58 protein-coding genes, 2 other RNA genes and 3 pseudogenes (1 of these 63 running past the window's edge) are annotated in these 54,911 nt (G+C 65.7%); 29 read left to right on the top strand and 34 right to left on the bottom strand.

Annotated features, from left to right (window positions below; all coding sequences use genetic code 11):
• Window positions 1-650 carry the 3' portion of a DUF2189 domain-containing protein gene (locus VIR62_RS14005; RefSeq protein ID WP_431872234.1) on the top strand. Its footprint begins 166 nt before the window's first position, so 650 of the gene's 816 nt are visible here — the last part of the coding sequence; its start codon lies off the left edge, out of view; its stop codon occupies window positions 648-650.
• On the opposite strand, the gene VIR62_RS14000 is transcribed toward VIR62_RS14005, so the two are convergent.
• From VIR62_RS14000 to trmD, 3 genes are all read right to left on the bottom strand, one after another.
• Window positions 647-2,842, bottom strand: coding sequence for a S9 family peptidase (locus VIR62_RS14000; protein ID WP_431872232.1), 2,196 nt, complete (start codon window positions 2,840-2,842; stop codon window positions 647-649). The genes VIR62_RS14005 and VIR62_RS14000 overlap by 4 nt on opposite strands.
• 91 nt (window positions 2,843-2,933) lie before the next feature.
• Window positions 2,934-3,350 (bottom strand): 50S ribosomal protein L19, encoded by a 417-nt coding sequence (gene rplS / locus VIR62_RS13995; RefSeq protein WP_431872254.1) that lies wholly within the window; start codon window positions 3,348-3,350, stop codon window positions 2,934-2,936.
• A 1-nt stretch (window position 3,351) separates the two neighbouring features.
• Complete coding sequence (gene trmD, locus VIR62_RS13990) at window positions 3,352-4,092, bottom strand: tRNA (guanosine(37)-N1)-methyltransferase TrmD (protein WP_431872231.1); 741 nt, start codon at window positions 4,090-4,092, stop codon at window positions 3,352-3,354.
• Between the two features lie 60 nt (window positions 4,093-4,152).
• Here trmD and VIR62_RS13985 point away from each other — a divergent pair, with 60 nt between their 5' ends.
• Window positions 4,153-5,115, top strand: coding sequence for an NAD(P)/FAD-dependent oxidoreductase (locus VIR62_RS13985; protein ID WP_431872229.1), 963 nt, complete (start codon window positions 4,153-4,155; stop codon window positions 5,113-5,115).
• Here VIR62_RS13985 and VIR62_RS13980 read toward each other — a convergent pair.
• The 4 genes and pseudogenes from VIR62_RS13980 to ffh all read right to left on the bottom strand — a co-directional run bounded on the left by VIR62_RS13980 (window position 5,094) and on the right by ffh (window position 9,377).
• Window positions 5,094-6,608, bottom strand: a complete 1,515-nt coding sequence (locus tag VIR62_RS13980) for a serine hydrolase domain-containing protein (RefSeq protein ID WP_431872227.1) — start codon at window positions 6,606-6,608, stop codon at window positions 5,094-5,096. The genes VIR62_RS13985 and VIR62_RS13980 overlap by 22 nt on opposite strands.
• A 110-nt stretch (window positions 6,609-6,718) precedes the next feature.
• Entirely contained in the window at window positions 6,719-7,204 is a 486-nt protein-coding gene (rimM, locus tag VIR62_RS13975) for a ribosome maturation factor RimM (protein WP_431872226.1), read from the bottom strand.
• A gap of 207 nt (window positions 7,205-7,411) precedes the next feature.
• Window positions 7,412-7,873: pseudogene (gene rpsP, locus VIR62_RS13970) on the bottom strand (30S ribosomal protein S16); the annotation flags it as partial.
• A gap of 25 nt (window positions 7,874-7,898) precedes the next feature.
• Entirely contained in the window at window positions 7,899-9,377 is a 1,479-nt protein-coding gene (ffh, locus tag VIR62_RS13965) for a signal recognition particle protein (RefSeq protein ID WP_431872224.1), read from the bottom strand.
• A 228-nt stretch (window positions 9,378-9,605) separates the two neighbouring features.
• Between ffh and VIR62_RS13960 the strand changes: the two genes are divergently transcribed.
• From VIR62_RS13960 to VIR62_RS13930, 7 genes are read left to right on the top strand one after another with little or no spacing between them, the layout of a single operon-like run.
• Window positions 9,606-11,240, top strand: coding sequence for a putative bifunctional diguanylate cyclase/phosphodiesterase (locus VIR62_RS13960; RefSeq protein ID WP_431872223.1), 1,635 nt, complete (start codon window positions 9,606-9,608; stop codon window positions 11,238-11,240).
• A gap of 48 nt (window positions 11,241-11,288) precedes the next feature.
• Window positions 11,289-12,092 (top strand): diaminopimelate epimerase, encoded by an 804-nt coding sequence (gene dapF / locus VIR62_RS13955; protein ID WP_431872221.1) that lies wholly within the window; start codon window positions 11,289-11,291, stop codon window positions 12,090-12,092.
• The gene (gene mtaB, locus VIR62_RS13950; RefSeq protein WP_431872219.1) at window positions 12,089-13,324 is read left to right on the top strand and encodes a tRNA (N(6)-L-threonylcarbamoyladenosine(37)-C(2))-methylthiotransferase MtaB; all 1,236 of its coding nucleotides are present in this window, start codon (window positions 12,089-12,091) and stop codon (window positions 13,322-13,324) included. Before dapF ends, mtaB begins: the two co-directional genes overlap by 4 nt.
• On the top strand, window positions 13,321-14,259 hold the full coding sequence (gene ftsY / locus VIR62_RS13945) for a signal recognition particle-docking protein FtsY (RefSeq protein ID WP_431872218.1): 939 nt from the start codon (window positions 13,321-13,323) through the stop codon (window positions 14,257-14,259). The genes mtaB and ftsY overlap by 4 nt, the downstream gene beginning before the upstream one ends.
• A complete protein-coding gene (gene ispZ / locus VIR62_RS13940; protein ID WP_431872216.1) occupies window positions 14,256-14,861 on the top strand; it encodes a septation protein IspZ in 606 nt (201 codons plus the stop codon). Before ftsY ends, ispZ begins: the two co-directional genes overlap by 4 nt.
• Window positions 14,862-14,890: 29 nt before the next feature.
• Entirely contained in the window at window positions 14,891-15,826 is a 936-nt protein-coding gene (locus VIR62_RS13935) for an ABC transporter ATP-binding protein (protein ID WP_431872214.1), read from the top strand.
• Complete coding sequence (locus tag VIR62_RS13930) at window positions 15,823-16,599, top strand: ABC transporter permease (RefSeq protein WP_431872212.1); 777 nt, start codon at window positions 15,823-15,825, stop codon at window positions 16,597-16,599. The genes VIR62_RS13935 and VIR62_RS13930 overlap by 4 nt, the downstream gene beginning before the upstream one ends.
• A 33-nt stretch (window positions 16,600-16,632) precedes the next feature.
• Here VIR62_RS13930 and VIR62_RS13925 read toward each other — a convergent pair whose 3' ends face one another.
• From VIR62_RS13925 to pspF, 3 genes are all read right to left on the bottom strand, one after another.
• Entirely contained in the window at window positions 16,633-17,256 is a 624-nt protein-coding gene (locus tag VIR62_RS13925) for a superoxide dismutase (protein ID WP_431872211.1), read from the bottom strand.
• Window positions 17,257-17,448: 192 nt separating this feature from the next.
• Complete coding sequence (locus tag VIR62_RS13920) at window positions 17,449-17,997, bottom strand: tetratricopeptide repeat protein (RefSeq protein ID WP_431872209.1); 549 nt, start codon at window positions 17,995-17,997, stop codon at window positions 17,449-17,451.
• 131 nt (window positions 17,998-18,128) lie between these two features.
• Window positions 18,129-19,190: a phage shock protein operon transcriptional activator gene (gene pspF / locus VIR62_RS13915; RefSeq protein WP_431872253.1), complete on the bottom strand. Its 1,062-nt coding sequence runs from the start codon at window positions 19,188-19,190 to the stop codon at window positions 18,129-18,131.
• Window positions 19,191-19,356: 166 nt separating this feature from the next.
• On the opposite strand from pspF, the gene VIR62_RS13910 reads away from it, so the two are divergent.
• The 10 genes from VIR62_RS13910 to VIR62_RS13865 are packed head-to-tail and all read left to right on the top strand — an operon-like array spanning window position 19,357 to window position 23,029.
• A complete protein-coding gene (locus tag VIR62_RS13910) occupies window positions 19,357-19,515 on the top strand; it encodes a hypothetical protein (protein ID WP_431872208.1) in 159 nt (52 codons plus the stop codon).
• 54 nt (window positions 19,516-19,569) lie between these two features.
• The gene (gene pspA, locus VIR62_RS13905) at window positions 19,570-20,250 is read left to right on the top strand and encodes a phage shock protein PspA (RefSeq protein WP_431872207.1); all 681 of its coding nucleotides are present in this window, start codon (window positions 19,570-19,572) and stop codon (window positions 20,248-20,250) included.
• Between the two features lie 5 nt (window positions 20,251-20,255).
• Window positions 20,256-20,546, top strand: a complete 291-nt coding sequence (gene pspB / locus VIR62_RS13900; protein WP_431872205.1) for an envelope stress response membrane protein PspB — start codon at window positions 20,256-20,258, stop codon at window positions 20,544-20,546.
• Window positions 20,543-20,929 (top strand): envelope stress response membrane protein PspC, encoded by a 387-nt coding sequence (gene pspC, locus VIR62_RS13895; RefSeq protein ID WP_431872203.1) that lies wholly within the window; start codon window positions 20,543-20,545, stop codon window positions 20,927-20,929. The genes pspB and pspC overlap by 4 nt, the downstream gene beginning before the upstream one ends.
• 22 nt (window positions 20,930-20,951) lie before the next feature.
• Window positions 20,952-21,245, top strand: coding sequence for a hypothetical protein (locus tag VIR62_RS13890; RefSeq protein WP_431872202.1), 294 nt, complete (start codon window positions 20,952-20,954; stop codon window positions 21,243-21,245).
• Between the two features lie 23 nt (window positions 21,246-21,268).
• Window positions 21,269-21,538 carry a hypothetical protein gene (locus tag VIR62_RS13885; RefSeq protein WP_431872200.1) on the top strand — a complete coding sequence of 90 codons (270 nt, stop codon included), beginning with the start codon at window positions 21,269-21,271 and terminating at the stop codon, window positions 21,536-21,538.
• 14 nt (window positions 21,539-21,552) lie between these two features.
• Window positions 21,553-21,864, top strand: coding sequence for a hypothetical protein (locus VIR62_RS13880; protein ID WP_431872199.1), 312 nt, complete (start codon window positions 21,553-21,555; stop codon window positions 21,862-21,864).
• A 26-nt stretch (window positions 21,865-21,890) separates the two neighbouring features.
• Window positions 21,891-22,124 (top strand): hypothetical protein, encoded by a 234-nt coding sequence (locus VIR62_RS13875; protein WP_431872251.1) that lies wholly within the window; start codon window positions 21,891-21,893, stop codon window positions 22,122-22,124.
• 57 nt (window positions 22,125-22,181) lie between these two features.
• A complete protein-coding gene (locus VIR62_RS13870; protein WP_431872197.1) occupies window positions 22,182-22,589 on the top strand; it encodes a SufE family protein in 408 nt (135 codons plus the stop codon).
• A complete protein-coding gene (locus tag VIR62_RS13865; RefSeq protein WP_431872196.1) occupies window positions 22,586-23,029 on the top strand; it encodes a PaaI family thioesterase in 444 nt (147 codons plus the stop codon). The genes VIR62_RS13870 and VIR62_RS13865 overlap by 4 nt, the downstream gene beginning before the upstream one ends.
• Here the strand turns inward: VIR62_RS13865 and VIR62_RS13860 are convergent, their stop codons facing one another.
• The 9 genes from VIR62_RS13860 to VIR62_RS13820 all read right to left on the bottom strand — a co-directional run bounded on the left by VIR62_RS13860 (window position 23,030) and on the right by VIR62_RS13820 (window position 30,672).
• Window positions 23,030-23,563 (bottom strand): DnaJ domain-containing protein, encoded by a 534-nt coding sequence (locus VIR62_RS13860; protein WP_431872194.1) that lies wholly within the window; start codon window positions 23,561-23,563, stop codon window positions 23,030-23,032.
• A 56-nt stretch (window positions 23,564-23,619) separates the two neighbouring features.
• Window positions 23,620-23,997: RNase P RNA component class A (gene rnpB, locus VIR62_RS13855), an RNA gene on the bottom strand.
• Between the two features lie 46 nt (window positions 23,998-24,043).
• Window positions 24,044-24,724, bottom strand: a complete 681-nt coding sequence (locus VIR62_RS13850; protein WP_431872192.1) for an N-acetylmuramoyl-L-alanine amidase — start codon at window positions 24,722-24,724, stop codon at window positions 24,044-24,046.
• A gap of 49 nt (window positions 24,725-24,773) precedes the next feature.
• A complete protein-coding gene (locus tag VIR62_RS13845) occupies window positions 24,774-25,634 on the bottom strand; it encodes a CheR family methyltransferase (RefSeq protein WP_431872190.1) in 861 nt (286 codons plus the stop codon).
• Window positions 25,625-26,746, bottom strand: a complete 1,122-nt coding sequence (gene cheB, locus VIR62_RS13840) for a chemotaxis-specific protein-glutamate methyltransferase CheB (protein ID WP_431872188.1) — start codon at window positions 26,744-26,746, stop codon at window positions 25,625-25,627. The genes VIR62_RS13845 and cheB overlap by 10 nt, the downstream gene beginning before the upstream one ends.
• Complete coding sequence (locus VIR62_RS13835; RefSeq protein ID WP_431872186.1) at window positions 26,743-27,108, bottom strand: response regulator; 366 nt, start codon at window positions 27,106-27,108, stop codon at window positions 26,743-26,745. Before VIR62_RS13835 ends, cheB begins: the two co-directional genes overlap by 4 nt.
• 67 nt (window positions 27,109-27,175) lie before the next feature.
• Window positions 27,176-27,610: a chemotaxis protein CheW gene (locus VIR62_RS13830; RefSeq protein ID WP_431872184.1), complete on the bottom strand. Its 435-nt coding sequence runs from the start codon at window positions 27,608-27,610 to the stop codon at window positions 27,176-27,178.
• Complete coding sequence (locus VIR62_RS13825) at window positions 27,607-29,961, bottom strand: chemotaxis protein CheA (RefSeq protein ID WP_431872182.1); 2,355 nt, start codon at window positions 29,959-29,961, stop codon at window positions 27,607-27,609. The genes VIR62_RS13830 and VIR62_RS13825 overlap by 4 nt, the downstream gene beginning before the upstream one ends.
• A 75-nt stretch (window positions 29,962-30,036) precedes the next feature.
• Window positions 30,037-30,672, bottom strand: a complete 636-nt coding sequence (locus VIR62_RS13820; protein ID WP_431872181.1) for a histidine phosphotransferase family protein — start codon at window positions 30,670-30,672, stop codon at window positions 30,037-30,039.
• A gap of 130 nt (window positions 30,673-30,802) precedes the next feature.
• Between VIR62_RS13820 and VIR62_RS13815 the strand changes: the two genes are divergently transcribed.
• The 3 genes and pseudogenes from VIR62_RS13815 to mtgA all read left to right on the top strand — a co-directional run.
• The gene (locus VIR62_RS13815) at window positions 30,803-31,759 is read left to right on the top strand and encodes an RluA family pseudouridine synthase (RefSeq protein ID WP_431872179.1); all 957 of its coding nucleotides are present in this window, start codon (window positions 30,803-30,805) and stop codon (window positions 31,757-31,759) included.
• Window positions 31,760-31,813: 54 nt separating this feature from the next.
• Window positions 31,814-32,719, top strand: a complete 906-nt coding sequence (gene rpoH / locus VIR62_RS13810) for an RNA polymerase sigma factor RpoH (protein ID WP_431872178.1) — start codon at window positions 31,814-31,816, stop codon at window positions 32,717-32,719.
• A gap of 140 nt (window positions 32,720-32,859) precedes the next feature.
• A pseudogene (gene mtgA / locus VIR62_RS13805) lies at window positions 32,860-33,579 on the top strand (monofunctional biosynthetic peptidoglycan transglycosylase); the annotation flags it as partial.
• Between the two features lie 272 nt (window positions 33,580-33,851).
• Here mtgA and VIR62_RS13800 read toward each other — a convergent pair.
• The 6 genes from VIR62_RS13800 to VIR62_RS13775 form a co-directional block, all read right to left on the bottom strand.
• Window positions 33,852-34,175 (bottom strand): YbaB/EbfC family nucleoid-associated protein, encoded by a 324-nt coding sequence (locus tag VIR62_RS13800; protein WP_431872176.1) that lies wholly within the window; start codon window positions 34,173-34,175, stop codon window positions 33,852-33,854.
• The gene (locus VIR62_RS13795; RefSeq protein ID WP_431872175.1) at window positions 34,176-35,819 is read right to left on the bottom strand and encodes a DNA polymerase III subunit gamma/tau; all 1,644 of its coding nucleotides are present in this window, start codon (window positions 35,817-35,819) and stop codon (window positions 34,176-34,178) included.
• Between the two features lie 358 nt (window positions 35,820-36,177).
• Window positions 36,178-36,275: signal recognition particle sRNA small type (gene ffs / locus VIR62_RS13790), an RNA gene on the bottom strand.
• Window positions 36,276-36,303: 28 nt separating this feature from the next.
• The gene (locus VIR62_RS13785; RefSeq protein WP_431872173.1) at window positions 36,304-36,639 is read right to left on the bottom strand and encodes a 2Fe-2S iron-sulfur cluster-binding protein; all 336 of its coding nucleotides are present in this window, start codon (window positions 36,637-36,639) and stop codon (window positions 36,304-36,306) included.
• The gene (locus VIR62_RS13780) at window positions 36,636-37,757 is read right to left on the bottom strand and encodes a cysteine desulfurase family protein (protein ID WP_431872171.1); all 1,122 of its coding nucleotides are present in this window, start codon (window positions 37,755-37,757) and stop codon (window positions 36,636-36,638) included. The genes VIR62_RS13785 and VIR62_RS13780 overlap by 4 nt, the downstream gene beginning before the upstream one ends.
• The gene (locus VIR62_RS13775; RefSeq protein ID WP_431872169.1) at window positions 37,754-38,806 is read right to left on the bottom strand and encodes a cysteine desulfurase family protein; all 1,053 of its coding nucleotides are present in this window, start codon (window positions 38,804-38,806) and stop codon (window positions 37,754-37,756) included. The genes VIR62_RS13780 and VIR62_RS13775 overlap by 4 nt, the downstream gene beginning before the upstream one ends.
• A 108-nt stretch (window positions 38,807-38,914) precedes the next feature.
• Between VIR62_RS13775 and VIR62_RS13770 the strand changes: the two genes are divergently transcribed.
• Window positions 38,915-39,571, top strand: coding sequence for an alpha/beta hydrolase (locus tag VIR62_RS13770; RefSeq protein ID WP_431872167.1), 657 nt, complete (start codon window positions 38,915-38,917; stop codon window positions 39,569-39,571).
• Between the two features lie 89 nt (window positions 39,572-39,660).
• Here the strand turns inward: VIR62_RS13770 and VIR62_RS13765 are convergent, their stop codons facing one another.
• On the bottom strand, window positions 39,661-39,831 hold the full coding sequence (locus VIR62_RS13765; RefSeq protein WP_431872165.1) for a hypothetical protein: 171 nt from the start codon (window positions 39,829-39,831) through the stop codon (window positions 39,661-39,663).
• A gap of 11 nt (window positions 39,832-39,842) precedes the next feature.
• Here VIR62_RS13765 and VIR62_RS13760 point away from each other — a divergent pair, with 11 nt between their 5' ends.
• Complete coding sequence (locus VIR62_RS13760) at window positions 39,843-40,166, top strand: hypothetical protein (protein WP_431872163.1); 324 nt, start codon at window positions 39,843-39,845, stop codon at window positions 40,164-40,166.
• Here the strand turns inward: VIR62_RS13760 and VIR62_RS13755 are convergent.
• Complete coding sequence (locus tag VIR62_RS13755) at window positions 40,163-41,134, bottom strand: threonine ammonia-lyase (RefSeq protein ID WP_431872161.1); 972 nt, start codon at window positions 41,132-41,134, stop codon at window positions 40,163-40,165. The genes VIR62_RS13760 and VIR62_RS13755 overlap by 4 nt on opposite strands.
• Window positions 41,135-41,344: 210 nt before the next feature.
• Between VIR62_RS13755 and VIR62_RS13750 the strand changes: the two genes are divergently transcribed.
• The 3 genes from VIR62_RS13750 to VIR62_RS13740 all read left to right on the top strand — a co-directional run bounded on the left by VIR62_RS13750 (window position 41,345) and on the right by VIR62_RS13740 (window position 45,157).
• Window positions 41,345-42,568, top strand: a complete 1,224-nt coding sequence (locus VIR62_RS13750) for a type III PLP-dependent enzyme (protein WP_431872159.1) — start codon at window positions 41,345-41,347, stop codon at window positions 42,566-42,568.
• Window positions 42,569-42,677: 109 nt separating this feature from the next.
• Window positions 42,678-43,733: a 1,9-bis(guanidino)-5-aza-nonane synthase gene (locus tag VIR62_RS13745; RefSeq protein ID WP_431872158.1), complete on the top strand. Its 1,056-nt coding sequence runs from the start codon at window positions 42,678-42,680 to the stop codon at window positions 43,731-43,733.
• Complete coding sequence (locus VIR62_RS13740) at window positions 43,733-45,157, top strand: amidohydrolase family protein (protein ID WP_431872155.1); 1,425 nt, start codon at window positions 43,733-43,735, stop codon at window positions 45,155-45,157. Before VIR62_RS13745 ends, VIR62_RS13740 begins: the two co-directional genes overlap by 1 nt.
• A 1-nt stretch (window position 45,158) precedes the next feature.
• Here the strand turns inward: VIR62_RS13740 and VIR62_RS13735 are convergent, their stop codons facing one another.
• The 7 genes from VIR62_RS13735 to VIR62_RS13705 all read right to left on the bottom strand — a co-directional run bounded on the left by VIR62_RS13735 (window position 45,159) and on the right by VIR62_RS13705 (window position 53,266).
• The gene (locus tag VIR62_RS13735) at window positions 45,159-46,355 is read right to left on the bottom strand and encodes a class I SAM-dependent RNA methyltransferase (protein ID WP_431872153.1); all 1,197 of its coding nucleotides are present in this window, start codon (window positions 46,353-46,355) and stop codon (window positions 45,159-45,161) included.
• Complete coding sequence (locus VIR62_RS13730; protein ID WP_431872152.1) at window positions 46,352-47,722, bottom strand: NAD(P)H-hydrate dehydratase; 1,371 nt, start codon at window positions 47,720-47,722, stop codon at window positions 46,352-46,354. The genes VIR62_RS13735 and VIR62_RS13730 overlap by 4 nt, the downstream gene beginning before the upstream one ends.
• Window positions 47,719-48,099: a hypothetical protein gene (locus tag VIR62_RS13725; protein ID WP_431872150.1), complete on the bottom strand. Its 381-nt coding sequence runs from the start codon at window positions 48,097-48,099 to the stop codon at window positions 47,719-47,721. Before VIR62_RS13725 ends, VIR62_RS13730 begins: the two co-directional genes overlap by 4 nt.
• 49 nt (window positions 48,100-48,148) lie before the next feature.
• The gene (locus VIR62_RS13720; protein WP_431872148.1) at window positions 48,149-48,931 is read right to left on the bottom strand and encodes an enoyl-CoA hydratase/isomerase family protein; all 783 of its coding nucleotides are present in this window, start codon (window positions 48,929-48,931) and stop codon (window positions 48,149-48,151) included.
• A gap of 225 nt (window positions 48,932-49,156) precedes the next feature.
• Complete coding sequence (locus tag VIR62_RS13715; protein ID WP_431872146.1) at window positions 49,157-49,966, bottom strand: 4-(cytidine 5'-diphospho)-2-C-methyl-D-erythritol kinase; 810 nt, start codon at window positions 49,964-49,966, stop codon at window positions 49,157-49,159.
• Entirely contained in the window at window positions 49,966-51,660 is a 1,695-nt protein-coding gene (locus tag VIR62_RS13710) for a tetratricopeptide repeat protein (RefSeq protein ID WP_431872144.1), read from the bottom strand. The genes VIR62_RS13715 and VIR62_RS13710 overlap by 1 nt, the downstream gene beginning before the upstream one ends.
• Window positions 51,617-53,266, bottom strand: a complete 1,650-nt coding sequence (locus tag VIR62_RS13705) for a 4Fe-4S dicluster domain-containing protein (protein WP_431872142.1) — start codon at window positions 53,264-53,266, stop codon at window positions 51,617-51,619. Before VIR62_RS13705 ends, VIR62_RS13710 begins: the two co-directional genes overlap by 44 nt.
• A gap of 154 nt (window positions 53,267-53,420) precedes the next feature.
• On the opposite strand from VIR62_RS13705, the gene VIR62_RS13700 reads away from it, so the two are divergent.
• Entirely contained in the window at window positions 53,421-54,110 is a 690-nt protein-coding gene (locus VIR62_RS13700) for a uracil-DNA glycosylase (protein WP_431872140.1), read from the top strand.
• Window positions 54,107-54,911, top strand: a pseudogene (locus VIR62_RS13695) (lytic transglycosylase domain-containing protein); the annotation flags it as partial. The gene VIR62_RS13700 and the pseudogene VIR62_RS13695, both read left to right, overlap by 4 nt.

Raw genomic sequence — 54,911 nt, 5'->3', positions numbered from 1 at the left:
TCGTCGCGGCGACGGTCACCCTGGGCGGAACCCTGCTGCCGCTCTTCTTCCCGATCGCCGCCGGCATTTCCCTGCTCGGACCGATCGTCGCGATCGGATTCTACGAGCTGGCGCGAAGGCGCGAGGACGGGTTGGAATCGGACTGGTCGCACTTCTTCGACGTTCGCAAGCGGCCCTCGGCGGAGGGTATCGGCGTCGTTGCGGCGCTTCTCGTCACCATCTTCCTGCTCTGGGTCGCGGCCGCCGCCATCCTCTATGTGGGGCTATGGGGCATCGGCGCACCGGAATCGGTCGGGGCCTTCCTCACGCGCCTGTTCACCACACCCGAGGGTTGGGGACTGATCGTGGTCGGGAATCTCGTCGGCCTTGCCTTCGCCGCCCTGGTGCTCGCCGTGAGCGTCGTCTCCCTGCCGATGCTGGTCGACTGCGAAGTCGACGCCAGCACCGCCATCGCCACCTCGGTCGCCGCGTTCAAGGCGAATACGGGCCTGATGATGCGCTGGGGCTTCATCGTCGCCGCGCTCCTGGTGGCGGGATCGATCCCACTGTTCATCGGCCTCGCGGCTGTCCTGCCCTGGCTCGGCTATTCGACCTGGCATCTTTACACGCGGCTGGTCGACCGGGACGCCTTCCCGCACTGCCAGGATTAAGGCGCTGCCTTCACCGAGCGGTCGAGGAAGCGCTCGATCGTCTTCCAGACATGGGTCTGGCGGCCCTCGCCCGTGACGGCGTGGGTCGCGCCGGGATAGACCATCATCTCGAACGGCCGCCCCTCCGCCTGCAGCTTGGCGATGAGCGCGGTCGAATTTTCGAAGACAACATTGTCGTCGGCCATGCCGTGAATGATCAGCAGCGGATCGGCGATACTGGCGCTGTCCGGCAGCACGCTCGCGGCGGTGTACGGCGCGGGGTCAATCGACGGGTTGCCGAGATAGCGTTCCGTGTAATGGGTGTCGTAGAGTTCCCATTGCGTCACCGGAGCGCCGGCCACGCCTGCGGCGAAGGCGCCCGGCGCCGCCTCGAGCAGCTTCGCGACCATGTAGCCGCCATAGGACCAGCCATAGACGGCGATCTTGCCCGGATCGACGAAGGGCTGCTTGTTGAGCCAGTCGACGCCCGCCAATTGATCCTCCACCTCCACCGATCCCAGCTTCAGGTAGAGGGCGTCGGCGAAGGCCTTGCCCCGGTCGGGCGTGCCGCGATTGTCGATCGAAAAAACGATCCATCCCTTGTCGACCAGATACTGGTGCAGCGGCGACGTCCAGCCCCGCGTCGCCTGTCTACCCGTCGGGCCGCCATAGACCTGGACGAAGACGGGATAGCGCTTGCCGGGCTCCCGTGGCGGGCTCAGCACCTCATAATAGAGGTCGGTTCCATCCGCGGCCTTGATGGTGCCGAAGGTCGGAAGGACATGGCTGTCCAGATAGGGCGCGTACGGATGAGAGGGGTCCAGCCTATTTTCCTCGATCCAGGCAAGGCGCTTTCCGCTGGGACCGGCGAGATAGACTTGCGAAGGCTGGGCGGGGCTTGAGCGGTAGATGAGGGCGCGCCTCGCCTCGTCGTCCATCTCGGCCCGGTTCCACCAGCCGGTTTCGGTGAGGCGGACGGGCCTTCCCGGATTATCGAGATCGACCCAATAGAGATGCTGCTCCAGCGGCGCGCCGAGGTTGCCGGTGAAATAGACGTGGCCGGTTTCCTCATCGACCCCGTCCAGCTCCGCCACCGCCCATTCGCCCTGGGTGAGCGACGTCCATTCGCCGTCCTTCCAGCGATAGAGATGATTGAATCCGCTGCGGTTGGAGGACCAGATGAGACTGCCATCCTTTAAGGGTTTCATATCATCATCGACGGCGACCCACGTGTCGGACGTCTCACTGAAGAGCACTTTCGATTGACCGGTCTCCGGATTGACCCGCAGCAGGTCGATTCGCTTCTGGTCGCGGCTCTGGCGCTGGACGAGGAGCGCGCTGCCGTCCGGCGTCCAGTCCACGCGCGCGACGTAAATGTCGGGATTCGTGCCGAGATCGACCTTCACCTTGCCGCTTCCATGCGGCGCCATGATGTAGAGATCGACGACGGCGTTGGCCGTGCCGGCGACGGGATAGCGCTGCTCGTAAAGCCGAGTGCCGTCGGCGCCGATGGCCGCGCGAGTGACGACTTCGACCCCGCTCTCATCGACGCGGGCGACCGCGATATGACGATCATCCGGCGACCACCAATGGCCTTCGTCGCGCCCCATTTCCTCCAAGGCCACGAACTCGGCCGAGCCCCAGCTGATCGGCGCCGCCCCGTCGGTGGTAAGCGCGCGCTCCTTTCCGGTCGAGACGTCCATCACATAGAGATTGTGGTCGCGGACGAAGGAGAGATAGCGGCCGGTTTCCGACACCTGCGCGTCGAGCTCGGTCGCCTTGGTTTCGGTCAAGCGGCGGACGTTGCCGTCGAGGGAGGCCAGATAGAGATCGCCATCGAGGGGCACGAGAATGATCTCGCCATCAGGCGACCATTCATACGCGACGATGCCCTTCGTGCCGGCGATGCGCGCGCGCTCGCGCCGAATCTTTTCTTCCTCTGACACTTCAGCGCCGGTGCCAATCTTGAGCGAGTCGACCAGCATACGGGCCTCGCCCGTCGACGCGTCGATCGCCCAGAGGTCGTAGCGCTCGCGATCCTCCGCGCGATTTCGGAGCAGAGTCACCAGCTCGCCGTCAGGAGACAGGCGCGGGAGACGCGGGACCGAGCCCTCGAGCGACGGGCTGTCGAAGATCCGTTCGAGAGTGAGCTCTTCGGCGGCGGCGGGAGAGGCGGCGGCCAGGACGGCGGCCGCCAGGAAGATGTTACGCATCCGTCCAGCCTAGAGGCCGCCCGGCAAAAGAAAAGGGCGAGGACTTTCGCCCTCGCCCCATTCAATCCAGCGACGGAATGCCGCGAGAGCCTCAGCCCTCAACCGGTTCCGTCTCAGGAGCGGCCTTGACGACAGGCTTGTCCCCGCGCGTATCGCGGCGCTCGGCGATGCGGGCGGCCTTGCCGGTGCGGCCGCGCAGATAATAGAGCTTGGCGCGGCGGACGGCGCCGCGACGCACGACCTCGATCGAATCGATGTTCGGCGAATAGAGCGGGAAGACGCGCTCGACGCCCTCGCCGAAGGAAATCTTGCGGACGGTGAAGGAAGAACCGAGGCCGCGATTGGCGCGCGCGATGCAGACGCCCTCATAATTCTGGACGCGGGTGCGTTCGCCTTCGACGACGCGGACGCCGACGCGAAGGGTGTCGCCGGGGCGGAATTCGGGGATCGACTTGGTCGACTTGAACTGCTCGATGGCCTCGGCCTCGAGGGTCTGGATGAGGTTCATTTTACGTGCCTTCATTCTCGCGCCGCGCGCCAGAGGGCGACTGACCGGGTGCGTCCCCATGACGCTCCATCAGGTCCGGCCGCCTTGACCGTGTGTCCAGGGCCGCCCTTTGCTTCCGCCAGGCGGCGATCTTCGCATGATCCCCCGATCGCAGCACTTCAGGGATCCTGCGCCCTTCCCATTCAAGAGGTCGGGTATAATGAGGGTATTCGAGAAGGCCCGCTTCAAAGCTCTCCTCCTCACCGCTCGTCGGCGCGCCCATTACCCCGGGAAGAAGGCGAACGCAAGCATCGAGGAGGACGATCGCCGCCGTCTCCCCGCCGGAGAGGATATAGTCGCCGATCGAGACCGGAACGATCGGCCGCGCCTCGAACAGACGCTCGTCGATTCCCTCGAAACGGCCGCACAGGACGGAGACACCCGGCCCCCCGGCAAGCTGCCTCACCATTTCCTGCGTCAACGGCCTTCCCCGCGGCGTCATGGCGAGCATCGGCACATCCGGACGCCGCTCCAGCACATGATCGACCGCGCGCGCCAGAACATCCGCCCGCATCACCATCCCCGCCCCGCCCCCGGCCGGCGTATCGTCGACGGAGCGGTGCTTATCCGTTGCGAAATCGCGAATCTGAACGGTGTCCAGCGACCAGGTCCCCTCCGCCAGCGCGCGGCCGGCGAGGCTTTGGCCGAGCGGACCCGGAAACATTTCCGGGTAGAGCGTCAGAATGGAAGCGCGCCAGGTCATGCACCTCCCCTAGCGGCAGTCGGCGCCGGAACCAACGCGCTTCGGCCGCGCTAAGCGCGCATGAGCGAACCCGATTATGACTGCCTCATCATCGGCGGCGGACCGGCGGGGCTGACGGCGGCGATTTATCTCGCGCGCTTTCATCTCGAGGTGAAAGTGGTGGATGCGGGGATGAGCCGGGCGAGTCTCATTCCCTGCACGCGCAATCATGCCGGGTTTCCGGACGGCATCACCGGACAGGAACTGATCGACAGGATGAGGGCGCAGGCCCAGAAATATGGCGTCTCCATCGAGAGCGGCCGCGTGACACGCCTGGACAGGGTCGAAGGCCGTTTCGAGGCGCAATGGGGTGAAGGCGAGGCCGAGGCGCGGAGCGTGCTCGTCGCGACCGGTGTCAGGAATCGCCGCCCGTCAATGGACGAGGCGCTGCACGACAAGGCGCTGGCCGATGGCCTCATCCGCTACTGCCCGATCTGCGACGGGTACGAAGTCACCGACAGGAAAGTCGGCGTGATCGGCAGCGACAGCCACGGCGTCGCCGAGGCCCTGTTCCTGCGCGGCTATACGGCGGATGTCACCCTCATCGCGCCCGACAAGGCGATGGCGCTTCGCCAGAAGGATTGGGAAAAGCTGGAGCGCTTCGGCATCCGCACCGTCGACGGCCCCTGCCGGGCGGTCGGGGTCGACGAGGACACGATCTTCGTCGAGACGGCCGAAGGCACGCATCGCTTCGACAGCGTCTATCCGGCGCTCGGCTCCGACACCCATTCCGACCTCGCCGAAATGGTGGGCGCGAAGCTGTCGGACAGCGGCTGCATCCTCGTCGACGCACACCAGCGCACCAACGTGCCCGGCCTCTACGCGGCGGGCGACGTGGTGCAGGGGCTGGACCAGATCAGCCACGCCATGGGCCATGGCGGCGTCGCGGCGACCACGATCCGCAACGATCTGACGAAAGTGAAGCCGTTGATCCGAGGCGCGAAAGATTTAGAATCGCAGAGTCAGGGTTCGGCGATGGAGTAAGTCAGTTCCTGAATGGCGGCCGGCCGGGTCGGCGCCAGCAGCACCTCCCCCTCAAGCCGGCCGCGATCACAGCGCCAGGTGAAGGTGCCGGACATGTTTCCCGTCGGATTGATTGGAGCTTCCGTGGCACAGCTTCCGGTCTTTTCCTTCAGGGCGGCGAGGTCCCCGCGCCAGGCTTCGGCCGATCTGTCCATCAGGAAATTCATGGCGAGCCGGTCTTCGGCCGCCATGACATCGCCGGCGCGATAGATGGCCGCCGCGGCCTCGTAGCCGGCGGCGAGCATCGGGCTTACCGGATGCCGGCGCCCTTTAAGAGCGCCGGCTTCGTCGAGCGCGATGGCGGCATCCCATATCGGTCCGCGGGGCGCGTCATAGGTGCGGTTGCTGAAGGCGAAAAGGCCGACGTCGTGCTCCGGAAGCAGCAACACATAGGTGCCGTAGCCGGGATAGCCGCCACTGTGGTTGAGCGCCAGGCCGAGCTCGCAATCCACCGAGGCGTTCATGCCTTTGCCATAGGCGTTGACGACAGGGCATTCGGTGCCGTCGCCCATGCGGCGCTGATGCACTACGCGCACGAAATTCGAGCCCTCCGCAAGCTCGCGGATGCTCGCACGCTTCAGCGGCCCTGTCTCCGGTCCGTCCTGGGCCGGCCAGGCGGACAGCAACCAGGCGACATAGCGCGCATAATCGTTGGCGCTGGTTTGCAGCCCGCCCATCGAATTGAAGGCGCCATCGGCCATTGTCGGCTCCTCGACCCAGGCGCCGTCCACCCAGCGATAGCCAATCGCCCGCCGTTCGACGGGCGATTTCAACACCTCGAAGCCGGTCGACGTCATGCCGAGCGGGCGAAGCAGCGCCTGCTCGACATAGGCGTTATAGGGCATGCCGGAGACGTTGGAGACGATCCGGCCAAGGAGGGCGTAGCCGAAGTTGGAATATTCGAACGCGGTGCCGGGGGCGCGGCTGAAGAGCACACCTTCGTCCAGCATGGCCGTAAACTCGGCCTGCGGCATTGGCTGCTGGCGATCGCCCCACGGGTTGTCCGTGACGAAGCCCGCGGTGTGGGTGAGGAGATCGCTGATCCGGATACGCGGCGAATCCGCGGTCGGATAACGCCAGTCCCGCATCTCCGGCACATATTGTTCGGCGAGGTCGTCCAGCGAGAGCTTTCCCTCGTCCCGCAGCTTCAGGATCACGAGCGCGGTGAACGCCTTGGTCATCGAGGCGATGCGGAACAGGCTATCCGCGGTCACGGGCCGGCGCGCCTCTATGTCCTGCACGCCCAATGCCTTGACGTGAACCAGACGACCGTCGGCGACGATGCCGTAGACAAGGCCGGGTGAATGGCTGTCGCGCTGGAACTTGGCAAAGGCCGTATCGATTTCGGGCAGAACCGGCGCGATCGCGGCGGGCATCGGCTCGGCCGCCCTTGCCGGGGTTATAGGGGCGACGACAAGAAATGCCACGGCCAGCACGCTGCCTATGACCCGCATTCCCGTCCCCTGCTGATAAAGGCGCGCCTTCAGCTACCTTACAGGTCGGATTTGCGGATTTACAAGGCGCAGCCGCTCATCAGGGAGAAATGAGCCGGTTCTCGATTGTCTTAGGCGAGAAATTCGGGATCGACGATGATCCTGCCCTCGGCCAGGTCGGCAATGCCTTTCCGGAACGGGACCATGGCGGTCTTGCCGCCCGGCTTTTCGATTTCGAGAATGTCGCCCGCGCCGAAATTCTCGACGGCGACGACGGTACCGAGCGGATGACCCTCGGCATCCTGGCAGGGAAGGCCGATCAGGTCGGCATGATAATATTCGCCCGCCTCCAGCGGCGGCAGGGCCGAGCGATGGACCGTCATGAGCTCGCCTCTCAAGGCCTCGGCGGCGGCCCGGTCGGTGATTTCGGCGAAGCGGGCGATGGGTGCGCCACCGCCCGCTTTCACCGATTTCAGCGTCAGCGTCCGGTCGCCCACATGCACCGTCTTGTGACGGGCCAGGCTTTCCGGGCCTTCCGCGAACAGCTTCAGCCGCACCTCGCCGCCGATGCCATGAGCACCGATAATGGCGGCGAGAGTGACCGGCTGATCGGCCAAGGCTTAGCCCTCAGCCTTTTCCGCACCTTCCTCGGGAGCGGCCTCTTCGGCGCCTTCAGCCGGAGCGGCGGCGGACTCGCCCTCGTTGACGGCTTCGTCGGCCGGAGTCGCCTCCTCAGCGGCAGGCGCTTCCTCGGCGGTGGCCTCCTCGGCCGGAGCCTCCTCAGCCGGAGCCTGCTCAGTGGGAGCCTCCTCAGCGGGAGCGTCCTCGACGGGAGCTTCCTCGACGGGAGCTTCCTCGGCGGCGGCCTCAGCGGGAGCCGCCTCGGCGACGGTTTCCTCGGCCGGCGCTTTCTCAGCGGCGGGCTCTTCAGCCGGGGCGGCGGCGGCTTCGGCTTCCTTGGCGGCACGCTCCTCGGCGCGCTCCTTGGCCTTCTCGCCGGGCTCGCCCTTCTTCGGGTTGCTGCGGGCCGGGCGTTCCATCAGGCCGGCCTGATCGAGGAAGCGAAGGACGCGGTCAGACGGCTGAGCGCCGACCGACAGCCAATGCTTGGCGCGATCAGCGTCGATCTTCACGCGCTCTTCGCTGTCGCGGGGAAGCAGCGGGTTGTAGCTGCCGATGCGCTCGATGAACTTGCCGTCGCGCGCATTGCGCGAATCGGTGACGACGATCTTGTAGTAGGGACGCTTCTTCGCGCCACCGCGCGCGAGCCTGATTGCAACTGCCATTGTTAAGTCCTTTCTGAGTTTATGCTTATTTCTTGATAAATTTGTCGAAGCCGGGCGGGAGGTTGAACGGCTGGCCGCCGGCGCCTCCGGGCAGTCCCGGAAGTCCGGCGGGTGGAGCGCCGGCGCCGGCGCCAAGACCACCCATCATGCCGCCCGGGCCTCCTGCTCCGCCACCGCCGAACAGGGCGCCCAATTTGCCGAGCCCGCCCATCTTTTTGATCTTCTTCATGGTCGTCGCCATTTCCTGATGCATCTTCAGGAGACGGTTCACGTCCTGCACCGTCGTGCCCGATCCCTTGGCGACGCGGATCTTGCGCTTGGCGTTCATCAACTCGGGCTTGGAACGCTCCCTCGGCGTCATCGAACCGATGATCGCGTCGAGCCGCTGCAGGGTCTTGTCGTCCTGCGCCTGCTGGGCAACGCCGGCCACCTTCTTCATGCCCGGAAGCATCGAGGCCAAGGCGCCGAGGCCGCCCATGCGCTGCATCTGCAGCAGCTGGTTGCGCAGGTCGTTGAGGTCGAACTGGCCCTTCGCCATCTTCCGGGCGAGGGCTTCGGCCTCCTCGACCTTGATCGTCTCGCTGGCGCGCTCGACCAGGCTGACGACGTCGCCCATGCCGAGGATGCGGCCGGCAACCCGCTCGGGATGGAAGCCTTCGAGCTTGTCGATGCCCTCGCCGACGCCGGCGAACTTGATCGGCTTGCCGGTGACGGCGCGCATCGACAGCGCCGCGCCGCCGCGGGCGTCGCCGTCGAGACGGGTGAGGACGACGCCGGTGATTTCCACCTGCTCGGAAAAGCTCTTGGCGACGTTGACGGCGTCCTGGCCGGTGAGCGCGTCGACCACGAGCAGGATTTCCTGAGGACTCGACACGTCGGCGACCGCCTTCATCTCGTCCATCAGCGCCTGGTCGACGTGAAGGCGGCCCGCCGTATCGAGCAGGACGACATCGAAGCCCTGAAGCCTGGCCGACTGTAGCGCGCGGCGAGCGATCTCGACAGGCTGCTGACCGGGCACGATCGGCAGCGTCGCAACGTTGGCCTGGGTGCCGAGGACCGCGAGCTGTTCCTGGGCCGCCGGGCGAGCGACGTCGAGCGACGCCATCATCACCTTCTTGCGCTCCCTGTCGGAGAGCCGCTTGGCGATCTTGGCCGTGGTGGTGGTCTTGCCCGAACCCTGCAGGCCGACCATCATGACGACGGCCGGCGGCGTGACGTCTATGGCGAGGTCGGACGCGTGGGCGCCTAGCATCTCGACCAGCGCGTCGTGGACAATCTTGACGACCTGCTGGCCGGGCGTGACTGACTTCAGCACCTGCTGGCCGATCGCCTTATCCGTCGCCTTGTCGACGAACTCGCGGACGACGGGGAGCGCGACGTCAGCTTCGAGAAGCGCGATCCGCACCTCGCGCATGGCGGCGCGGACATCGGCCTCGTTCAAGGCGCCGCGGCCGCGCAGGCGATCGAACACGCCTCCTAGGCGATCGCTCAGACTCTCGAACATGCTCGCCTTCCTCGCCTCATCGTCCAAACACGAAAGCGCCGGCGGGCGAAACCTCGCCGGCCAGCGCGCGCCCTCGGGCGCTTCAAGCTCATACCCATTCGGTGAACAGGATGTGGGCGCGCATAGCGGCGCGGGCAAGCGAAGGCAAGACCGCGCCCCGGCTTAACCGCATTTTCACGCCCGCCGCCCTAAACCAGAGGGCTCGCGGACGGGAGAAACGGGACTAATATGGCGAGCATGTTCTCGAGGGAGAGGCAAGACCGCCGCGACAACGCCGATTTCGTGATCATCGGCATCGCGGTGAGCGCTCTCCTGATCCTGGCCGCGTTCGGCAACTATTATTTAGAGGCGCTGAAGGAGCATTTGCTCCGGCTGGGCGCCGACAATAGCGGCCTCGTCATCGGGCTGCTGCTGCTCAACGTCGCCCTCACCATCTACGGGGTCCGCCGTTACAGCGACGTCAGGCGCGAGGTCATCGAGCGCACCGCCGCCGAACGGCGCGCGCAGACGCTTGCCTCCACCGATCCGCTGACCGGTTTCTTCAACCGCCGCGCTCTGGGCGACGCCATCGAAGACCTTCTTTTGACCGCCGCCCAGAAGCGGCGGGCCGTGGCGACCATGATCATCGACCTCGATGGCTTCAAGACGATCAACGACGTCCACGGCCATCTCACCGGGGACAACCTCCTTCGCGCGACCGCCGACATCGTCCAGAAGGCGCTGCCCGTGGGCGCGGCGGGCGGGCGGATAGGCGGTGACGAATTCGCCGTCGCCTTCCCATTCGATCCGGACCGGGCGACGGCGGTGGAGGCGACCGCCGACTATATCGTCGAACGGCTCGGCAAGCCGTTCGATCTCGCCGGCGTTCACACCCATGTCAGCGCATCCGTCGGGATCGCGCGGTCGGACCATGATTGCGGCAGCGTCGACGCCCTGCTCCGCCGCGCCGATATCGCGATGCACGCGGCGAAGAAGCTGGGCCGCAGTCGCTATGTCTGGTTCGACGGCAGCATGGAGCGGGAATTGCAGAGCCGCAACGCCATCGAAGCGGGCCTCCGCCGCGGCATTCCCGACGGCGAGTTCCTCCCATATTTCGAGCAGCAGATCGACCTTGTCAGCGGCAGCCTCCACGGTTTCGAGATGCTCGCGCGCTGGCAGCATCCGGAGCGAGGCATCGTCCTGCCCGACGAGTTCATCGGCGTCGCCGAGGAATGCGGCCTGATCGGCGATCTTTCCATGTCGGTGATGCGTCAGGCCTTCGAAGAAGCACGCGGCTGGGATCCGCAGCTGACCCTGTCGGTCAACATTTCCCCTTCGCAGCTGAAAGACCCCTGGCTCGCCCAGAAATTGCTGAAGCTGCTGGTCGAAACCGGCTTTTCCGCAGAGCGGCTGGAAGTCGAGATCACGGAAAGCTCGTTGTTCGAGAATCTCGGCCTCGCCCAGTCGATCATCGGCAGCCTCAAGAACCAGGGCATCCGCATCGCCCTCGACGATTTCGGCACCGGCTATTCGTCGCTCGCCCATCTTCGCGCGCTTCCCTTCGACCGGATCAAGATCGACCGCAGCTTCGTCTCCTCGATCAACGACAACCCGGAGAGCGCCGCCATCGTCACCGCGATCACCCGGCTAGCCGAAAGCCTCCACCTCGCCGTGACGGCCGAGGGGATCGAGGACGAGCTTATCGAAGCTCGGCTGCGATCGATCGGCAGCTACAAGGGGCAGGGCTGGATGTTCGGACGCCCAATGCCCGCCGATGCCGTGCGAAGGCTGCTGGCCGAGCGGAACCTGCTTCCCGTCCGCCGGGGCGAGGAGCCGCAGAGGCGGCGGATGAACAATCGCGACCGGACGCGCCGGACGCGCTGACACGGCATGGTGGACTTGGAAGCCGCCGCCCACTAGATCGCGCGGGCGATGAAGCGCCGCTTTCACAAAATGCATGGTCTCGGCAACGATTTCGTCATCTTCGACGCGCGCGAAACGCCACTGGAGATGGATAGCGCGCGGGCCCGCCATATTGCCGACCGCAAGACGGGCATCGGCTGCGACCAGCTCATCCTCATCGAGCCTTCGCAAGCGGCGGACATGAAGATGCGCATCTTCAACGCGGACGGAGGCGAAGTCGAAGCCTGCGGCAACGCGTCCCGCTGCGTCGCCCTGCTCGCAGGGGGTGGTGCGCGGATCGAGACCACGGGCGGTGTCATCGGCGCGGCGGCCCATGACGATGGAGCCACCGTCGACATTGGCGAACCCCGCTTCGGGTGGGACGACATCCCCCTCGCTTACCCCCTGGACACGTCGGCGCTGCCGGTGGGTTGGGACGGGCTTCGGGAGCCGGTCGCGGTCAATGTCGGCAATCCGCACATCGTCTTTTTCGTCGATGACGCGGATGCCGTCGAGCTGGAACGCCTCGGGCCGTTGATCGAGAATGATCCTCTCTTCCCCCAGCGGGTCAACGTCAACATCGCCTCCGTCAAGGACGGCGTCATTCGGCTTCGCGTCTGGGAGCGGGGCGTGGGTCTCACCCGGGCCTGCGGCACCGGCGCCTGCGCGACGGCGGTGGCTGCCATCCGGCGGCATATGGTCCAGCGCCCCGTCGAGGTGCGGCTTCCGGGTGGCTCGCTGACCGTGGACTGGGAACCGGGCGGCCGCATCCGCATGTCCGGCCCAGCGACGCACGTCTTCACCGGTGAGATAGATCTGGAAACCCTGGGATGAGCGGCCCCGAGGTGATCACCCTGGGCTGCCGCCTGAATGCCGCCGAGAGCGTGGCAATGCGGCACCTCGCGGCGGACGAGGACGACCTCATCATCGTCAACAGCTGTGCCGTCACCAACGAAGCGGTGCGCCAGACGCGGCAGGCGATCCGCAGGGCCAAGCGCGCCCGGCCCGAAGCGCGGGTATTCGTCACCGGCTGCGCGGCTCAGGTCGAGCCCGAGACGTTCGCCGGAATGCCGGAGGTGAGCCGGGTGCTCGGCAACCGGGAAAAGTTCGACGCGACCAGTTTCACAGATGAAGCTGAAGCCAGGGTTTCCGATATCATGGCGGTCCAGACGACCGCCCCGCATCTCGTCACCGGCTTCTCGGAGCGCACGCGCGCCTTTGTCGAGGTGCAGAATGGCTGCGACCATCGCTGCACCTTCTGCATCATCCCCTACGGACGCGGAAACAGCCGCTCGGTCCCGGCCGGGCTCGTCGTCGACAAGATCAAGGCATTGGTCGACGAGGGCCATCGGGAGGTCGTTCTGACGGGCGTGGACGTCACCAGCTACGGCCCCGACCTTCCCGGCCGCCCGACCCTCGGCCGGCTGGTCGAGCGTATATTGAAATACGTCCCCACCCTGCCCCGCCTCCGCCTGTCCTCGCTCGACAGCGTGGAAATCGACGAGCGGCTGGAGAAGGTCATTTGCGATGAACCGCGCTTCATGCCGCACCTCCATATGAGCTTCCAGGCCGGCGACGACATGATCCTCAAGAGGATGAAGCGGCGTCACAATCGCGCGAACGCGATAGAGACCGTGGCAAGGCTCAAGGCCAGGCGGCCGGACATCGCGATTGGCGCCGACCTCATCGCCGGTTTCCCCACCGAGACCGAGGAAATGGCCGAGAACAGCCTCCGCCTCATCGACGAGTGCGATATCGTCATGGGTCACATCTTTCCCTATTCACCCAAGAGGGGAACGCCCGCGGCACGCATGCCGCAGGTGGCTCATGCGGCGATCAAGGAGCGGGCAAGGCGGCTTCGTGCTGCTACGGCGCGTCGCAAGACACTGTGGCTTCAGAGCCTCGTCGGGACGAGACAGAATGTGCTGGTCGAGCGCAAGGACGGTTTGGGCCACGCCGAAAATTTCGCGCCCGTCCGGGTTGCCGGGGGCGCGGCGGTGGGCCACATCGCGACCGTGAACGTCATCGCCCTCGAAAACGACATGCTGATCGGAGACGCGGTTTGAGCGAGACTCCCTGGCTCGAGCGGCTGCGCGGCGGGTTCAAGAAGACATCGGACAGGCTGGGGGACAATCTCACCGGCCTCTTCACCAAAGCCGCTCTCGATGACGAAACACTCGACGAGATTGAGGAAGCGTTGATCGCCTCCGACCTCGGCCCCGCGACGGCGGCCAAGGTCCGCGACCGGCTGTCGCGCGAGCGGTTCGAGCGCAGCCTTACGGAACTCGGCGTGCGCGAAATCGTCGCCGAGGAGCTGGCGAAGATATTGGCGTCGGTGGCCACGCCGCTGGAGATCGACGCCTTCCCGCGCCCGCAGGTGATCCTGGTCGTCGGCGTCAACGGCTCCGGCAAGACCACCACTATCGCCAAGCTCGCCCACCTGTTTCTGGAGCAGGATTACGGCGTGCTGCTCGCCGCCGGCGACACCTTCCGTGCCGCCGCCATCGGCCAGCTCAAGATCTGGGCCGACCGCGTCGGCGTGCCTATCATCACCGGCCCCGAGGGCGGCGATCCTTCCGCCATCGTCTTCGACGGCGTGAAGAAGGCGACCGCGGAAGGTATCGACGTCCTTATCGTCGATACGGCGGGCCGGCTGCAGAACAAGAAAATCCTGATGGACGAGCTCGCCAAGATCCGCCGCGTACTCGGGCGGCTCAATCCGGCGGCGCCGCACGATGTTGTGCTCGTGCTCGACGCCACTACCGGTCAGAACGCGCTCGGCCAGATCGAGGTGTTCAAGGAGGTTGCCGGCGTCACCGGCCTTGTGATGACCAAGCTCGACGGCACGGCGCGCGGCGGCGTCCTCGTCGCGGCGGCCGAGCAATTTGGTCTTCCCATTCACGCCATCGGCGTCGGCGAAGGCTTGGACGACCTCCGCCCCTTCGACGCGGATGACGCCGCCCGCGCCATCGCAGGCGCCCCGCAGAAGAGCGACGCATGAACACGACAACCAAAGCCAAGCCACATGCGGGTCTCAGCTTCGCGCTGGATTTCGGACCGCTGCTCGCTTTCTTCATCGCCTACAAATTTACCGGCATCTTCATGGGGACCGCGGTATTCATGGCGGCGATCGTCGTCGCGCTCGTCGTGTCGGTGATCGTGCTGAAGCGGGTCTCGCCGATGACCTGGATCTCGGCCATACTGGTCGTCGGCTTCGGCGGCCTGACGATCTACCTCAATGATCCGAGCTTCATCCAGCTCAAGCCCACGATCATCTACGCGGGCTTCGCGGTCCTGCTCTTCGCCGGCCTTGCGGCGCGAAGGCCGCTGCTCCGCTATGTCTTCGGGCCGATCTTCGAAGGGCTGAACGAAACCGGTTGGCTCAAATTGTCGCGCAACTGGGCGATATTCTTCGCCGCGATGGCGGTGCTCAACGAAGTCTTGCGCGCCTGGCTCAACTTCGAAACATGGCTGACCGTGAAGGTCTGGGGCGTGACGGCCCTATCCATGGCCTTTGCCATGGCGAACATCCCGATGCTGCTGCGCCACGGCTTCAGCGTCGCCGAGGTCAAGGAAGAGCCGCCCATCCCGCCGCAGGGCTGAGTATTATTTAGAGTTTCGGGGGAGTGTTTATGCCACCAGTAATTTCCGTCTCCCACCTCACCAAGCGCTACGCCTCCGGGCTGGAGGCCCTGAAGGATGTCAGCCTCGATATCCAAAAAGGGGAGATTTTCGCGTTGCTGGGCCCCAACGGGGCGGGGAAGACGACGCTCATCAGCATCGTCTGCGGCATCGTCAAGCCGAGCTCGGGCGAGGTGAAGGCGGATGGGCACGACATCGGGCGCGAATACAAGCAGGCGCGCTCGAAGATCGGGCTGGTGCCGCAGGAGTTGACCACCGACGCGTTCGAGACGGTCTGGGCGACGGTCACCTTCAGCCGCGGCCTCTTCGGCCTCCCACCGAACCCCGCTTATATCGAAAAGCTACTGAAGGACCTGTCGCTCTGGGATAAGCGCAAATCCAAGATCATGGAACTTTCCGGCGGCATGAAGCGCCGCGTGATGATCGCCAAGGCGCTCAGCCACGAGCCCGAAATCCTGTTTCTCGACGAGCCCACGGCCGGCGTCGACGTCGAGCTTCGTCGCGACATGTGGGAGCTCGTACGGGGCCTCAGGGAACGCGGCGTGACCATCATCCTCACCACCCACTATATCGAGGAGGCGGAGGAGATGGCCGACCGGGTCGGCGTCATCAGCCGCGGAGAACTGGTGCTGGTCGAGGAAAAGACCGAGCTCATGAAGAAACTCGGCAAGAAGCAGCTCACCCTCGTCCTCGCCGATCCGATGAGCAGCATTCCGCCGGAACTCGGCGAATGGCCTCTGGAGCTGAAGGCGGACGGCGCCGAACTGGAATATGTGTTCGACGCGAATGCCGACCGGACCGGCATTCCGTCGCTGCTGCGGCGGATGAGCGACGCCGGCATCGGCTTCAAGGACCTGCACACGCGCGAAAGCTCGCTGGAGGATATTTTCGTGGGGCTTGTGAGCGAGCGGAAGGCGGCGCAATGAGCGTGGCGGCATTCAACACTTATGGCGTCTGGGCCATCTACCGCTTCGAGATGGCGCGGGCGCTCCGCACCTGGCTGCAGAGCATCGTGACGCCGGTCATCACGACGTCGCTCTATTTCATCGTGTTCGGTTCGGCGATCGGCTCCAGGATGACGGAGATTGGCGGGGTCGATTACGGCGCCTTCATCGTGCCGGGCCTGATCATGCTGTCGCTGTTCACTCAGAGCATCTTCAACGCCAGCTTCGGCATTTATTTTCCGAAGTTTACAGGTACAATCTACGAGCTGCTCTCCGCTCCGGTCTCGACCCTGGAGATCGTGCTGGCCTATGTCGGCGCCGCGGCGACCAAGTCGATCGCGCTCGGTCTCATCATCCTCGCGACGGCCAGCCTGTTCGTGCCCATCCAGATCCTGCACCCGGTCTGGATGATCGCCTTCCTGCTGCTGATCGCGACGACGTTCAGCCTGTTCGGCTTCATCATCGGCATCTGGGCGAAGAGCTTCGAGCAGCTCAATTTCATCCCGATGCTGATCGTGACGCCGCTCACTTTCCTCGGCGGCGCCTTCTATTCGATCGAAATGCTGCCGGAGCCCTGGCGGACGGTGACCTTGTTCAACCCGGTCGTGTACCTCATCAGCGGCTTTCGCTGGAGCTTTTACGGCACATCGGACGTGGCCGTGGGGATCAGTCTGGCGGCCACCCTCGCTTTCTTCTTCATCTGCCTCGGCATCGTCGCCTGGATATTCAAGACCGGCTACAGGCTTAAGAGCTAGCCTCCCCTCCCGCAGACGGGAGGGGAGGGATTTTCATCCCTGGTTCGCCCGGCTCTCGCCGTTGCCGTCGAGGTTCTGCGCGACGAATTCCCAATTGACGATATTGCCGAGCACTTTCTCGGCAAAGTCGGGCCGGGCGTTGCGGTAATCGATGTAATAGGCATGCTCCCAGACATCGAGCGTCAGGAGCGGCCTCATGCCCTCGTAAACGAGCGGCGTGTCGGCATCGTGGAGCGACGTGATCTTGAGGCTATCCCGGTCGAGCACCAGCCAGGCCCAACCATTGGAGAAGTGGCCAACCGCCTCCTCCTTCAATTTGGCGAGGAGCTGGTCGGTCGAACCGAAGGCGTCGTCGATCATCTCCGCCAAGCGTCCGGTCGGCCGCTGCCCCTGCGGCGCGGCGAGGCATTGCCAGTAAAAGCTGTGGTTCCAGATCTGGGCGCTGTTGTTGAACAGGCCTTTGTCGCCCTTCTCCTTGGCGGCGCGGACGACCTCGATCAGCGAAACGCCTTCCAGTCCCTTCTCGCCGACCATGCCGTTGGTCTTGTCGACATAGGCCTTGTGGTGCTTGCCGTGATGATAGTCGAGCGTCTCGGCGGACATATAGTCGCCGAGGGCGTCTTTTGCGAAGGGAAGGTCGGGAAGCGTGAAGGCCATGGCGTGAATCTCCTGTTTTTCGGGTTACAGGCAGCTAACGCCACGGCGGCGAAAAGGGGCAAATTTTTTTCAATCAGCGCAGACGAAGCACTCGATCATGCGCGCGGGTCCGGCGCGGAACCCGGCGACAAGCAAGCTTACCCCGGTCCCGCGCGCCTCAGAGCGGGACCGGCCTTTCTGTATTAGCGGCGGCTAGTTCCGCTTGATGGTGAACCGCGATAGTTCCTCGACCGGGCGATCCCATGCGGGTTCGAGCGTGCTCGCCATCTTGTAGTCATTATAGGCGGACCGGACGTCGCCGGTCAGCTCATGCGCGACGCCCCGCCCGAAATAGGCGAGCGCCGGCTTGGACGTCTTCTTCTCGATCGCCAGTGTGAAGAGCGGCAGCGCGTTCGCCCATCCGTCCTTCTTGGAAAGCGCGACACCCTTGTTGAGATAGGCCTCGGCCTGTTCGGGGTCCGCCGCGATCGCGGCATCGAAATCCACGATCGCCGCATCCGTGCGGCCGTCTCTCATCTTCAGGATACCGCGGTTCACCAGGGTCGCGACTCTCTCGTAGCGGGTCAGCGCCTCTTCAGAGAGGGCGCGGTCACAGACACCTAGGTCGTGGCTCAGCACCACGGTCGACGCCGCGGCCTCATAGCAGGACTGGGCAGCGCTCCCTCCGACGACCGTGACGGCCGCCGCGGCGGGTACGGCGACCGCGACCAGTGCGGTGGCGCAGAGGAATTTGCCAATCATCATAGCCTCCTCGATTACTCGGATATTGGACACAATCCGACCGGGCTAGAATAGCACGAATTGAGACATCGCTTCCGGGGTTTCGACGAAGGTCGTTTCGGTTTCGACCAAAGCCATGTCGAAGCAATCCGCTACTCGCGCGCCGCCCCGGCCGATTGCCGCTCGCCTCCGATCACTCCGTGCCGCTTCATGGCGTGGCGTAGCTGGTCGTAGCTGAGCTGGAGGGCCGTCGCCGCCGCGCGTTGATTCCAGCGGCATTTCTCCAGCGCGGCCGCAAGGATGGCCTTTTCATATTCGGCGACGGCCAGCCGGAAGTCAGCGCAACTCGCTGGATCATAAGCCGAGGCGGGCGGAGGTGCCTGAACGGCCCGCCGCTCCGGCTCGGTCAAAGCGGGCTTGTCGTCGTTGAGCAGGGGGCGCCAAGGCGACTCGAACGGGTCGAACTGTACCGCGTCAACCGGCCGTTCAGGATCCTCCCACCGATAGACGGCGCGCTCCACAACGTTGCGCAGCTCGCGGACATTGCCTGGCCAGTCGTAAGAGAGGAGCCTCGACGATGCGGTGGTGCTGAAGCCGGGCCACTGATTCCAAGCCAGCTCCAGCGCCATGCGCCGGGCGAAATGGTCGGCAAGAACGGGTATATCGCTGATGCGATGCCGCAGCGGCGGCAGGGTGACGACCTCGAAAGAAAGTCGGTCGAGCAGATCGGCGCGGAAACGCCCCTCGTCGACCGCCCTGGGCAGATTGTCGTTGGTGGCGGCGACGATGCGCGCGTCCACCCGGATCGGCCGATTGGAACCGATACGGGTCACCTCGCCATATTCGATAGCCCGCAGCAACCGGTCCTGGGCGGGGCTGGACAGCGTTCCCAACTCGTCGAGGAACAGGGTGCCGCCGTCCGCTTCCTCGAAGCGTCCGACGCGGGCCTTGGTGGCGCCGGTGAAAGCGCCCGCCTCATGGCCGAACAGCTCGGCCTCGATCAAGGTTTCCGGAAGCGCCGCGCAGTTCATGATGACGAGCGGCCCGTCCCAGCGTGAGGACAGGCGGTGGAGCCGCTCGGCGACCAGCTCCTTGCCGGTGCCACGCTCGCCGATCACCAGCACCGGCCGATCGAGCGGGGCGGCGCGGCTCGCCCGCTCGATCGCATCGAGAAAGGAGGAAGACTGGCCGACCAGCTGGGTATTGCGCTCCATTCCCAACAATTGGGACAATACGCCACGTCTTGGCAAGTGAAATATGAGGCCCGCCGCTCATTTTCCTTAGTTTTCGGCCACTCCGCCGATTTGGCACGATGGGTGCAAAGAAAGTTGGCAACCGCCTCAGAGCGGATCGGATCAACCCGGTTCAGGGAGTAAGATAATGCTCAGCAACGACATCAGGAACATCGCCACCTCCATCATCGGCGCCATATTGCTCAGCACCGCCTTCGTCGGCGCCGCCGTCGCTCCGGCCCGCGCGCTTGAAATCGCGCCGGCCCAGACCGTCGAGGCTCCGCTTTCGCATGAGGTCCTGGCCTGATTGGTGCTATGGTAGACTGGCGTCGACAGCGACATACAAGGAGTTCTTAAGCCCATGGGTATCTTCTCACGGACCCGCGACATCATCGCCGCCAACATGACCGACCTTCTCGACAAGGCGGAGGACCCGGCGAAGATGATCCGCATGATCATCATGGAGATGGAGGAGACTTTGGTCGAAGTCCGCGCCTCCGCCGCCCGGACGATCGCCGACCAAAAGGAAATGCGGCGCCAGATCGCCAAGCTCGAAAAGCTCCAGGACAACTGGACCGAGAAGGCCGAGCTCGCGCTCAGCAAGGACCGCGAGGACCTCGCCAAGGCGGCGCTGGTCGAGAAGCAGAAGGCCGCCGACATGGGCGATAGCCTCAAGGCCGAGATCGCCGTCCTAGACGACGCGCTCCGTGCGTCGGAAGGCGACATCGCCAAGCTGCAAACCAAGCTGCGCGAGGCCCGCACCCGCCAGAACGCGATCATGAACCGCCTCGAAAGCGCCCAAAACCGCGTCCGCATGCGCGAAATGTATGCGGGTCCCAAGGTCGACGAGGCCTTCTCGCGCTTCGACGTGCTGGAGCGCCGGGTCGACTTTGCCGAAGGCCATGCCGATTCGCTGAGCCTCGGCGCGCCGCAGAAGACGCTGGAGGAAGAGATCGCCGAGCTCAGGAACAGCGAGAAGGTCGAGGCCGAACTCGAGGCGATGAAGGCCGCGCGTAGCGGCGACGCGAAGAAGGAAGGCTGATCGCCATGGAAGACGTCCTGATTCCCGCCATCGCGATCACTACCCTCTTCCTCGGCCTTCCCTGGCTGATCTTCCACTACATCACGCGATGGAAGAGCGCGGCGACGCTGACCTCGGAGGACGAGAATTTGCTCGACGAGCTCCACGAGCTCGCCCGCCGGCTCGACGACCGCCTCTGCACCGTCGAGCGCATCATGACCGCGGAGAACCCGAACTGGCGCCAGATCGCCTGCGATCCGGCCAGCATCGGCATCGAGGACCGGGACAGAGAGCCCGTCCGGAGGATCAGCAAATGAACGCCCCCCGCCACACCAAATTCTACCTGGATAAGCAGAACAAGAAATGGTCGGGCGTCTGTGCGGGCATCGCGGATTATACCGGGATCGACGTCACAGTGGTCAGGATCGGACTCGTGGTCCTGACGCTGGTCGGCGGTTTTCCCTGGACGCTGATCGCCTATTGGGCGGCGGCGTGGATGGCACCGGTGAAGCCCCGAGAACTCTACAGCCAGGACGATGAGCAGAAGAAATTCTGGCAGGGCGTGCGCGCCAACCCGAGGCGCACCGCTCGCGACGTCCGTTCCCGCTTCCGCGACATCGATCGCCGGCTGGCGGACGTGGAGACTTACGTGACCAGCTCCAATCACCGGCTGTCGCAGGAAATCGAAAGCCTGCGCTAAGAGCAAGAGTAGGGGAAAAGAGATGTCCTGGGGAAGCCCGGCTTTCGTAATCGCCGTCATCGCCATGTCCTATGCGGCCTGGCTGATCACAAGCTGGATCCGCGCCAAGCACGGCTATCCGATCGAAAATGAGTGGGGCGGAATGACCGAGAAGAGCGAAAGCTCCGACGCCGGCCGGCAGATCGAGCTTCTGTCCAACGAGAATGCGGGCCTCAAAGGCCAGGTCAGCCGGCTGGAGGAGCGGATCGCGGTGCTGGAGCGCATCGCCACCGATCCGGCCGAGCGCACCGCGCGCGAAATCGAAAAGCTGCGCTGAGGCGCGCAAAGGGGAGCGATCACATGGAAAACTGGGTCTTATTCTTCGTCATCGTGGTCGGCGTGCCGGTAATCGCGGGGGTCGCCAACGACATTTTCAAGCGCTGGACCGCGCTGAAGGAGAAGCAGCTCGAACATGCAGCTGTGCTCGCCGCCGACAAGGCAGCCGCGCAGACGGCCCACCTCGAGCGGCTGGAGCAGCGCATGCGCGTCCTTGAGCGCATCGCGACCGACAAGGGTTCAGACCTCGCGGCCGAGATCGAGGATCTGCGCGCCGAACCGCGCGCCAATTAGACGGGAGATTCAAGATGTTCCCATTCGCTGATTTCGCTCCGGTAGTCGCCCTCGTGGGCGTCGTCGGTGTCGCAGGCTGGGTGTTCACCACCTGGCTCCGCATCAAGAACGGCTACCCGCTCGACGGCGCTTGGGGTCAGGCCGTCTATCCCAAGAACAGCGATGAGCAGATGGAGCGGATCAAGCTTCTGAGCTCCGAAAATGCGCAGCTGCGCGCCGAGCTCGGTGCGGTGAAGGATCGCCTCGCCACCGTCGAACGCATCGTCACCGACGACAGCCATCGCCTGACGCAGGAGATTGAAAGCCTGCGCGGGCCGACCAATTAATATACAGGATCAGACGGGAGAGGATGATGGGTCCGTTCGAGATGGTGGTGGCGATCGTCCTGATCGCGACCGTGGGACAGATTTTGAGGGCGCGCTATAAGTCGGGCGGAACGCAGCTCCGCCTCGCCGACGACCCCGACGCACAGAAGATGCGCGACGAGATCAAGACACTGCGCGACCGTGTCGCCGTGCTCGAGAGGATCGCGACCGACAGGGAACACAGTCTCGAACGCGAGATCGAGTTGTTGAGGGACCACTAGGACGCGGATCGATTTTCCGAAGGTGACGAAGCGGAACAGCGACACTATCTGCATGGCATGACTGCCCTCACGGACATTTTCGCGGACTATGAGCTGCTCGAGGCCGATGATCGCTATCGGCTGCTGATCGACCTCGGCCGCGACTTTGAACCGATGCCCGACGCGCTCAAGACCGACGCGACGCTGGTCAGGGGCTGCTCGGCGGCGGTCTGGCTCTACCCGATCGAGCGCGAGGACGGCACCCTTCACTTCCTGGCCGATAGCAACGCCGCCATCACCAAGGGCATCGTGGCGCTGATTCTCCTTGCCGTCCAGGATCGGAGCGCCGAGCAAATCCTTGCGACCGATATCGAGGGCACGCTGGCGCCGTTCGACCTCAGAAACCAGCTAAGCTCCAACCGGACGCAGGGGATTCCCAACATGATCGCGCTCATCCGCCGGACGGCCGAGCGGCTGAAGGCATGAACCGGCCTGACCTGGGCACCATGAAGGGTTTCGATCCAAAGCTCTTCATGTCCTATGCCGACAAGGTCGGGCACGGCGCAGCGGTGGGCATTGCCTATCATGACCACGGACCGGATTGGGTGGAGCTCGCCCTTCCCTATGACGAGAAGCTGATCGGAGTCGCCGAGAGCGGCATCCTCGCGTCGGGTCCGATCATCAGCCTGATGGACATGGCGACCAGCCTCGCCATCTGGGTGAAGCTCGACAAGTTTCGTCATCAGGCGACGCTCGACCTAAGGGTCGACTACCTGCGCCCCGCCACGCCCGGCAAGACGATCATCGGCCGCGGTGAATGCTACCGGGTCACCAAAAGCGTCGGCTTCGTCCGCGGCCTCGCCCACGATGGCGACAACGCCGATCCCGTCGCCCATGTGGCCGCGACCTTCATGTTCACCGAGTAGCTAGGGCGACAGCGCGCCGCGGCGCTCCTCCGACTTGCGAAGCACGTCATAGGCTGCCTGGACCGCCTGGAAACGGGCGGCCGCTTCCTCATCGGGGGCCACATCCGGATGATTGGCCTTGGCGAGGCGGCGATAGGCGGCCTTGATCGCCTCGAAATCCGGATCGCCTTCCAACTCAAGAACGTCCAGCGCGCGCATCTCGTCGCGGCTTCGGCTGCCGTCGCCGGGGCCTCCCCAGCCATAATGCCTCGCTTGCTCGAAACCCTTGGAATCGCGCCGCTCGCCAGCCTCGCGGGCGGCCGCTTCCTCGGCCGTCAGACCCTCGAAATAGTTCCAGTTGCGATTGTACTCGGCGGCATGGCGCTCGCAGAAATACCAGCGGTCGGGTTTGTTGGGCGCCTTGGGCGCGGGCCTGTCGCCGGGCTCGTCGCAGCCATGGCGGTCGCACCGGCGCACCTCGGCCGCCTCGCGCTTGCCGCCATAGCCGCGCCAGCGCGGAAACCCCCAGTCGTTCGATCGTGTCGCTCTAGCCATTATGCCATCAGATAGAGTTGAAGGGTCGCCGGCGCCAGCCTCGCGTCCCGGAAAGTAATGCCAGAGGGTCTGTAAGCCGGGTTCTGTCCAGCGGGTTTCCCCGCCTGTGCGGCCATTCCTCTAGGAGGCGGATCGCTCCGCCCCTCATGCAACCAACCCGGGCGACGAGCCGGAACGTGGCCCCTATGCCGCCCCTATTCGGTCTTGCTCCCGGTGGGGTTTACCGTGCCGCCTGCCGTTGCCGGAGGCGCGGTGCGCTCTTACCGCACCCTTTCGACCTTGCCGACCCGAAGACCGGCGGTATTCTTTCTGTTGCACTGTCCCTGACCCCGGATCAGGTCCGGGGCCGCCGGGCGTTACCCGGCACCGTCGTTCCGTGGAGCCCGGACTTTCCTCGCCCCGCTTGCGCGAGCCGCGGCCGCCCGACCCTCTGGCTCCGCCTATGTAGCGACTCCGTGCCCGCTGTCCAATATGCGCGAATCAGCCGTTGCCGAGCAGGAGGCCCAGCAGGATGGCACGGGTCTCGCCGTCGATCACGCCATCCACCAGCTCGGGCCGGAACCGGCGCTGGAACGCGGTCGTCGCCGCCGCCGGGTCGCGCACGTCATAACCGTAGCGTTCGAGGGCGAGCAGGAAGCCTGCGTCGGTCCAGTTGGGGTCGATGAGGTTCCTGACCGGCCGTGGCACCGCGAGGCCGACCTTCGCCAGCCGGTACCATTCGAAGAGCTCGCCCGGATCCTGCTTACGGTCCGGCGCGATGTCCGAATGGCCGACGACGTTGGCGCGCGGAATGGCATGGCGGCGAACGATATCGGCGACGAGCGGGACGAGCGCGTCCATCTGCTCTTCGGGAAAGGGCTGATAACCGAACTCGTGCCCCGGGTTGACGATTTCGATGCCGATGCTGGCGGAGTTGACGTCGGTCACCCCTCGCCAATGGGAACGGCCGGCGTGCCAGGCCCGCTTGTCCTCATCGACCAGGCGCAGAACCTGCCCGTCCTCGGCGACCAGATAATGGGAGGAGACGCCCGCCTCCGGATCCCTCAGCCGCTCGATCGCCGACGCGGCGTCCACCATGCCGGTATAGTGAAGCACCAGCATCGTGACGGGCAGCGCGCGCTCATCGAAATTGGGCGAGGGACAGTCGATGATGCCGTTCATGCGCCCTTTGCGCGCGAAAACGGGGCGCGCGTCAAGGGTCCGGAGGTCGTTAGCCGACGCTCGACCGCCGCGGCTCGACGACACCGCTGCGCTCGCGCCGCATATAAAGGCCGCGATGATCGGGGTCGGACACGAACTCCTCCGTCTGTCCGATGACGGTTTCGCCTGCGCCCAGCATCAATATGGCGTCGGCTGCGCTCGCCGAGGCGAGCTTGTCGAACACGGCACGGCGCATCTCGTTGGAGAAATAGAGAAGCACGTTGCGGCAGAGGATGACGTCGAACCGGCCCGGGCGCGGCGGTGGTTCGGCCAGGCTGTGGTGCTGGAAGCGAACCGAGTCACGTATCTCCGGCCTGATGCGCCACTGCTGGCCCTCTTCCTCTTCGAACCAGCGGATCATCTGCAGCACCGGCAATCCGCGCTGCACTTCGAACTGGGAATATAGCCCGGTCCGCGCGCGCTCGATCGCGCCGCGCGAGACATCGGTTCCGATGATATCGATCTTCCAGCCGCGCCACCGCACGGAGTCCTCGGCGAAAGCCATGGCGAGCGAGTAGACTTCCTGCCCCGTCGAGCAGCCGGCGCACCAGATGCTCAGTCGCTTCTCGGCCGCTCGCGTGCGCTCCAGCCGTCGCACGGCGCCGTTCAGAAGCAGGTCGAACGGGGCGCGGTCGCGGTAGAAATAGGTTTCATTGTTGAGCAACGCATCGACCACCTCTTCGGCGAGACCGGGTTCCCGGCCGGCGACGAGGGTGGCGATGAGCTGGTCCAGCGTGCCGATGGCGCGCTCTCGCATCAGCGCCTTCAGCGCCGTCTCGATGCGCCAGCGGCGGCTGATCGTCAGCTGTTGGCCGGTCCGGGTTTCGAGCAAGCCCGCCAGGATGCGGCTGGAGGCGTCATTCACCTCCATGGCGTTCCCCGTACGCGGGCGACGATTCTCGCGGCGAGATCGGGAGGAGACAGGACGGCTGAGGCCAGTCCCGCCTCCGCGACCGCGCGGGGCATGCCCCAGACGGCCGAGGTCTGCTGATCCTGGACCAGCACGGTCCCGCCGCTGTCGACGAGTCGCGCGCTGCCGACCAGCCCGTCCCGGCCCATGCCGCTGAACACGATACCGAGCCCGTTCCTGCCGTAGATTTCGCTTACCGACCACAGCATGTTGTCGACCGATGGCAGGCAGCCGGAGCTCGCCGGCGCTCGGCTGAGGCTGACGCACACGCCTCTTCCGCCGCGGGCGAGGCAGAGATGCGCGTCGCCCGGCGCGATGAATATCTGCTCCGCCTGGAGGGGTATGCCCTCCACCGCTACCTGCGCGCGCCGCCCCGATGCGGCGGCGATCTGCCGCGCGAAGAAGGGCATGAACACATCGGGCAGATGCTGGGTAATGAGTATCGGCGCGCCGATGGGCCCCGGCAACGCCTTCAGAAACTCGCCAAGGGCATAGAGGCCGCCGGTCGAGGCTCCGAGAGCCAGGCAGGAAAGAGACGAATTCGGCATCGCGCGAAGCGCCACTTCGACTGTTTCTGCAGCCAAGGCAGCGGCCCCGCCGACCTTTGCCTGATCGACCCGGCCGATCCGGCGCAGCCGTTCGGCCAGCACCTCCGAAAAGCGGCCGGCGAAACTACCGGTGCCGGGCTTGGGGAGCGTGTCCGCCGCTCCAAGCGCCAGGGCCTTGACGGTCGCTTCGGCACCCTGCTCGCAGATCGAGGACACGATCAGGACGCGCGCACCATGGCCGCGTTTCAATATCTCGGGAAGGGCCTGAAGACCACTTGTTCCGGGCATCTCGACATCGAGGAGAACGATGTCCACTCGGACGCTTTTCAAAGCGTCGAGCGCCTCGCTGGCATTGCCGGCTAGCGCGACGATCTCGAAGTCCTTGTGGGCGGACAACATGCGCGACAAGACGGCGCGCGCGATCGGCGAATCATCGACGATCATCAGCCGGATGGTCGGCTCCTGGCGCGTCTGATCGCTGGTCCTGACGGGGCGCGCCGGCACCGTCGCGAAGGGCTGTGTCACACGACCCCGACGATCTGCAGCTTGCTCTCCAGCGTCTCGCGATCGAACGGCTTCATGACATATTCGTCGGCGCCGGCATCGATCGCGGCGCGGATGTGCGCGGCATCATTCTCGGTGGTGCAGAAAACGACCTTGGGCTGGCTGCCCAGCTTTTGCTGGCGGAGCGTGCGAAGGAACTCCATTCCGCTCATAACGGGCATGTTCCAGTCGAGAAGGACGACGTCGGGGACACTGCTCTCGATCCGGGAGAGAGCCTCGCGGCCATCCTCCGCCTCGTCGACAGTGAAGTTGAGCGTTTCCAATATGTGGCGCGCGACTTTGCGGATTACCTTGGAATCGTCGACGACAAGACAGTTTTTCATTCCACTCTCACTTTTTCGGCCGCTCCGTGAAGGCTAGCCGCAATTAGTAATGACTATGTTAAGGCGCTCAGGCGGCTACTGCGGCAGGGCCCGCCAGTAGAGCCTGGGTGTCGACCAGCAGCAGAAGGTCCTCTCCCGCTTCGACCATCCCCCTGGCGACGCGCCGCCAGCCACTGGCAAGCGAAGTGCGCACAGGGCGGACCTTCCCTGAAAATTCGATCACGTCCTCGACCGTTTCGACGAGCAGGGCATAGGGGTGACCGTCCGTCTCGACGACGATCGCCTCGCGCGGACCGTCGATGCAGGAACGGCCGAGCCCGATCGAGGCCGAGCAGTCGATCACGGTCAGGACCCGGCTGCGCAGCGCCGCCAGTCCGGCGACATGATCGGCGGCTCGGGGGATCGGAGTCAGGCCCTCTATTTCGACGACCGCCTCGACGTCTTCGGCGGGAATCGCGACGCGCTGCCCGGCCAGTGCGATGATGAGGAGAAGCTCCGTCATTCCCCGTCCTTCCTGCGGATCGCGGCGCGGGTGCTGAGGGCGCTCAGCAGGCCGGCGCGGTCGTAGCGGTAGATGCTGTCGTCATTTTCATTGGCGGGATCGAGATGGGCCCGAATCTTCAGCACTTTGCCGCCGTTCACCGAACCGATCTCCGCGTCGGCGCTGGCGATCACTACGTCCGCCTCCGCGGCCTGGGGTTCGTCGGCGGCGACGACGCGATAGCCAGCGCTTTCGACGATCGGACGCAATATATGCTCCATCCAGCCATCGTCCCGCGGCAGCGCGCAGACCGGCCTCGACGCCTCGGCGGCGCCGTCACGGCCATGGGCGCCGAACAGCCAGTAGGTGTCGATCACCTCGACCTGGTCGCCACCGATCAGGGTAACGCCTCCAACTTCGCCGAGGGAGCTTGCCGGCTGCCAATCCGGGCCCAGCGAGACAAGGTCGATCACTTCGGCAAAGCCGTAGGCGAGCTCGGTGACGCCGTCAGAGAGGCGAAGGATACGGATCGGCCCGTCCGGCTTTTCGCTGCAGCCGGCCAGCGGGAGGATGCGTCCGCCGACCGCCACGCGCATGCGCCCGGCGCTGCGCTTGATGGCTTCCGGAGGGATGTCCTCGATGCGCTCCACGACCGCGAGACGGATAACGCGTTTGGCGCCCTCGATCGTGCGGAAGAGCAAGGCCGGCGTCTCATCGTCCGTCGCCCGCTCCGTCACCGGTTTAGCCGTCAGCTTGTCGATCTCGTTCTGGTCGAGGACGACACCGGCCGATGCCGCGATGCCCGATGGATCGAGGAGAAGGATCGGACTGCCATCGTCGGCGAGCGTGGTGCCGGCATAGAGTCCGGTGGCCATGACGACGGGCGCCGCAGGCTTCACCACCAACTCCTCATGATCGTGCACGAGATCGACGGCGAGCGCATAGACGTCGCCTCCGGCGGGCTTCAGGACGATCATGCTCTGATCGGCCATTTCGCTCCCTTCCTCGACGCCGAGGATGTCGCCCAGCGACACCAGCGGAATGCGCTTGTCGCGTATGCCCGCGATGCGGGCTCCGCCTACCGATTCGATCTTCACGCTGTTGTTCTTGCTGCGCACGATCTCCTCGATCGCGGAGCGCGGAATGGCGTAGTTGTGCCCCCCGACGCTGACAGTGAGGGCGGGAATGATCGTGAGCGTCAGGGGAACGCGAAGAGTGAGTCGCACCCCCTGCCCCAACTTGCTCTCGATATCGACGACCCCGCCGATCCTTTCGATATTGGCACGGACCACGTCCATGCCCACGCCGCGGCCGGATATGGCGGTGACTTCCTGCGCCGTCGACAGGCCGGCCTGGAAGATGAGGGCGATGCGCTGGGCATGCGATAGCCGCTCCCCCTGCTCGCTGCTGATGACCCCCGCGCCGACGGCCTTGCGGACCAGCCGCTCGCCGTCGATGCCGCGACCGTCGTCGACGATCTCGATCAGAATCTGATTGCCCGATTGCCGCGCCGAGACGCGGAGCGATCCGGTGAGAGGCTTGCCGGCATTAACCCGCTCATCGGACGGCTCGATGCCGTGGTCGACGGCGTTGCGGACGATGTGGGTCAACGGATCGCGGATCATCTCGATCATCTCGCGGTCCAGCTCGACATCGCCGCCGTCCACTTCGAGAGTCACCTGCTTGTCGAGCTCGGCGGCGAGGTCGCGGACCATGCGCGGCAGGCTGACGAAGAGATTGTCGATCCGTTGCATGCGCGTGCGGGTGATCGCGTCGCGCATCTCGGCGATGCAGCCCGAGACCCGCTCGAACGCGGATTCGATCGCCAGGTTGCCCGGCGCCTCACGCAGGCGGCGCGCGAGCTCGTTGCGGGCGAGCACCATGTCCGACACGCCGCTCATCATGCGGTCGAGCAAATCGACGGAGAGCCTGATGCTGCGAAGGCTCTTGCGAGCCTCTATGACCGCTCCGGTGCCCGCTTCGTGCTCCGGCGCGGCGCTGTCGCCGGTCTCGCTGAGGGCCGCGATAAGCTGGTTGTCGTCGCTGCTGGAGATGGATTCTCCTGTTTCGAGCGCCTGCACGAGCTCGCCGATACGGTCGATGATCGCCAGGACGGCGGTGACCAGCCGAGGATCGGCGCGGCGCTTGCCGGCCCGGACATCGGCGAGGACGTCCTCGGCCGCGTGGCTCAGCGCTTCCAGGCGCGGCAGATCGAAGAAGCCGCAATTGCCCTTGACGGTGTGAACGAAGCGGAAAATCTCGTCGAGGCGACCACGGTCGTCGGGCTCAGCCTCCCAGGCGACGATCTCGCCGCCCAACGCCTCGAGCATCTCGCGCGTTTCCGCGATGAATTCGTTGATCAGGTCTTCCATCGGGCCCCATCCGGAACGGGTGATGGAGCGCTTATGGAGAGGAGTTGGTAAAGGAGGCGTTTACTCGCCGAGGGCTCAGGCCGGCAGCGAGGCTCCGATCAGCAGCATGCCCTCTTCGTTGTCCATCACCTGGACCTGCCCGCCGCCCTCGGCGACCAGGCAATGGACGAGCCAGGCCGCGGCGGCGCGAGGGGCGATCTGATCCTCGGAACTATCCCCCGACAGCGTCCGCTTCAATTCGGGATCGAGGACGATGCGGCTGCCTTCGGCGCGAATGACGATGTCGAGCCCGTCGCCATGCCTCTCGGCACCGACATCGAGCCGCCCGCCGCGGACCAGGGCATCGCCGGCGATGAGGACCAGGTTCAAGAGGACCTTGAGCGCCGACTTGCTCATCGTCGGCTCGTCGACCATCCAGCCAAGCTGGATCCGCCCCTCGCCGCCGAAAAGCCCCTCGATCGCGACCCGGGCCTCGCGCGTGTCGACATCGTCGGCAAAGCCGCCGGCGGCGCCGAACGCGAGGCGGAAGAATTTGAGCTTGTTGGCGGAGGCTCGGGCGCTTTCGCCGAGGAGGTCGAGGCAGCGCGCGCGCATCTCCGGATCATGTTCGTCGGAGAGCAGCTCGATCCCGTTGTTGAGGGCGCCGACGGGGCTCAGCAGGTCATGACAGAGGCGCGAACAAAGAAGGCTGGCGAATTCATGGGATTTCATCCGGTTGGGCCCCTCGGCGTGATCTGCGTCTCTCTCGTTCATGCCTATTGGCGCTTGAGGCCTCAGGTTGCAAGGCGGCGCTTGGGCCGTTCTTGATTTCTTCCTGCTTCATACCCACATCCCCCGTCCGATGGATCGGGGGGCTTCTACGATAATCGCAACGATCGCCGACGATGCCGCGGGCTGGCGGCTGGATCGCGCGCTCGCGGCGACGCTGCCCACGATTTCGCGCGAGCGGCTGAAGGCGCTGATCAGCAGCGGCCAGGTGCGCGACGCCGAAGGCGTGGCGGTGCGGGACCCGGCCTCCAAGGCCAAAACCGGTACAGCCTACACGATCACCATCCCCGCTCCCGCCCCGGCGCATAACGAGCCGCAGGACATCCCGCTGGAGATCGTCTTCGAAGACGAGCATCTGCTGGTCGTGGACAAGCCGGCCGGGCTGGTCGTGCACCCGGCGGCCGGCAATCTCGACGGGACGCTGGTAAACGCCCTGCTCCATCATTGCGCGGGCCGGCTGTCGAGCATCGGCGGAGTCGCCCGCCCCGGCATCGTCCACCGCATCGACAAGAATACGTCAGGCCTGCTGGTTGTCGCCAAGACCGATGTAGCCCACGAGGGGCTGTCGGCGCAGTTCAAGAAGCACAGCATCGAGCGCGGCTATCGCGCGATCGTCGCCGGCCTGCCCAATCCACCCAGTGGCACGGTAGACGCCCCCCTCGCCCGCTCCTCGGCCAACCGCCAGAAGATGGCGATCGTCGACGAAGGGCGCGGCAAGCGGGCGGTGACGCATTACCGGCTGATCACGCCGCTGAAGGAAGCGGCCATGATCGAGTGTCGGCTGGAGACCGGGCGGACGCACCAGGTGCGCGTCCATATGACCTCGATCGGGCACCCCTTGCTCGGCGACCCCGTCTATGGGCGCACCAGAATCGTTCACCGTGAGTTACTCAATCAATTGGACTTCAAGCGCCAGGCGCTTCATGCGGCAGAACTGGGGTTCCACCATCCGGTCACGAAGGCGGATTTGTCCTTCAAAAGCGCCATTCCGTCCGACATGCAGGAACTGTTCAGGGCGCTTACCGTATAGCAAGCAAGTATCGCCACGTAGTATAACGTGCGGCGCAGGGAGAATGAGACGAATATGGCAAGCGGCAGCAAGGTTCCGGCGACTATCCCCGCCACCGGTGGTGAAGCGGGCCTCAATCGCTATCTGGCCGAGATCAAGAAATTCCCCATCCTCGCCCCCGAGGAGGAATATATGCTGGCCAAGCGCTGGACCGAGCATCAGGACACCGATGCGGCGGCCAAGCTGGTCAACTCGCACCTGCGCCTCGTCGCCAAGATCGCGATGGGCTATCGCGGCTATGGCCTGCCCGTCAGCGAGCTGATTTCCGAGGGCAATATCGGCCTGATGCAGGGCGTGAAGAAGTTCGAGCCGGAACGCGGCTTCCGCCTGGCCACCTACGCGATGTGGTGGATCCGCGCGTCGATCCAGGAATTCATCCTGCGCTCGTGGAGCCTCGTCAAGATGGGCACGACGGCGGCGCAGAAGAAGCTGTTCTTCAACCTTCGGCGGATGAAGAACCAAATCGAGGCGTTCGAGGACGGCGACCTCAAGCCGGAAGACGTGAAGAAGATCGCGAAGGACCTCGGCGTTTCCGAGGACGACGTGATCTCGATGAACCGACGCATGGCGATGGGCGGCGATACGTCGCTCAACGTGCCATTACGCGAAGAGGGCGAGGGCCAGTGGCAGGACTGGCTGGTCGATACCGAACCGCTGCAGGACGAGCGCGTCGCCGACGCGGAGGAATCCAAGGTCCGTCACGAGCTGCTCGTGAAGGCAATGGATTCGCTGAACGACCGCGAGAAGCATATCCTGACGGAACGGCGCCTTTCGGAGGATCCGAAGACCCTCGAAGAGCTTTCCCAGGTCTATGACGTCAGTCGCGAGCGCATTCGCCAGATAGAGGTCCGGGCGTTCGAAAAGCTGCAAAAAGCGCTGATGCACCTCGCCGGCGAACGGAAACTGCTTCCGGCCGGGTAAGTCCGCTCCCCCGTCATCCCAGCGAAGGCCGGGATCTCGGGACAAGAAGTCACAATGGGCGACACGAGACCTCGGCCTGCGCCGGGGTGACGTTCACGCGCCGGGGTGACGAGAGCCGCGCCGGCCGCTAATCAACCGCCATGGCGCGGGGTAAATCGAAACGCAGAGCACCGAAGCGCGGCTGGTTCGGCCGCATTTCGTCGTGGATCGTGGGCGCGGTCCTCATTTTCCTGGTCGGCAGCGTCCTATGGGTGTTGCTCTACCGCTTCGTGCCGCCGCCGATCACCTTCACGATGATCGGCGACCTGGTCGATGGGCATGAGATCGAACAGGACTGGATGCCGATCGGCGAGATCGACGACGACATGAAGCGCGCCGTGATCGCCGGCGAGGACAGCAAATTCTGCAGCCATCGCGGCTTCGACGTCGATGCGATCGCGGAGGCGATGCGGGAGAATGCCCAAAGGCGCGGGATCGTTCGGGGCGGCTCGACGATCAGCCAGCAGACGGCCAAGAACGCCTTTCTCTGGCAGGCCGGCGGCTGGTTCCGCAAAGGGCTTGAGGCCTGGTTCACGCTGCTGATCGAGAATCTCTGGTCCAAGCAGCGGATCATGGAGGTCTATCTCAACATCGCCGAGACCGGCATCGGCACCTATGGCGTGAATGCCGGCGCCGAGCGTTATTTCGATAAGGACGCGTCCAGCCTTAGCCGCACTGAGGCGGCCCGGATCGCGGCCGTCCTGCCACTTCCCAAGGAGCGCGAGGCCACTTCCCCGAGCGGCTTCACGCGCCGCTACGGCAATTCGATCGCGGCGCGGATCGGCGTCGTGGCGCGGGACAACCTCGATGCCTGTCTCGAAGGCGACGGCGAGCGCCTGGCGCCCGTCGGGCCGGCCGAGGAGCCCACGCCGACAAAGCGCAGGGAATCGGCGCCTGCGCCTGCGCCCGCTCCGCAGCCGGAACAGGCGGAGGACTATCTTGAAGCGCCCGACATCGGACCGCCCATCACCATCGAAGAGCCGGTTCTGAATCAGGTTCCGATCGAAATCGAGCCGCCGCCGCCTCCGACGTCCCAGCCCGAAGAGAACGAGCTCGAACCAGTCGGCATGTAGGGGCGTTCGCCGGCAACAATTCAGAAGGGCATCTTGAACCCCGGCGGCAGCGGCAGGCCGCTGGTGATCTTCTGCATCTCCTGACCCGCCGCCACATCGGCCTTGCCGCGCGCGTCGTTGATGGCGGCGGCGATCAGGTCCTCGACCATCTGCTTTTCGGACGGAGCTAGCAGGCTTTCGTCGATGTCCACGGAGATGATGCGGCCCTTGGCGGTCGCGCGAATCTTGACCATGCCGCCGCCCGAAACGCCTTCGACCTCGATGGAATCGAGATTGTTCTGCGCCTTCTGCAGTTCGGCCTGGGCCTCCTGGGCCATCTTCATGAGGTCGTCGAGATTGGGCATTCAGGCGCTCCGTGTGTCCTTGAGGGTGTAATCGGCGAGTTCGGCGTCCGGAAACGCCTCGAACGCGGCCTTGACGATCGGCGTGTCGAGCACCGACTGACGCAGTGCATCGGCGGCGCTTTTTTCCTGCTCCAGCAAGGTCGGCTCCGCTTCGCCCTCAGACGCTTCGACGGTCCAGTTCGTTCCCGTTAGTGCCTTCAGCGAGGCGGCAAGATCGCGGGCGAAATCGGCGGCGAGCTGCTTGGTCGTACGATAAGCCAGAGCGGGCGGCTCGTAGCGGACGACACCGACAAAATCGTGGAGCATCTGGGCCAGGTGCGGCTTGCCGCCGTGCGCCAGGAGATCGACAAGGCCAGCGAAGGTCGAAGGCGCTTTCAGCATCGACCCCTGCTCTTCCTTTGCGGACGAAGCCGCCCGGGAGGTCGCGGGAACGGCTTCGCCGGTCGCCAGCGTCTCCAACAGCGCGCCGGGATCGGGCATTTCGCTGGCGTGGATGACGCGAAGCAGCGCCATTTCGGCCGCCTCCAGGGGCATGGCGGCGGTCTGGACCTCGCTCAGGCCCTTGAGCAACAGCTGCCAGAGGCGGTGGATGAGGGCATAGCTGAGGCGGCGCGCCCAGTCGGCATAGGCGTCGCGCTCCTCCTTACTCTGGGCGAGATCGACCGCGCCGCCCACCTTGGCGCGGGTGATGCCGTGGACGCTTTCCAGAAGGCCGCGCAGCAGCGCGGCGGGCTCGACCCCGAGGTCATATTGCTCCTTCACCACCGAGAGCGCCGCCGGCGCGTCGCCGGAAAGAAGCAGGCCGAGCAGATTGCGGATCGCGCCCCGGTCCGAAAGGCCGATCATCGCGCGCACCTGATCGGCGGTGACCCCGCCCGCGCCATGGGCGATGGCCTGGTCGAGGATGGAGAGCCCGTCGCGGGCCGAGCCTTCCGCCGCGCGGGCGATCAGGGCGAGCGCCTCGGGCTCCACCTCGACGCCCTCCTTGGCGGAGACTTCGGCGAAATGGGCGGCCAGCTGGTCGGCGGAGATGCGGCGAAGGTCGAAACGCTGGCAGCGGGAGAGCACCGTCACCGGCACCTTGTTCACCTCGGTCGTGGCGAACAGAAACTTAACGTGCGCAGGGGGTTCTTCCAGTGTCTTCAGAAGCGCATTGAACGCGTTCTTCGACAGCATATGGACTTCGTCGATGATGTAGACCTTGTAGCGCGCCGAAACGGCCGCATAGCGCACCGCCTCGATGATCTCGCGCACGTCGTCGACGCCGGTGTTGGAGGCGGCGTCCATCTCGACCACGTCGATATGGCGTCCCTCGGCGATGGCGATGCAGGGCTCGCACACGCCGCAGGGCTCGATCGTCGGCCCGCCCTTCCCGTCCGGCCCGATGCAGTTCAGCGCCTTGGCGATAAGCCGCGCGGTCGAGGTCTTCCCCACCCCGCGCACGCCCGTCAGCAAAAAGGCGTGCGCCAGCCGATCGCGCTGGATGGCGTTGCCCAGCGTCCGCACCATCGCGTCCTGTCCAATCAGTTCGTCGAACGACTGCGGCCGATATTTGCGGGCGAGCACACGGTAGGGCAGCGCCTTGGCGGGCTGCGGCGGCTCGTCGAGCCCGAGGCCGATGGAGTCGGGGGATTCGGATGCCATCGGACTAACCTAAGCAGCCCCCTGCCCGCATGCCAGCGAAAGCTCGTTGGAGGCCCAGGCGATGACCGGGGAAATGGTCAGGATCGGTCGAAAGCCGACGAACTGTATTGGCTGGCACGGGATTCTCGTCAGCTTTGACAGCTTCCGGTCTTGCTCCGCTTCTTTCGAGCGGCATTTCAAGGCCTGGCATGTGCGTATCGGCGGACGCACGAACGCGATACCTGAAGCGGGGGAAGGATCAGCGGTCATGACGACAGTTTAGCCGGTCGACACGGCTGCAGGAAAGAACAAAAAAAGAACAAAAATGGCGCGCCAAACCGGTGCATCGATCAGGCCAGAATGGCAGACAGATTTCGGGAAAGGTGGGAGCCGGAACGACCCGGAGCGAAATCGTTACGGCTGCTTCCTTCCGGACCTGACCGGATTGGCGACGACTCCGTCCGCCCGACTCCCGCGGCGCATATGGGGGAGTTCGGGTGCCAAATCAACGACCCTGCATATTGTGACTGCCGCCCGGCATTCGGACGGTGAGGCTGTCGAGCGTCTCGCTGGTCCAGATCTGGCAGGCAAGGCGCGAGTGGCGGGTGACGTGGAGGGCGAGGTCGAGCATGTCTTCCTCCTCCTCGCTGGCCGGCGGGAGCTTGGCGAAGTCCCCGGCGTCTACGATGACGTGGCAGGTCGAGCAGGCCATCTGACCCTCGCACGTGCCTTCGAGGGGCTGGCCGTGATCCTGGGCGATGTCGAGCAGGCGCTCGCCGGCGGGGGCGTCGACTTCGCTGACTTGCGAGCCGTCGGCCGAGATGAAGCGGATTCGAGTCACGCGGCGAAGCTCCGCTGACGATCCGCCGCCTCCTGGATGAGCGTGAGGGCGTGTATCATATCCTCTTCCGTCGTGTAGCGGCCGAAGCCGAGCCGGATGCTGGAGCGCGCCTGGCGGTCGTCGAGGCCGAGAGCGGCGAGGACATGGCTGGGCCGTCCGGAGCCGCTCGCGCAGGCGGAGCCGGCGGAGAAGGCGACGCCCCGCACTTCGGAGATCATGCGGTCGGAATCCAGGCCTTCGCGCCGGATGTTCAAATTGCCGTGGTAGCGACGCTCGGCCGAACCGTTGACAGCCCATCCGCTGAGCAGCGACAGCGCCCTGGTCCATAGACGCTCAACATGGGCATGATCCTTTCCTTCCCGTTCGACGAGCAGCCGGGCAGCCTCGCCGAAGCCGACGCAGAGGGCGGGCGAAAGCGTGCCGGAGCGGATACCGCCCTCCTGGCCGCCGCCGTGAAGCAAGGGGTCGACGGCGACGCCGTCGCGAATCCACAGTGCGCCGATGCCCTTGGGTCCGTGAACCTTGTGGCTGGAGAGGGCGACCATGTCGCAGGCGTCGAGCGGGACCGGGACACGCCCGAAGCCCTGCACGGCGTCGCAGAACAGGAGCGCCCCCCGGCGGCGGGCGATGGCGGAGACTTCGGCGATGGGCTGGATGGCGCCGATCTCGTTGTTGACGAGCATGGCGGCAACGAGGCCGGTGCGGGCGTCGACGCGACTGGCGAGGAGGTCGAGATCGACGAGGCCGTTCGGCTGCACGGGCGGGACATCGATCTCGAAACCCTGTGTTCCGAGCCACTCGACCGTATCGAGCACGCAGGCATGTTCGGTGGCGAGGGTGACGATCTTGCGTTTTTCGGCGGAGAGACGCGCGGCCGCGCCCTTTAGCGCCCAATTGGCGGCCTCGGTAGCACCGGAAGTGAAGAATACACGCCCTTCTCGGGACGAACGGAGGGCGGTTAGGACATGCTCCCGAGCTACCTCGATCGCCGCGGCGGCTTCGCGGCCGATGCGGTGGGGGCTGTGGGGGTTGCCGAAATGGGTCTCAAGCCACGGGCGCATGGCAGCCGCGACTTCGGGCGCCATCGGAGTAGTGGCCTGATAGTCGAGATAGATCATGCAGCGCGGCGTTTATCGGCGATGTCGGTCCAGAGCGAGACGAAACGTCCGACATCGACCTCGGTGGTCGAAGGGCCGAAGCTGACGCGGACGACCTCTCGGGCGGCGGCTTCGTCCCAGCCCATGGCGGCGAGGACGTGGCTGGGCTTCAGGCTGCCCGACGAGCAGGCGCTTCCGGCGGAAACGGCGATGCCCGCCATGTCGAACTGGATGAGCTGGGCATTGGAGGGCACGCCCGGCATGCGATAGGCTCCGATGGTGTGGATTCGGGGCGAGCCCGGCGCGACAACTTCTCCGCCGGCGGCGACAATGGACGCTTCGAGCCGGGCGCGGAGCGAAGTGGCCCGGTCTACGCAGTCGCTCCCTCCTTCCAGCGCGGCGACCATGCCGATGATGCCAGGCAGATTCTCCGTTCCCGGGCGGTAGCCCTGCTCCTGGCCACCGACGGCTTCGACGGAGCTGAAATCGCGCAATAGCAATGCGCCGACACCCGGCGGTCCGCCGAACTTATGGGCAGAAATGGCGACCATGTCGGCGTCGGGCAGCGGGAGCTTGCCGGCGGTCTGTGCGCAATCGGCGAGGAGCATGCCGCCCTTTTCCCGCACGGCCTCGGCGATCTTGTCCAGCGGCTGCAGTACGCCCGTCTCGTTATTGGCATGTTGAACCGCGACGAGCGGCCGTTCGCCCTCTATTCCCGTCGCGTGCACCAGGCCAGCCGGGCCGACCGGCAGCCTCACCGCATTAGGCGCGGCGCGAAAGACGGCGTCATGCTCGACGGCGGAGACGTATCGCGACCCCGCCTTCGCACGGCGGAGCGCTATAGCCAGCGCCTCGCTCGCGCCTGAAGTGAAGATGATCTTGCCGGTCCAGCCAAGCGCCACCGCGACCCGCGCCCGCGCCTCTTCCAGAGCTGCCTTGGCGGCCCGCCCTTCCGCATGGGGCGAGCTGGGGTTGTGCCAGCGCGCCAGCGCCTCGGCCATGGCCTCGCGCGCCGCCGGAAGGAGCGGCGTCGTCGCGGCGTGGTCGAGATAGATGCGGCCTTGCGGCACTGGCCTTCCTCTTGATTGCTAAGCGGGTGCTTCGCCCTATATAGACCGCCATCGCGCTCGGCACAGTCCGGGCGTGCTCCTTATCACGCCAGTCCAAGCGCAGGTGCAATGCCCGAAGTCATTTTCCCCGGTCCCGAAGGCCGTCTCGAAGGCCGCTTCCAGCCGGGTCCCCGTCCCCGCGCGCCCGTCGCGATGATCCTCCACCCCCATCCGCAGGCGGGGGGGACGATGAACAACGCGATCGTCCAGGCGCTCTACAAGACGTTCGTGAGGCGCGGGTTCGCGACACTACGCTTCAATTTCCGAGGCGTCGGCAAGAGCCAGGGCGTGTTCGACAACGGCATCGGGGAGCTTTCGGACGCCGCCTCTGCGCTCGACTGGGTGCAGCAGATCCATCCCGAAGCAGAGACGACCTGGGTGGCGGGCGTCAGCTTCGGCGCGTGGATCGGCATGCAACTCCTGATGCGCCGCCCGGAAGTGCGCGGCTTCATCTCGATCGCGCCGCCGGCGAACATGTACGACTTCACCTTCCTCGCCCCCTGCCCCGCCTCCGGCATCATCATCCAGGGCGAGGCGGACGAGGTGGTGACGCCGATCGCGGTGCAAAAGCTGGTCGACAAGCTCCGCACCCAGAAGCACATCACCATCCACCACGACACCATTCCGGGCGCGAATCACTTTTTCGTCAACGAGATGCCGCAGCTGATGAAGTCGGTGGACGACTATCTCGACATGCGCCTCGATCCGAGCTGTCCGATCAAGTGACGCATACGTCATCCCGGCCAAGGCCGGGATCTCGTGGAGAAAAGGCACGGCACTTCCAGTTGGGATCCCGGCCTTGGCCGGGATGACGGCTAGATCGTCCAGATCAGCACATTGCCGAGCAGTACCAGCGCCGCGACCAGCATCAGTACGCCTTTCCTCGTATCCCTGCGCTTGACGACCAGCCACAGGCCGCCGGCGCCTAGGAGGAAGGCGGCGATCATCGCGATGGAGAGGAGGATCGATCCCGGTCCGCTGGTCATGCCCGAGTCCCATGGCACGCGATCGCGGCGCGAGAAAGAGCCCCGCCTTTTACGAAAGGTTAAGCATCCGGGATTATTCCGGCTCCATGGGGCACATGGACCTTCAGCTCGGCCTCGACGAGGCCTTCGAGCGGATCGAAGAGACGATCCTTCCCAGCATCTCGATGATGCTGGATACCTTGCTCGACGCGGCGACCCTGGGCCAGCCCGGAATCGACGCCGATGTCTACGCGGCGGAGCTTCGTACTATCGGCCTGCAACTGGAAGAGTTGACCAAGCAGGTCGAGGCGATGTCGCCTGCCCATCTCGATCCGCAGGAATATCGCGCGGCCTAAGCCGCATCGGACCGCAATATCTCCGCATAAACGAGCGGGTCGACATTACCCCCTGACAGGACGATCGCCGTGCGCTCCGTGAGACGTCCCGCCTTGCCTGCCAGGGCGGCCGCGAGCGATGCGGCGCCGCCCGGCTCCACCACCAGCCGAAGATGACGCGCGGCGAAGGCCATGGCGGCGGCGATCTCGTCCTCGGTAACGGCGACGCCGCGCGCACCCGCCTCGCGAAGGACATCGAAGGTAAGCGGTGAGACGAGCTTCGTCTGCAGGGCATCGCACCGAGTCGGCGGCGCATCGTCGGGGACGGGCACGCGCTCGCCCTTTTCCAGAGATCGAGCCATATCGTCCCACCCTGCCGGCTCGACCACGACGACCTCGGCCTCCGGCAGCGCCAGCGCGATGCCCGCCGAGAGGCCGCCGCCCCCGCAATTGATCAGCACCTTGTCGGGCGCGCCGCCCATCGCCTCGATCATCTGCGCCCGAAGCTCGACACCGACGGTCCCCTGGCCCTCGATGATGTCGATATCGTCGAAGGAGGGAACGAGCGTCGCGCCGCTCTCGGCGGCGAGGCGGGCACCGATCTCCTCGCGGCTTTCCCGCGCCCGGTCATATTCGACGACCCCGGCGCCCGCCGCCTCCGTCGCCTGACGCTTCACCGCCGGGGCGTCGGACGGCATGACGATGGTCGCCGCGATTCCCATGCGCTTGGCCGCGATGGCGACGCCCTGGGCGTGATTGCCCGACGAAAACGCGACGACGCCGCGCTTGCGCTCCTCGGGGCTGAGCAGCATCAATCGGTTGGTGGCGCCGCGCAGCTTGAAGCTTCCACCCTGCTGCAGGCACTCGGCCTTGGCCCAGAGCCGCGTGCCCCCGACCTCGAAAGGCAGCAGCGGCGTCCGAGTCACTTCGCCCGCGATGCGCGCGGCGGCGGCCTCGACTCCATGCCGCGTGGGCCGTCCGATCGTCATTTCTCTCGATTCCCTTCGTCGCGCCCGTGCCACGGCCCTGCATGGAAATCGAAACGATTCCCTTAGCTTGGCCATCATTCAGGGCATGGAAAACAGGCAGGTCTTTACAGCGGAATGTCATGAACCTATATCGCGCCTCCGCAGCCCCATGGGGACTTCCAAACCGCAAGGCTGCTTTTTCGTCAACTACCCCACTGGAGGTCCCTTGAATTGCACAGCCATCATAGCGCGCTGGGGCTAGCGACCGCCCCGACCGGCATCGCCAGCGGTGCCGCGATTGCCAAGGGACGTCCGGTTCAGCCGGTTACGCTCATTCGCCCGCACGCCGCTCGGCGCGCCGCCCGATTCTTCGTCGAGAAGTTTCCGGGCACGTCGATGTATGCGGTGAAGGCGAACCCCTCTCCCGACCTGCTGAAGCTGCTGTGGGACAGCGGAGTGACGCATTACGACGTCGCGTCCATCGCCGAGGTGCGCCTGCTTGCCGAGACGCTGCCCGAGGCCACGCTCTGCTTCATGCATCCGGTGAAGGCCGAGGAGGCGATCGAGGAGGCCTATTTCGAGCATAGCGTCCGCACCTTCTCGCTCGACACGATGGACGAGCTGGAGAAGATCCTGCGCGCGACCAGGAGCGCGAGCGATCTCAACCTTTGCGTGCGGCTGCGGGTCTCCTCCGATCATTCGAAGCTCAGCCTCGCCTCCAAGTTCGGCGCGGAGCCGGGCGAGACCAAGGCTCTGCTGTTCGCGGCTCGACAGGCGGCGGACGCGCTCGGCATCTGCTTCCATGTAGGCAGCCAGGCGATGACGCCGGCGGCCTATTCGGAGGCGATGCAGCGCGTGCGCGCGGCCATCGTCGAGGCGGCCGTGACGGTCGACATCGTCGATGTCGGCGGGGGCTTTCCGTCCGTCTATCCGGGCATGGAGCCGCCGCCGCTCGAGGCCTATTTCGAGGTGATCCACAAGGCCTTCGAAAGCCTGCCGATCAGCTATTCGGCCGAGCTCTGGTGCGAGCCGGGCCGGGCGCTGTGCGCGGAATATGCGAGCGTGCTGGTACGCGTCGAGAAGCGCCGCGGCGACGAGCTCTACATCAACGACGGCGCTTACGGCGCCCTCTTCGATGCGGCGCATGTCGGCTGGCGCTTTCCGGTCAAGCTGGTGCGCGAGCAGGCTTCGGAGACGAAGGACGTGCCGTTCAGCTTCTACGGGCCGACCTGCGACGATCTCGATCATATGGCCGGCCCGTTCCACCTCCCTGCGGACGTGGCCGCCGGCGATTATATCGAGATCGGCATGCTCGGCGCCTATGGCTGCGCGATGCGGACCGGCTTCAACGGCTTCGGATCGGATATGAAGGTGGTCGTCACCGACGAGCCGATGGCGACGCTTTACGCCGGAGCGGAGGAACGCGCCGTCCCGTCGAACGTCGTTACGCTGTAACTTAACGCCCCTCCCGCTTGCGGGAGGGCCCGGGGGAGGGCATGTCCCGCCCCGACACTCCGACACCCCCTCCCGCAAGCGGGAGGGGAGTGAGTTCATGGAGACTAAAATGACCACCGAAGCCCTCATCAACGACACCCGCAAGGCGGAGCTGCTGTCGACCGAGGTCGAGCATATCGACATCAAGAGCTTCGACGCGCGCCCGATCGTCGAGGCGATGAAGAAGATGAGCTTCACCAGCCGCGACCTCGGCCGGGCGACGGAAATCTACAACCAGATGCTGTCGGACCCCGATTGCTCGATTGTGCTGGTCGTCGCCGGATCGACCTCGGCCGGCGGCTGCATGGACCTCTATGCCGACCTGGTGAAGCACAACATGGTCGATGCGATCGTCGCCACCGGCGCCACCATCGTTGATATGGATTTCTTCGAAGGCCTTGGCCACAAGCACTATCAAGCGCTTGAAATCCCTGACGACGACACTTTGCGCTCGCTCTACATCGATCGCATCTACGACACCTATATCGATGAGGAGTCGCTCCAGGAGACCGACCACACCATCGCCGCCATCGCCAACGCGCTGGAGCCGCGCCCCTATTCTTCGCGCGCCTTCATCCGCGAGATGGGCAAGTGGCTAGTCGAGAACGGCAAGAAGGAGAACAGCCTCGTCAAGCTCGCCTATGAGCATGACGTGCCGATCTTCTGCCCGGCCTTCACCGATTCCTCGGCGGGTTTCGGCCTCGTGAAGCATCAGGTCGATGCCATGAAGGCGGGCCGTCAGTATCTGACGATGGATTCGATCGCTGACTTCCGCGAATTGACGGACATCAAGATCAAGGCGGGCACCACCGGTCTCCTCATGGTCGGCGGTGGCGTTCCGAAAAATTTCGTGCAGGACACCGTTGTCTGCGCCGAAATCCTCGGCCACGAGGATGTCGAAGTGCACAAATATGCCGTCCAGATCACGGTCGCCGACGTCCGCGACGGCGCCTGCTCCTCTTCCACCCTCCAGGAGGCCGCGAGCTGGGGCAAGGTTTCGACCGCAATGGAACAGATGGTCTATGCCGAGGCGACTTCGGTGCTGCCGCTGTTGGCCTCCGACGCTTATCATCGCGGCCACTGGAAAACCCGCGCCAAGCGCGCCTTCGGCAAGATGTTCGACTGATGCTGAAATGCCTCGCCGCCGTCGCCGCCGCCCTCCTTGCGGCGCCGGCAAGCACGGCGAGCAAAAAGGCGGACCTCGTCATCCGCCACGCGACCATCGTCGATGTCGCCGGCAGGCGTACTGTGCCGGATCAAGCGGTGGCGGTGCGCGACGACGACATCGTGGCAGTGGGACCCGATGCCGCCGTTGCCCGGCGCTTTGCAGGGGTCGAGGTGGTCGATGCTGCCGGCAAATTTGTGACGCCCGGCCTCTGGGACATGCACATGCATTTCGGCGGCGGGCCGGAGCTGATCGAGGAGAACAAGAACCTCCTCCCCGTCTACGTCGCCTATGGCGTCACGTCGGTGCGCGAAGCTGCCGCCGACATCAGCGACTCCGTGCTCAAATGGCGGAACGAAGTGGCGAACGGGACGCTGCTCGGCCCCACCATCTACACGTCCGGGCCGAAGCTGGAGGGCTACGATCCGCTCTGGAAGGGCACAATGGAGGTCGGCTCCCCGGCCGAGGTCGATGTCGCGATCGACCGGCTGCAGGCGATGGAGGTCGATTTCGTCAAGATCACCGACAACAAGGTGAAGCCGGACATCTTCCTCTACGCCGTCAACGCCGCGAAGGGGCGTGGGATGAAGACCTCGGCGCACACGCCCTATGCGCTGACGATCCTCGAAGCGGCCAAAGCGGGCCTGAGTTCCGTCGAGCATATCGATTATCTGATCAAGGCCGGCTCGCCCTTGGAGGCCCAGATCGGCGCCGCTTATGCGGCGGGCGAATTGACTTATGGAGAAGCGTCGGACCGTTTCGTCGAGACGTTCGACGCGGACTATGCGCGCGGTGTTTACGAGCAGCTCGCCGCGACCGGCCTCGCCGTGACGCCGACGCTCAACATGGGTCGCATACTCGCCTATCTCGACCGCGAGGATCATTCGGACGACCCGGCGCTAGCCCTGATCGGGCCCGGCCTGCGCAAGACCTATGAATGGAGGGTCGAGCGCGCGGCCAAGGCGACGCCGGAGCAAGTCGCCGCCCGGCACCGCGAATATGAGCTGAGCGCCCGGGTCCTTCCAATGCTGCGGGATGCCGGCATCCCGATACTAGCCGGCACCGACGCCGGCTATCTCAACTCCTTCAACTATCCGGGCCAAGGCCTTCACGATGAGTTGCAACGCTATGTCGAGGCTGGACTAACGCCCGCCGAGGCACTGGCGAGCGCAACCATCAACGGCCCGGCCTTCCTCGGCTATTCCGACCGTTTCGGCGCCCTGGCCGAAGGCAAGGCGGCCGACCTTCTCATTCTCGACACCAACCCGCTGGAGGATATTTCAGCGACTCGGCGCATCGAGGCTGTCATCCTGAAGGGACAGCTGCTCGATCGAGCCGCGTTGGATCGCCTGCTTGCCGAAGCGAGAGTCCGTGCAGCGCGCTAGATCATCCGCCTCCCCGCGTGAACTGCGCCGCCAGCTCGACGTGGGTGGACCAGCGGAACTGGCCGACGGGTTTCACCCATTCGAGGCGGTAGCCACCTTCCATAAGCAGCTTCGCGTCGCGGGCGAAGGTGCTGGGATTGCAGGAAACCGAGGCCATTCGAGGCACACTGGAACGGGCGAGCAGCTGGCATTGCTCGCGGGCACCCGCGCGCGGCGGATCGAGCACGATCGCTTCGAAGCGGCTTAGCTCCTGCTCGTCGAGCGGACTGCGAAAGAGGTCGCGATGATCGACGAAGACGGGACGCTGGGCACGGTTGACGGCGCCCTTCAAGGCCAGCGCCGCATCGCGCGCGCCTTCCGCAGCGAGGACGCGGCCTTCAAGGGACAGCGCGAAGGTGCCGAGGCCGGCGAACAGGTCGGCGACGATCCGTGCCGGGCCGACGGCTTCGCGCACGGCGGCAACCAGCGCCGCTTCCCCTTCCGCCGTCGCCTGAAGGAAGGCGCCATGAGGAAGAGGCACCGTGACCCCGCCCAGCGTGACCGAGACCGGCTGCGGCTCCCACCGCGTCTGGGGGCCGTACCCATCGTCCAGGGCGAGGCGCGCCAGACCTTGGGCCTCGGCGAACCCGGCAAGCGCCTCGGTCGCCTCCAAACCTTCGACCATGACATTTTCGAGGAGGACGTCGACGCCCTGATCGGCCAGCGTCATGCGGACGCCGCCGCTTCCCCTGGGGCCTAGCAAGTCGCCCATCAGCTTGCGCAGTGGCTCGACCAACGCGAACAGTTCCGGCCGCAGGATGTGGCATTCCCGCATGTCGACGATGCGGTTGCTCTTCTCGGCATTGAAGCCAAGGAGGACCTGTCTCCCCCTGCTCTCGGCGCGAAACGACCCGCGGCGGCGGGTCATCGGAGAGGAAATGTGAGGCGGCAGGATGTGGGGCACGGCCACGCCCTGCGCCGTCAGCGCCGAAGCAATGCGGTCGATCAGAAATCCGGCATAAGCGTCGTCATCGACATGCTGGAGTTGACACCCTCCGCATTGGGGAAAATGCCGGCAAGGCGGCTCGGCGCGATGTGGACCCGGAACTGTCGTGCCATCCGGCTGCACGAGATCGCCGGGGGCCGTGAAGGGTATGTGGCGGCCGCTCTCGGTCACCCCGTCCCCGCGCGCTGCTATGCCGACGATGTTCTCCGTCACAAGCACTCCGACAGTGCAACGGGCAGATGCGTGATGAGGTCGTCCGCGATCAGCCCGATGCCCGCCAATTCACCGGCGCGTCCGTGCAGCCATACGCCAGCGCACGCCGCCTCGAACGCCCCCTGGCCCTGTGCCCGCATCGCGGTAATGATTCCGGCAAGCACATCGCCCGTGCCCGCGCTCGCGAGCCATGGCGTCGCGGGCGAAGCGATGGCGGCTCGGCCATCCGGTGCCGCCACGACCGTGTCTGGCCCCTTGAAGACAATGACGGCGCCCGAACGACGCGCCGCTTCCCGCGCCTGCTCGACCTTGCTGCCCGAAAGGGCCCCGAACAGCCGCGCGAATTCGCCGGCATGGGGCGTAAGGATCGGCGTCGCAGCCCAGCGCGGAAAAGGCTCCCCATCGGCCAATAGCGTGAGGCCGTCCCCGTCGATCACCAGCGCATGTCCGGAATCGATGGCCCGACCGAGCAACGCCTTGCCTTCTTTTCCCCTGCCGAGACCCGGGCCGACCGCGACGACGTCGACCCGTTCGTCAGCAAGAGTATCGAGGCCGGATGACTGCACGACCGCGCTTGGGGTTTCGCCCACGGGACGAGGCGCGACAAGCCTGACGTAACCGGCGCCCGCCCTCACGGCGGCGGAGGCGGCAAGCGCGATCGCCCCCGGCATCTCACCGGCGAGCAGGGCGACATAGCCGCGCGTATATTTATGGTCGTCCGCGCCGGGGAGGCGGAGCCTGGGCCTCTCGATCAGCCGAAGGTCGCTTGTCGCCTCGATCCCGATATCGGCGACGGCGATCCGACCCATGTGGCGCGCGGCCGGCTGGAGGAGATGCGAGGGCTTCCGCGCCGCGAAGGTGACGGTGAGGTCATAGCCGGGCACGGGCGAGAGGATGCCGCCGTCGTCGGTGGCGACACCGCTCGGAAGGTCGATCGCCACGCGGACAGCGGCCTCGGAGACCAGACGCGAGAGGGCGGTCGACGTGCGTTCATCCAGCGGACGCGTGAGGCCGGTGCCGAACAGCGCATCGACGAGCAACGGCGCGCCCTGCGCGCCCGTCAAGGGCTCCACACTTCCCCGCCACCGCTCCCGCGCACCCTTGGCAGCGCCGCTCCGAGGTTCGGCAAGCGCGGCGATACGGACCGCCACGCCTCTTCCCGCCAGCTCCCTGGCGATCACATATCCGTCGCCGCCATTGTTTCCGGGACCGCACAGGACAAGCGTCGGGAGGGGGCCCGCGAAACGCCAGATCGCCTCGGCCGCCGCCGTCCCGGCGCGATCCATCAGCGTTTCCACCGCCGTGCCGCCGTCGATCGCGCGCTGCTCCGCCGCGCGCATCGCCTCGGCGGTGAGGATGAAGCTCATGGCTCCTGCCGACTGGCCTTCACCGTCGCGGGAAGTCGATACCGATCGCCGTCCACAGCCACTTCGATCCGGTCATCGGCGATCACGGATACGACGGCGGCGACCGCGCCATCTGCGGCAATCACACCGCGTCCGTCGCTGGTGAGGAGGAATCTCCGAAAGCCGCCGCTCGGGTGGCGGATGGTGAGGATCGGCCCCTCGTCCCCGGTCAATCGTTCGACGGTGCAGACCTGCTCGAAGCCGGTTTCGCCCTCGACGGCGCAGGGAATGCGGTCAGCCGCTTCGCCCGCCGCGTCCAGTGCCTCGTCGGCAGTGCTGCCCGGATCGCCGCAGGCGGCGAGCCCCAGCAGGGCGGCGGCGGAAAACAGCGTCCTCATTCGCAGTTGTTTGAGCCATGTGCACGGCCCAGGCAAGGGCACGGCTCGCTCATTTCCCGCGGGCACGATGGGCGGCCAGCCGGTCGGAGAGGACGTCGGACCCCAGCAAGGACTCGAAGGCCCTGTCCTGCCGGTCGTCCTGACGGATATCCAGCGACGCCAGCCCCACGCCGCGCTTCAGCACGCGGAGGCTTTGCGGATCGTTGGCGATGACAGCCGAGGCGAGATCCCGCATCGCATCCTCGACATCGCCCGACGCGGCCACTTCGACCAGCCCGATCCGTGCCGCTTCCTCGGCATCGATGCTCTGGGCGCCGAACAGAAGCCGTGCCGCCTGGCCGACTCCGACGAGCGAAACAAGCCGGTGCACATCCTCCTGCGGATAGGCGATGCCGAGCTTGGCCGGCGTGATGGCGAACCGCGCGCCGGGGCCGGCCACGCGCCAATCGCAGGCCATGGCGAGCGCGACCCCGGCGCCGAAGCACGCACCCTCGACCAGCGCGATCGTGGGGATCGGCAAATCCCGAAGCGTATCGAGACCGTGGCGCATCGCCTTGCGGAAGGCGGTGCGCGCCTCGGGGTCGGCCTGGAAAGCATCGAAATCCGAAATATCGGCGCCGGCGCAGAAGGCGCCGTCCTGGACGCCGCTGACGATCAGGATGCGGGCGTCGGCGCGCACCGCCTCGTCCGCCGCCGACGCAAGATCCTGCCAACCGGCAACGGGAATCGCGTTGAGCGCCTTCGGGCGGTCCAGGACGAGGCGCGCGATGGCGGCCGTGACGGAGAGGTCGAACATGATCCGCTGCTTGCCGCTCTCCGGGGGCTTTGTCATCCGGGCGAATGAAAAATGGCCGGGCCCACATAGGTGGCCCGGCCACTACAGGGGAGCATGGCGCTTGCCCCCGAAGGGACAAGGGCCATGCGCGGATGTCGGCCGGTTGGAGCCAAGCCTCGACCCGTCCGAAGGTTCCATCAGCAAGGGCCGTGCCACGACGGGAAGGCGCCCCCGACGATGGTTAAGCATGGTGAAAAGTTGTGCCTAAATGGGAATAGCGGGTCATCTGAGACGCGAGGCAATTTGCCACCAGCCGGGATGATCGGCCGCGATCGCGCATCGGGCGGCATCCCGATCCGCATCGGATCCGAACAGCGCGAAGCAGGTTGCGCCCGATCCCGACATGCGCGCCATCTCCGCACCCGGCTGGGCGCGGAGGCGGTCCAGGATTTCGGTGATTTCCGGAACCATCGCGCTCGCGACCGGCTCCAGATCGTTGCGGCCGTCTATCCAGTCCGCGCGCAGGGGCCCGCGGTCGATACCGTCCCATCCCTGAAAAACCCGAGCCGTCGAAAGAGCCTTGCGCGGATTGACCAGGAGGACCGGCGTCCCGGTCAATCCGGTTGCCGCGACCGGCTCCACGCGGTCTCCTCGCCCTTCTCCCCGCGCGGTGACGGAGCGAATGCAGGCCGGGACATCGGCTCCCAGCGACTTGGCAAGACCGACGAGTCGATCGGGACCCAAGCCAAGGTTCCAGAATCGGTCGAGCAACCGCATCGCGGCGGCCGCGTCGGCCGAACCGCCACCCAGGCCCGCCGCAACCGGGAGCCGCTTGGTGAGGCGGATGGACGCGCCGCGCCCGGCGGCCGGCAGAAGCCGCGCCGCGCGGAGCACGATGTTGTCGGCTTCCTCGACGAGATCGGCCGCCATCGGCCCGTCCATCCGCAGATCGACCATAGCGGAAGGTAGGGCTTCGAGCTCGTCTCCCTCCTCGCAGAAGGCGAACAGCGTCTCGATATTGTGGTATCCGTCGGGTTCCCGTGAGCGGATGTGCAGCGCCAGGTTGATTTTGGCGTAGGCGGTTTCCCGCATCAGGGAGAGGCGAGCTTCGGTGTCAGGCCGGCGTCGATCTTGGCGCGGAGACGCTCGGCATCCTCTTCCTCGGCGTAGATCAGGGCCGCCTCCCAGGCATAACGCGCCTCATAATGGCGCCCGGCGCTGTAATAGGCATCGCCGAGATGCTCGTTGATCGCCGGGTCGGCGGGCTGTCCCTTCACGGCCTTTTCGAGCAGCGGGATCGCCTGGGCAACATTGCCGCGCAGATAATGGGCCCAGCCGAGGGAATCGGTGATCTCCGGACTGTCGGGCTGCAGGCGGCTCGCCTCGGCGATGAGTCGCATCGCCTCCTCGACATTCTCACGCCTTTCGAGCTGTGCGTAGCCCAGATAGTTGAGCACGATCGGCTGCTGCGGCGCGAGCCGATAGGCGGCTTCGAGCGCGGCCTTGGCTTCGGGCCAGTTCCCGGCCTGATCGAACGCGCCGCCACGGAGCAGCCACAGCGCCCATTGACCGTCCTTCGTGCCCTGCGCCTCGGCCACGGCGACCGCCCGGCCGTAAGCGCCGGCGGCATCCTGCGGGCGCTCCAGCTCCCCATAAAGGTCGCCAAGCCGGGTCCAGTCGCCAACGCTGGGCGGCCCCGTCTCGACCGCTTTCCGGGCTTCCGCAAGCGCCGCTTCATTGTCGCCAGTCGCGGCGAGGAGCCTGATCCGGCCGTCGGCGGCATTGCCGGCGAAGGGGTCCGCCGGCGCGACATGGGTGAGCACCTCCAGCGCCTCCTGCCGCTGCTCGCGGGCGGCGAGCAATTCGCTGGTGACCAGCCAGGTTTCGCTATTCTCGGGCGCGAGGAAAGTGGACAGACGCGCGTAGGTGAGCGCGAGCGGCGTCACATTCTGGCGATGAAGATCGATCGCAATGCGAACGAGGAATTCGGCGACGCCGGCCTTGGCGCCGTCGATGGCGCCCGGAATCGCCTTTCCGGCTTCGAGCAGGCGCCGAGCGGCGGCGATGGGCGCTTCATCGCCCTCAAGAAGGGCCGCCGCGGCCTTGTCGTCGCCCTGCTTGTGGAGCGTCGCCGCCGCGGCGATCCGCAGCCGGCTCGCGCGGCCGCCTTCGTCATCGACGACCTTGAGCAGCTCGGCGGCGCCTTCCTTCCGACCCTGCGCCAGGAGGATCAGCGGGCGATGCTCGGCCACATAGGCGGCGGCAACCGGATCGTTCCCAGCGGCTGTCATGATGGCGAGCGGATCGCCCTTGCCGGTCTCCAGGGCGACCCAGGCCCGCATCACCGGCGCCATGAAGGCGAAAATCTCGTCCTTGGCGATGCCGTCGATATAGCGATCGGCGGCGGACCAGTCCTCGGTCCGAAGCGCCTCGGTCAGGAGCAGCAGCCGGATGTCGAGAGCGAGCAGGTCGGCCTTCTCGAGTATCCGGGCGGAGCGCACGGCCAGTTCGCGGTCCCCCGCCTCGACCGCCTGCGCGAGCGCGCGAGCGGCGAGCATCTCATTCTGAGGAGCGAGCGCGAGGGCCGTCGCATAACCTTGCGATGCCCGGTCCACGGCGCCAATGCTGTCGGCCGCCCGGGCCTGGACGTACGCGCTCAGCAGCGCATGTTCCTCGCGGTTGGCCTCCGCCGCGGTCAGGGGCAGGATCAGCGCGCCGGCGACGGTGCCATAAAGTCCGAGCTTACATATTGGGATAATTGGGTCCTCCTCCGCCTTCCGGAACAACCCAGTTGATGTTCTGGGTCGGGTCCTTGATATCGCACGTCTTGCAGTGGACGCAATTCTGGGCGTTGATTTGCAGCCGCGGATTGCTCTCTTCCTCGCCCACGATCTCGTAAACGCCGGCCGGGCAGTAACGCTGTTCGGGCGCGTCATAGTCGGCGAGGTTCACGTCGATCGGTACGTTCGCATCCTTAAGTGTCAGGTGAACCGGTTGGTCCTCCTCATGGTTGGTGTTCGACAGGAACACCGAGGAGAGGAGGTCGAAGCTGATCACGCCGTCGGGCCTGGGGTAGACGATAGGTTTGGCCTGATCCTTGTGCAGCAGGCCTTCATTGTCGGGATGATGCTTCATGGTGAAGGGCAGCCCGATCTTGAGCGTCCGCATCCACATGTCCGCGCCGGCGAGGATCGTGCCGAGCGTGCCGCCATATTTGGCGACCATCGGCTCGACGTTGCGCACCATCTTCAGTTCGTCCGCGATCCAGCTCGAGCGCAGATTGTCGTCATAGGCCTTGAGCGTGTCGCCTTCCCGCTCAGAGGCGATCGCCTCGAAGGCGGCTTCGGCGGCGAGCATGCCCGATTTCATCGCGGTGTGGCTGCCCTTGATGCGGGGGACGTTGACGAAGCCGGCCGAACAGCCGATCAGCACAGCGCCGTCGAAGGCGAGCCGCGGCACGGACTGCCAGCCGCCCTCGTTGATCGCGCGCGCGCCGTAGCTGACGCGGCGGCCGTTCTCCAGGATCGCGCGGATCGACGGATGTTGCTTCCAGCGCTGAAACTCTTCGAAGGGGTTGAGGTGCGGGTTCTTGTAGCTGAGCGCGACGACGAACCCCAAGGCGACCTGGTTGCTCTCCTGATGATAGAGGAAGCCACCGCCCCAGGCGTCCGTGAGGGGCCAACCCTGGGTGTGGATGACGCGGCCCGGGGTATGTTTGGCGGGATCGATGTCCCACAACTCCTTCAAGCCGATTCCATAGACTTGCGGCTCGCTATTCTCACCAAGCTTGAAGATGCGCTTCAATTCCTTGGTGAGATGGCCGCGGGCGCCCTCGGCGAAGAAGGTGTATTTGCCGTGCAGCTCCATGCCGGGCTGGTAATCGGGCTTGTGGGTGCCATCGCGGGCGACGCCCATGTCGCCGGTGGCGACGCCCTTCACCGCGCCATTGTCGTGGAACAGTATCTCGGCCGCCGCGAAGCCGGGGAAGATCTCGACTCCCAGCGCCTCCGCCAGCCCGGCCAGCCAGCGGCAGACATTGCCGAGTGATGCCGTATAGGTGCCCTTGTTGTTCATGAAGGGCGGCATCATCCAGTGCGGCATGCCGTATTTGGATTTTTCGCCGAGGACCCAGTGATGGTTCTCTGTAACGGGCACGGTGAGCGGGCTGTCCAGGTCCTTCCAGTTGGGCAGCAGCTCGTCGAGCGCGCGCGGATCGATAACCGCCCCGGAGAGGATGTGCGCGCCGACTTCGGAGCCCTTTTCGAGGATGCAGACGGAAAGTTCCCGTCCTTCTTTCTCCGCGAGTTGCTTCAGGCGGATGGCGGCGGCGAGGCCGGCGGGGCCGGCGCCGACGATCACCACATCATAGCCCATGGACTCGCGTTCGCTCATTCGCCTCTCCGTTCCGGGGCCGTTCCTCGTCCCAAACGGCCATCTCGCAGATAAGGCGCTATTTTCCCGTTGACCACCCCGCAATAGCGTGACTCTATGGGTTGCTGTGGAGCGGGGAGATAAACCCTATTCCCCTGCGGCCGCGGCGAGCGCGTTGCAGTGGTGGGCCGATGCGGGCGTCGACGTACTCGTCGATGAGGCACCGCGCGATTGGCTGCGTCCGCCGGCGAGGATGCCCGACGCCGTTTCCGCGGACCCCGAAGCCGCTCCCAAGACGCGCGAAGAAACCCTTCCCGACCGGCTCGACCTGTTCCAGGCCTGGTTGAAGGACAGCGACACGCTTGCTTTCGCCGCCCCCGCTGCGCCGCGCCTATGCCCGTCCGGCGATCCGGCGGCGGGCCTGATGGTCATGACCGACATGCCGGCGGCGGATGATTGCCGCTCCGGCGCGTTGCTGGCGGGCGAGGCGGGCCAGTTGTTCGACCGGATGATGGCGGCGATCGAGCGGGACAGGAACTCGCTCTACCTCGCCGCCCTATCCTGCTTTCGTTCCCCCGATGGCCGCTTCACCAGCCAGGCAGCGGTCCAATGCGCCGATCTCGCCCGCCACCATGTGGGGCTCGTACAGCCGCGGGCTTTGCTGCTGTTCGGCGATGCCTGCTCGAAGGCGCTACTCGGCCTCCCCATGGCGCAAGCGCGCGGCCGTTGGCACGAGATCGCCACCCATGCCGGTCCGATTAGGACTTTGGTAACCATTCCTCCCTCTTATTTGCTCGACCAGCCATCGGCGAAGGCGTTGGCCTGGGCCGATTTGCAGATGCTCGCTCAAGGACTGAAGCCATGAAGCCGCTCCGCACTTTGCTGCTCGCCGCCGCGGTCGCCCTTCCCGCCGCGCCATCCGTCGCGTTCGACGCAAGCGCCAGTTCCAGCAGCGATCTGCGCCGCGACGGTCCGTCGGTGCTGAGCGCATCCGAGCGGACCAATTATCGCGAGGTCTTCGCCACCATCGACAGGCGCGATTGGGCCGGCGCCGCGGCGCGTCTCGCCGGGATGCGTGATGGGCCGCTTCACGCCGCCGCCACCGCCGAGATGTATCTCGCCAAGGGGTCGCCAGTGGTATCCCTGGAGCAGGCGATGACGCTACTGAGGCAGGCGCCGTACCTCCCGCATGCGGCGCAACTCGGACGGCTCGCGGAAAGGCGGGGCGCGGAGAGACTGCCCGATCTGCCGCACATACAGAATCTCGTCTGGGCCGGCAGCCAGCCGCGCCGCGCCCGCGCCGAGAGCGTCGCCAACGATCCGGCGGCCCGCGAGCTCGACGCGCTCGTCCAGCCACTGATCGTCGACGATCAGCCGCGCGCAGCCGAGGCGTTGCTCAACGCGCGCGCCTACAGCCTCGGCCCCGAGGCGCGGACCGAATTCCAGCAGCGCATCGCCTGGTCCTACTACCTGACCGAGGACGACCGGTCGGCCCGCCGTCTCGCCGACGCAGCGCGGAGCGGCAGCGGCGAATGGGCGCTGCACGCGGCCTGGGTGTCGGGCCTCGCCTCGTGGCGCATGGATGACTGCGATGCCGCCGCCGACGCCTTCGCTTCGGTCGCGGCACGATCGAGCGATTCCGAACTGTCGGCGGCCGGCCATTATT

The sequence above is a fragment of the Allosphingosinicella sp. genome (genome assembly GCF_036570505.1).
In the GTDB taxonomy this organism is placed as follows: domain Bacteria; phylum Pseudomonadota; class Alphaproteobacteria; order Sphingomonadales; family Sphingomonadaceae; genus Allosphingosinicella.
Note: the sequence above shows the minus strand (reverse complement) of the source record. Positions and strands in the feature narration are given on the sequence as shown.

Coding starts and splice junctions, on each gene's coding strand:
- VIR62_RS13795 (WP_431872175.1), bottom strand. CDS start 35,819: ATGGCATCCGAATCCCCCGACTCCATCGGCCTCGGGCTCGACGAGCCG.
- mtaB (WP_431872219.1), top strand. CDS start 12,089: ATGAGCGGCCCCGAGGTGATCACCCTGGGCTGCCGCCTGAATGCCGCC.
- VIR62_RS13845 (WP_431872190.1), bottom strand. CDS start 25,634: ATGGAGGTGAATGACGCCTCCAGCCGCATCCTGGCGGGCTTGCTCGAA.
- VIR62_RS13705 (WP_431872142.1), bottom strand. CDS start 53,266: ATGAGCGAACGCGAGTCCATGGGCTATGATGTGGTGATCGTCGGCGCC.
- VIR62_RS13720 (WP_431872148.1), bottom strand. CDS start 48,931: ATGACAAAGCCCCCGGAGAGCGGCAAGCAGCGGATCATGTTCGACCTC.
- VIR62_RS13745 (WP_431872158.1), top strand. CDS start 42,678: ATGACCACCGAAGCCCTCATCAACGACACCCGCAAGGCGGAGCTGCTG.
- pspF (WP_431872253.1), bottom strand. CDS start 19,190: ATGGAGCGCAATACCCAGCTGGTCGGCCAGTCTTCCTCCTTTCTCGAT.
- VIR62_RS13875 (WP_431872251.1), top strand. CDS start 21,891: ATGGGTCCGTTCGAGATGGTGGTGGCGATCGTCCTGATCGCGACCGTG.
- trmD (WP_431872231.1), bottom strand. CDS start 4,092: ATGACCTGGCGCGCTTCCATTCTGACGCTCTACCCGGAAATGTTTCCG.
- VIR62_RS13930 (WP_431872212.1), top strand. CDS start 15,823: ATGAGCGTGGCGGCATTCAACACTTATGGCGTCTGGGCCATCTACCGC.
- VIR62_RS13765 (WP_431872165.1), bottom strand. CDS start 39,831: ATGACCAGCGGACCGGGATCGATCCTCCTCTCCATCGCGATGATCGCC.
- VIR62_RS13800 (WP_431872176.1), bottom strand. CDS start 34,175: ATGCCCAATCTCGACGACCTCATGAAGATGGCCCAGGAGGCCCAGGCC.
- VIR62_RS13820 (WP_431872181.1), bottom strand. CDS start 30,672: ATGAAATCCCATGAATTCGCCAGCCTTCTTTGTTCGCGCCTCTGTCAT.
- VIR62_RS13860 (WP_431872194.1), bottom strand. CDS start 23,563: ATGGCTAGAGCGACACGATCGAACGACTGGGGGTTTCCGCGCTGGCGC.
- ispZ (WP_431872216.1), top strand. CDS start 14,256: ATGAACACGACAACCAAAGCCAAGCCACATGCGGGTCTCAGCTTCGCG.
- VIR62_RS13885 (WP_431872200.1), top strand. CDS start 21,269: ATGGAAAACTGGGTCTTATTCTTCGTCATCGTGGTCGGCGTGCCGGTA.
- VIR62_RS13830 (WP_431872184.1), bottom strand. CDS start 27,610: ATGACGGAGCTTCTCCTCATCATCGCACTGGCCGGGCAGCGCGTCGCG.
- pspB (WP_431872205.1), top strand. CDS start 20,256: ATGGAAGACGTCCTGATTCCCGCCATCGCGATCACTACCCTCTTCCTC.
- VIR62_RS14000 (WP_431872232.1), bottom strand. CDS start 2,842: ATGCGTAACATCTTCCTGGCGGCCGCCGTCCTGGCCGCCGCCTCTCCC.
- VIR62_RS13910 (WP_431872208.1), top strand. CDS start 19,357: ATGCTCAGCAACGACATCAGGAACATCGCCACCTCCATCATCGGCGCC.
- VIR62_RS13870 (WP_431872197.1), top strand. CDS start 22,182: ATGACTGCCCTCACGGACATTTTCGCGGACTATGAGCTGCTCGAGGCC.
- VIR62_RS13760 (WP_431872163.1), top strand. CDS start 39,843: ATGGCACGCGATCGCGGCGCGAGAAAGAGCCCCGCCTTTTACGAAAGG.
- VIR62_RS13890 (WP_431872202.1), top strand. CDS start 20,952: ATGTCCTGGGGAAGCCCGGCTTTCGTAATCGCCGTCATCGCCATGTCC.
- VIR62_RS13815 (WP_431872179.1), top strand. CDS start 30,803: ATGGATCGGGGGGCTTCTACGATAATCGCAACGATCGCCGACGATGCC.
- VIR62_RS13865 (WP_431872196.1), top strand. CDS start 22,586: ATGAACCGGCCTGACCTGGGCACCATGAAGGGTTTCGATCCAAAGCTC.
- VIR62_RS13730 (WP_431872152.1), bottom strand. CDS start 47,722: ATGAGCTTCATCCTCACCGCCGAGGCGATGCGCGCGGCGGAGCAGCGC.
- VIR62_RS13780 (WP_431872171.1), bottom strand. CDS start 37,757: ATGATCTATCTCGACTATCAGGCCACTACTCCGATGGCGCCCGAAGTC.
- VIR62_RS13770 (WP_431872167.1), top strand. CDS start 38,915: ATGCCCGAAGTCATTTTCCCCGGTCCCGAAGGCCGTCTCGAAGGCCGC.
- VIR62_RS13850 (WP_431872192.1), bottom strand. CDS start 24,724: ATGAACGGCATCATCGACTGTCCCTCGCCCAATTTCGATGAGCGCGCG.
- VIR62_RS13825 (WP_431872182.1), bottom strand. CDS start 29,961: ATGGAAGACCTGATCAACGAATTCATCGCGGAAACGCGCGAGATGCTC.
- VIR62_RS13715 (WP_431872146.1), bottom strand. CDS start 49,966: ATGCGGGAAACCGCCTACGCCAAAATCAACCTGGCGCTGCACATCCGC.
- rplS (WP_431872254.1), bottom strand. CDS start 3,350: ATGAACCTCATCCAGACCCTCGAGGCCGAGGCCATCGAGCAGTTCAAG.
- VIR62_RS13920 (WP_431872209.1), bottom strand. CDS start 17,997: ATGATTGGCAAATTCCTCTGCGCCACCGCACTGGTCGCGGTCGCCGTA.
- VIR62_RS13755 (WP_431872161.1), bottom strand. CDS start 41,134: ATGACGATCGGACGGCCCACGCGGCATGGAGTCGAGGCCGCCGCCGCG.
- VIR62_RS13740 (WP_431872155.1), top strand. CDS start 43,733: ATGCTGAAATGCCTCGCCGCCGTCGCCGCCGCCCTCCTTGCGGCGCCG.
- pspA (WP_431872207.1), top strand. CDS start 19,570: ATGGGTATCTTCTCACGGACCCGCGACATCATCGCCGCCAACATGACC.
- VIR62_RS13880 (WP_431872199.1), top strand. CDS start 21,553: ATGTTCCCATTCGCTGATTTCGCTCCGGTAGTCGCCCTCGTGGGCGTC.
- rpoH (WP_431872178.1), top strand. CDS start 31,814: ATGGCAAGCGGCAGCAAGGTTCCGGCGACTATCCCCGCCACCGGTGGT.
- ffh (WP_431872224.1), bottom strand. CDS start 9,377: ATGTTCGAGAGTCTGAGCGATCGCCTAGGAGGCGTGTTCGATCGCCTG.
- VIR62_RS13960 (WP_431872223.1), top strand. CDS start 9,606: ATGGCGAGCATGTTCTCGAGGGAGAGGCAAGACCGCCGCGACAACGCC.
- dapF (WP_431872221.1), top strand. CDS start 11,289: ATGAAGCGCCGCTTTCACAAAATGCATGGTCTCGGCAACGATTTCGTC.
- VIR62_RS13935 (WP_431872214.1), top strand. CDS start 14,891: ATGCCACCAGTAATTTCCGTCTCCCACCTCACCAAGCGCTACGCCTCC.
- VIR62_RS13980 (WP_431872227.1), bottom strand. CDS start 6,608: ATGCGGGTCATAGGCAGCGTGCTGGCCGTGGCATTTCTTGTCGTCGCC.
- VIR62_RS13835 (WP_431872186.1), bottom strand. CDS start 27,108: ATGAAAAACTGTCTTGTCGTCGACGATTCCAAGGTAATCCGCAAAGTC.
- pspC (WP_431872203.1), top strand. CDS start 20,543: ATGAACGCCCCCCGCCACACCAAATTCTACCTGGATAAGCAGAACAAG.
- VIR62_RS13925 (WP_431872211.1), bottom strand. CDS start 17,256: ATGGCCTTCACGCTTCCCGACCTTCCCTTCGCAAAAGACGCCCTCGGC.
- VIR62_RS13725 (WP_431872150.1), bottom strand. CDS start 48,099: ATGAGGACGCTGTTTTCCGCCGCCGCCCTGCTGGGGCTCGCCGCCTGC.
- VIR62_RS13985 (WP_431872229.1), top strand. CDS start 4,153: ATGAGCGAACCCGATTATGACTGCCTCATCATCGGCGGCGGACCGGCG.